Annotated in this window: 50 protein-coding genes and 2 pseudogenes (2 of these 52 running past the window's edge); 30 read left to right on the top strand and 22 right to left on the bottom strand. The window is 67.9% G+C overall.

Features of this window, described 5'->3' with window-relative positions; genetic code table 11:
• From BJF87_RS26410 to ppc, 4 genes are all read left to right on the top strand, one after another.
• Nucleotides 1-421, top strand: partial view of a phosphoglycerate kinase gene (locus BJF87_RS26410; RefSeq protein WP_035751518.1) — the 3' end only. The gene continues 791 nt to the left of window position 1, outside the view; only the last 421 of its 1,212 coding nucleotides appear in the window; its start codon lies off the left edge, out of view; its stop codon occupies nt 419-421.
• 3 nt (nt 422-424) lie between these two features.
• Entirely contained in the window at nt 425-1,213 is a 789-nt protein-coding gene (gene tpiA, locus BJF87_RS26405; RefSeq protein WP_005194872.1) for a triose-phosphate isomerase, read from the top strand.
• 110 nt (nt 1,214-1,323) lie between these two features.
• Nucleotides 1,324-1,557 (top strand): preprotein translocase subunit SecG, encoded by a 234-nt coding sequence (gene secG / locus BJF87_RS12660; RefSeq protein ID WP_006357231.1) that lies wholly within the window; start codon nt 1,324-1,326, stop codon nt 1,555-1,557.
• A gap of 98 nt (nt 1,558-1,655) precedes the next feature.
• On the top strand, nt 1,656-4,496 hold the full coding sequence (gene ppc / locus BJF87_RS12655) for a phosphoenolpyruvate carboxylase (protein WP_035751519.1): 2,841 nt from the start codon (nt 1,656-1,658) through the stop codon (nt 4,494-4,496).
• Nucleotides 4,497-4,512: 16 nt separating this feature from the next.
• Here the strand turns inward: ppc and BJF87_RS12650 are convergent, their stop codons facing one another.
• Genes BJF87_RS12650 through tkt form a run of 6 tightly spaced genes read right to left on the bottom strand, consistent with a single transcriptional unit; the run spans nt 4,513 to nt 11,399 of the window.
• Nucleotides 4,513-4,839: a pyrimidine/purine nucleoside phosphorylase gene (locus tag BJF87_RS12650; protein WP_006357233.1), complete on the bottom strand. Its 327-nt coding sequence runs from the start codon at nt 4,837-4,839 to the stop codon at nt 4,513-4,515.
• A gap of 22 nt (nt 4,840-4,861) precedes the next feature.
• The gene (pgl, locus tag BJF87_RS12645; protein ID WP_035751698.1) at nt 4,862-5,599 is read right to left on the bottom strand and encodes a 6-phosphogluconolactonase; all 738 of its coding nucleotides are present in this window, start codon (nt 5,597-5,599) and stop codon (nt 4,862-4,864) included.
• A 5-nt stretch (nt 5,600-5,604) separates the two neighbouring features.
• On the bottom strand, nt 5,605-6,606 hold the full coding sequence (locus BJF87_RS12640) for a glucose-6-phosphate dehydrogenase assembly protein OpcA (protein WP_006357235.1): 1,002 nt from the start codon (nt 6,604-6,606) through the stop codon (nt 5,605-5,607).
• Complete coding sequence (gene zwf, locus BJF87_RS12635) at nt 6,603-8,171, bottom strand: glucose-6-phosphate dehydrogenase (RefSeq protein ID WP_006357236.1); 1,569 nt, start codon at nt 8,169-8,171, stop codon at nt 6,603-6,605. Before zwf ends, BJF87_RS12640 begins: the two co-directional genes overlap by 4 nt.
• 7 nt (nt 8,172-8,178) lie before the next feature.
• On the bottom strand, nt 8,179-9,300 hold the full coding sequence (gene tal / locus BJF87_RS12630; RefSeq protein ID WP_006357237.1) for a transaldolase: 1,122 nt from the start codon (nt 9,298-9,300) through the stop codon (nt 8,179-8,181).
• Nucleotides 9,301-9,320: 20 nt separating this feature from the next.
• A complete protein-coding gene (gene tkt / locus BJF87_RS12625; RefSeq protein WP_006357238.1) occupies nt 9,321-11,399 on the bottom strand; it encodes a transketolase in 2,079 nt (692 codons plus the stop codon).
• 240 nt (nt 11,400-11,639) lie between these two features.
• Between tkt and BJF87_RS12620 the strand changes: the two genes are divergently transcribed.
• Nucleotides 11,640-12,632, top strand: coding sequence for a heme o synthase (locus tag BJF87_RS12620; protein ID WP_006357239.1), 993 nt, complete (start codon nt 11,640-11,642; stop codon nt 12,630-12,632).
• Between the two features lie 18 nt (nt 12,633-12,650).
• Here the strand turns inward: BJF87_RS12620 and BJF87_RS12615 are convergent, their stop codons facing one another.
• The gene (locus BJF87_RS12615) at nt 12,651-13,625 is read right to left on the bottom strand and encodes a quinone oxidoreductase (protein WP_035751521.1); all 975 of its coding nucleotides are present in this window, start codon (nt 13,623-13,625) and stop codon (nt 12,651-12,653) included.
• Nucleotides 13,626-13,700: 75 nt separating this feature from the next.
• Between BJF87_RS12615 and BJF87_RS12610 the strand changes: the two genes are divergently transcribed.
• Nucleotides 13,701-14,084, top strand: coding sequence for a hypothetical protein (locus tag BJF87_RS12610; RefSeq protein ID WP_006357241.1), 384 nt, complete (start codon nt 13,701-13,703; stop codon nt 14,082-14,084).
• Between the two features lie 76 nt (nt 14,085-14,160).
• On the opposite strand, the gene BJF87_RS12605 is transcribed toward BJF87_RS12610, so the two are convergent.
• The 4 genes from BJF87_RS12605 to mptB form a co-directional block, all read right to left on the bottom strand.
• Entirely contained in the window at nt 14,161-15,189 is a 1,029-nt protein-coding gene (locus BJF87_RS12605; RefSeq protein WP_035751522.1) for a heme A synthase, read from the bottom strand.
• Entirely contained in the window at nt 15,186-15,989 is an 804-nt protein-coding gene (locus BJF87_RS12600) for an ABC transporter permease (protein ID WP_035751700.1), read from the bottom strand. Before BJF87_RS12600 ends, BJF87_RS12605 begins: the two co-directional genes overlap by 4 nt.
• 11 nt (nt 15,990-16,000) lie before the next feature.
• Entirely contained in the window at nt 16,001-16,951 is a 951-nt protein-coding gene (locus BJF87_RS12595) for an ABC transporter ATP-binding protein (protein ID WP_006357244.1), read from the bottom strand.
• 109 nt (nt 16,952-17,060) lie between these two features.
• The gene (gene mptB / locus BJF87_RS12590) at nt 17,061-18,893 is read right to left on the bottom strand and encodes a polyprenol phosphomannose-dependent alpha 1,6 mannosyltransferase MptB (protein WP_035751523.1); all 1,833 of its coding nucleotides are present in this window, start codon (nt 18,891-18,893) and stop codon (nt 17,061-17,063) included.
• A 175-nt stretch (nt 18,894-19,068) separates the two neighbouring features.
• Between mptB and BJF87_RS12585 the strand changes: the two genes are divergently transcribed.
• The 7 genes from BJF87_RS12585 to BJF87_RS12555 are packed head-to-tail and all read left to right on the top strand — an operon-like array spanning nt 19,069 to nt 25,532.
• Nucleotides 19,069-19,875, top strand: a complete 807-nt coding sequence (locus BJF87_RS12585; RefSeq protein WP_035751524.1) for a metalloregulator ArsR/SmtB family transcription factor — start codon at nt 19,069-19,071, stop codon at nt 19,873-19,875.
• A complete protein-coding gene (gene sufB / locus BJF87_RS12580) occupies nt 19,872-21,326 on the top strand; it encodes a Fe-S cluster assembly protein SufB (RefSeq protein WP_035751525.1) in 1,455 nt (484 codons plus the stop codon). Before BJF87_RS12585 ends, sufB begins: the two co-directional genes overlap by 4 nt.
• Nucleotides 21,326-22,513, top strand: coding sequence for a Fe-S cluster assembly protein SufD (gene sufD / locus BJF87_RS12575; protein WP_035751527.1), 1,188 nt, complete (start codon nt 21,326-21,328; stop codon nt 22,511-22,513). The genes sufB and sufD overlap by 1 nt, the downstream gene beginning before the upstream one ends.
• A 55-nt stretch (nt 22,514-22,568) precedes the next feature.
• Nucleotides 22,569-23,342, top strand: a complete 774-nt coding sequence (gene sufC / locus BJF87_RS12570; RefSeq protein ID WP_006357249.1) for a Fe-S cluster assembly ATPase SufC — start codon at nt 22,569-22,571, stop codon at nt 23,340-23,342.
• 26 nt (nt 23,343-23,368) lie between these two features.
• Complete coding sequence (locus BJF87_RS12565) at nt 23,369-24,655, top strand: cysteine desulfurase (protein ID WP_042378041.1); 1,287 nt, start codon at nt 23,369-23,371, stop codon at nt 24,653-24,655.
• Between the two features lie 2 nt (nt 24,656-24,657).
• Nucleotides 24,658-25,140: a Fe-S cluster assembly sulfur transfer protein SufU gene (sufU, locus tag BJF87_RS12560; protein ID WP_006357251.1), complete on the top strand. Its 483-nt coding sequence runs from the start codon at nt 24,658-24,660 to the stop codon at nt 25,138-25,140.
• Entirely contained in the window at nt 25,137-25,532 is a 396-nt protein-coding gene (locus BJF87_RS12555) for a metal-sulfur cluster assembly factor (protein ID WP_006357252.1), read from the top strand. The genes sufU and BJF87_RS12555 overlap by 4 nt, the downstream gene beginning before the upstream one ends.
• A gap of 9 nt (nt 25,533-25,541) precedes the next feature.
• Here the strand turns inward: BJF87_RS12555 and BJF87_RS12550 are convergent, their stop codons facing one another.
• Nucleotides 25,542-25,865 (bottom strand): hypothetical protein, encoded by a 324-nt coding sequence (locus BJF87_RS12550; protein ID WP_042378043.1) that lies wholly within the window; start codon nt 25,863-25,865, stop codon nt 25,542-25,544.
• Between the two features lie 100 nt (nt 25,866-25,965).
• Here BJF87_RS12550 and BJF87_RS12545 point away from each other — a divergent pair, with 100 nt between their 5' ends.
• From BJF87_RS12545 to BJF87_RS12535, 3 genes are all read left to right on the top strand, one after another.
• A complete protein-coding gene (locus tag BJF87_RS12545) occupies nt 25,966-27,039 on the top strand; it encodes a helix-turn-helix transcriptional regulator (RefSeq protein WP_075863276.1) in 1,074 nt (357 codons plus the stop codon).
• 64 nt (nt 27,040-27,103) lie between these two features.
• Nucleotides 27,104-27,466 carry a DUF1992 domain-containing protein gene (locus BJF87_RS12540; protein ID WP_187346508.1) on the top strand — a complete coding sequence of 121 codons (363 nt, stop codon included), beginning with the start codon at nt 27,104-27,106 and terminating at the stop codon, nt 27,464-27,466.
• A gap of 182 nt (nt 27,467-27,648) precedes the next feature.
• On the top strand, nt 27,649-29,358 hold the full coding sequence (locus BJF87_RS12535; protein WP_075863275.1) for an amidase: 1,710 nt from the start codon (nt 27,649-27,651) through the stop codon (nt 29,356-29,358).
• Nucleotides 29,359-29,454: 96 nt separating this feature from the next.
• Here the strand turns inward: BJF87_RS12535 and BJF87_RS12530 are convergent, their stop codons facing one another.
• Nucleotides 29,455-30,597: a lycopene cyclase family protein gene (locus BJF87_RS12530; protein WP_075863274.1), complete on the bottom strand. Its 1,143-nt coding sequence runs from the start codon at nt 30,595-30,597 to the stop codon at nt 29,455-29,457.
• A 41-nt stretch (nt 30,598-30,638) separates the two neighbouring features.
• A pseudogene (locus BJF87_RS12525) lies at nt 30,639-31,453 on the bottom strand (SDR family oxidoreductase).
• A 99-nt stretch (nt 31,454-31,552) separates the two neighbouring features.
• On the opposite strand from BJF87_RS12525, the gene BJF87_RS12520 reads away from it, so the two are divergent.
• Nucleotides 31,553-33,181, top strand: coding sequence for an ABC-F family ATP-binding cassette domain-containing protein (locus BJF87_RS12520; RefSeq protein WP_006357257.1), 1,629 nt, complete (start codon nt 31,553-31,555; stop codon nt 33,179-33,181).
• Between the two features lie 172 nt (nt 33,182-33,353).
• On the opposite strand, the gene BJF87_RS12515 is transcribed toward BJF87_RS12520, so the two are convergent.
• The 4 genes and pseudogenes from BJF87_RS12515 to BJF87_RS12500 all read right to left on the bottom strand — a co-directional run bounded on the left by BJF87_RS12515 (nt 33,354) and on the right by BJF87_RS12500 (nt 40,136).
• Nucleotides 33,354-34,898, bottom strand: a complete 1,545-nt coding sequence (locus tag BJF87_RS12515) for an AMP-binding protein (protein WP_006360454.1) — start codon at nt 34,896-34,898, stop codon at nt 33,354-33,356.
• A 135-nt stretch (nt 34,899-35,033) separates the two neighbouring features.
• A complete protein-coding gene (locus tag BJF87_RS12510; RefSeq protein WP_042376255.1) occupies nt 35,034-36,647 on the bottom strand; it encodes a GMC oxidoreductase in 1,614 nt (537 codons plus the stop codon).
• Nucleotides 36,648-36,753: 106 nt separating this feature from the next.
• Nucleotides 36,754-37,320: a TetR/AcrR family transcriptional regulator gene (locus BJF87_RS12505; RefSeq protein ID WP_006360452.1), complete on the bottom strand. Its 567-nt coding sequence runs from the start codon at nt 37,318-37,320 to the stop codon at nt 36,754-36,756.
• A gap of 15 nt (nt 37,321-37,335) precedes the next feature.
• A pseudogene (locus BJF87_RS12500) lies at nt 37,336-40,136 on the bottom strand (aconitate hydratase).
• Between the two features lie 298 nt (nt 40,137-40,434).
• Here BJF87_RS12500 and BJF87_RS12495 point away from each other — a divergent pair.
• From BJF87_RS12495 to BJF87_RS12455, 9 genes are all read left to right on the top strand, one after another.
• The gene (locus tag BJF87_RS12495; RefSeq protein ID WP_006360450.1) at nt 40,435-41,064 is read left to right on the top strand and encodes a DUF6676 family protein; all 630 of its coding nucleotides are present in this window, start codon (nt 40,435-40,437) and stop codon (nt 41,062-41,064) included.
• A gap of 369 nt (nt 41,065-41,433) precedes the next feature.
• Nucleotides 41,434-42,966, top strand: coding sequence for an NlpC/P60 family protein (locus BJF87_RS12490; protein ID WP_127963010.1), 1,533 nt, complete (start codon nt 41,434-41,436; stop codon nt 42,964-42,966).
• Nucleotides 42,967-43,108: 142 nt separating this feature from the next.
• Complete coding sequence (locus BJF87_RS12485) at nt 43,109-44,314, top strand: MoxR family ATPase (RefSeq protein WP_006360448.1); 1,206 nt, start codon at nt 43,109-43,111, stop codon at nt 44,312-44,314.
• Nucleotides 44,304-45,242 (top strand): DUF58 domain-containing protein, encoded by a 939-nt coding sequence (locus BJF87_RS12480; RefSeq protein WP_035751538.1) that lies wholly within the window; start codon nt 44,304-44,306, stop codon nt 45,240-45,242. The genes BJF87_RS12485 and BJF87_RS12480 overlap by 11 nt, the downstream gene beginning before the upstream one ends.
• Before the next feature lie 3 nt (nt 45,243-45,245).
• Entirely contained in the window at nt 45,246-46,214 is a 969-nt protein-coding gene (locus BJF87_RS12475) for a VWA domain-containing protein (protein WP_006360446.1), read from the top strand.
• An 85-nt stretch (nt 46,215-46,299) separates the two neighbouring features.
• Nucleotides 46,300-47,034, top strand: coding sequence for a 3-oxoacyl-ACP reductase FabG1 (gene fabG1 / locus BJF87_RS12470; RefSeq protein WP_005194943.1), 735 nt, complete (start codon nt 46,300-46,302; stop codon nt 47,032-47,034).
• Nucleotides 47,035-47,104: 70 nt separating this feature from the next.
• Nucleotides 47,105-47,944 carry an NADH-dependent enoyl-ACP reductase InhA gene (gene inhA, locus BJF87_RS12465; protein WP_006360445.1) on the top strand — a complete coding sequence of 280 codons (840 nt, stop codon included), beginning with the start codon at nt 47,105-47,107 and terminating at the stop codon, nt 47,942-47,944.
• Nucleotides 47,945-47,961: 17 nt separating this feature from the next.
• Complete coding sequence (locus BJF87_RS12460) at nt 47,962-49,053, top strand: ferrochelatase (RefSeq protein WP_035751541.1); 1,092 nt, start codon at nt 47,962-47,964, stop codon at nt 49,051-49,053.
• Nucleotides 49,054-49,420: 367 nt separating this feature from the next.
• Entirely contained in the window at nt 49,421-50,074 is a 654-nt protein-coding gene (locus BJF87_RS12455; protein WP_035751543.1) for a hypothetical protein, read from the top strand.
• Between the two features lie 17 nt (nt 50,075-50,091).
• On the opposite strand, the gene BJF87_RS12450 is transcribed toward BJF87_RS12455, so the two are convergent.
• Nucleotides 50,092-50,922: a hypothetical protein gene (locus BJF87_RS12450; RefSeq protein ID WP_035751545.1), complete on the bottom strand. Its 831-nt coding sequence runs from the start codon at nt 50,920-50,922 to the stop codon at nt 50,092-50,094.
• Between the two features lie 119 nt (nt 50,923-51,041).
• On the opposite strand from BJF87_RS12450, the gene BJF87_RS12445 reads away from it, so the two are divergent.
• From BJF87_RS12445 to BJF87_RS12435, 3 genes are all read left to right on the top strand, one after another.
• Complete coding sequence (locus BJF87_RS12445) at nt 51,042-51,869, top strand: DUF3097 domain-containing protein (protein WP_006360441.1); 828 nt, start codon at nt 51,042-51,044, stop codon at nt 51,867-51,869.
• A gap of 68 nt (nt 51,870-51,937) precedes the next feature.
• On the top strand, nt 51,938-52,366 hold the full coding sequence (locus tag BJF87_RS12440; protein ID WP_035751548.1) for an NfeD family protein: 429 nt from the start codon (nt 51,938-51,940) through the stop codon (nt 52,364-52,366).
• A 44-nt stretch (nt 52,367-52,410) separates the two neighbouring features.
• Nucleotides 52,411-53,595 (top strand): SPFH domain-containing protein, encoded by a 1,185-nt coding sequence (locus BJF87_RS12435; protein WP_035751550.1) that lies wholly within the window; start codon nt 52,411-52,413, stop codon nt 53,593-53,595.
• Between the two features lie 8 nt (nt 53,596-53,603).
• On the opposite strand, the gene BJF87_RS12430 is transcribed toward BJF87_RS12435, so the two are convergent.
• From BJF87_RS12430 to BJF87_RS12420, 3 genes are read right to left on the bottom strand one after another with little or no spacing between them, the layout of a single operon-like run.
• Nucleotides 53,604-54,233 (bottom strand): hypothetical protein, encoded by a 630-nt coding sequence (locus tag BJF87_RS12430; protein WP_006360438.1) that lies wholly within the window; start codon nt 54,231-54,233, stop codon nt 53,604-53,606.
• Nucleotides 54,230-54,853: a hypothetical protein gene (locus BJF87_RS12425; RefSeq protein WP_006360437.1), complete on the bottom strand. Its 624-nt coding sequence runs from the start codon at nt 54,851-54,853 to the stop codon at nt 54,230-54,232. The genes BJF87_RS12430 and BJF87_RS12425 overlap by 4 nt, the downstream gene beginning before the upstream one ends.
• Nucleotides 54,854-54,906: 53 nt before the next feature.
• Complete coding sequence (locus BJF87_RS12420; RefSeq protein WP_006360436.1) at nt 54,907-55,665, bottom strand: TVP38/TMEM64 family protein; 759 nt, start codon at nt 55,663-55,665, stop codon at nt 54,907-54,909.
• 164 nt (nt 55,666-55,829) lie between these two features.
• Between BJF87_RS12420 and BJF87_RS12415 the strand changes: the two genes are divergently transcribed.
• Nucleotides 55,830-57,671: the 5' portion of a methylmalonyl-CoA mutase family protein gene (locus BJF87_RS12415; protein ID WP_075863333.1), read on the top strand. Its footprint extends 93 nt past the window's final position; only the first 1,842 of its 1,935 coding nucleotides appear in the window; its start codon is at nt 55,830-55,832; the stop codon falls past the right edge of the window.

Below are 57,671 nucleotides of genomic sequence, written 5' to 3'. Positions count from 1 at the left end.
CGACGTCATCCACCTGCCGGTCGACGTCGTGGTGGCCGACAAGTTCGCCGCCGACGCGGAGGCGAAGACCGTCGCCGCCGACGCCATCCCGGACGGCTGGATGGGACTCGACATCGGACCGGAGTCGGTGAAGCGATTCACCGCGGTCCTCTCGGGCGCCCAGACGATCTTCTGGAACGGTCCGTCCGGCGTCTTCGAGTTCGAGAAGTTCTCGGCCGGCACCCGCGGTGTCGCCGAGGCCATCGCCGGTGCGACCGGCAACGGTGCGTTCACCGTGGTCGGTGGCGGCGACTCGGCTGCCGCGGTGCGGACCCTGGGTCTGCCCGACTCGGACTTCTCGCACATCTCCACCGGAGGTGGCGCATCGCTGGAGTACCTCGAAGGCAAGGAACTCCCCGGACTGAAGGTGCTGGAGAGCTGAGCCATGGCAACTCGTAAACCGCTCATCGCGGGCAACTGGAAGATGAACCTGAACCACCTCGAGGCCATCGCGCTGGTTCAGAAGATCGCCTTCGCCCTGCCGGCGAAGTACTTCGACAAGGTCGACGTGACGGTGATCCCGCCGTTCACCGACATCCGCAGCGTGCAGACCGTCGTCGACGGCGACAAGCTGCTGCTCACCTACGGTGCGCAGGATCTGTCGCAGCACGACTCGGGTGCCTACACCGGGGAGATCAGCGGCGCCTTCCTCGCGAAGCTCGGCTGTACCTTCGTCGTCGTCGGCCACTCGGAGCGACGCACCCTGCACGGTGAGACCGACGAGATCGTGCTGGCCAAGACCAAGGCCGCGCTCAAGCACGAACTCACCCCGATCGTCTGCATCGGCGAGGGTCTCGAGATCCGCGAGGCCGGCGAGCACGTCGCGTACAACGTGGCGCAGCTCAAGGGTTCGCTGGCGGGCCTGTCGGCCGCCGAGATCGCCAAGACCGTCATCGCCTACGAGCCGGTCTGGGCCATCGGCACCGGTCGCGTGGCCAGTGCCGCCGACGCCCAGGAGGTCTGCAAGGCCATCCGCGAGACCCTCGCGGAGATCGCCGACGCGGAGACCGCGGCCTCGGTCCGCATCCTCTACGGCGGTTCGGTGAACGCCAAGAACGTCGGCGACATCGTCGGCCAGACCGACGTCGACGGAGCTCTCGTCGGCGGCGCGTCGTTGAAGTCCGACGAGTTCGCGACGCTGTCGGCGATCGCCGCGGGTGGCCCCTTGCCCTGACGGGTCACACCCACGCGTACACTGTGGCAGGTTGGTGTCGATTTGCGTCGGCACCACCTGCCACAGCTGTTTCTCCAGGTGTTTACGGAAGGGCGTTTCGACTCGTGACTGTGCAAGGTGCACTCGACATCGGATTGATCGTGACCAGCGTTCTGCTGATCGTGCTCGTCCTGCTGCACCGCGGCAAGGGTGGCGGTCTGTCGTCCCTGTTCGGCGGCGGTGTCCAGTCCAGCCTGTCGGGTTCGAGCGTCGTCGAACGCAACCTCGACCGGTTGACCATCTTCGTCGGCCTCATCTGGGTGATCTTCATCGTCGGCGTGGGCGTCGACATCAAACTTTCCTGAGCTGGTTTCTGCTCTGGACCTCGGGCGACGCGTGATACGCGTCGCCCGTCGCTTTCCCCGGGATGCCGGACTCCCCTGATCTCGGGATACTTGACGGCATGAGTGAAACCGCCCCCGCCAAGGGAGCCCCGGCCTCGCGTCCGTCCATCTCGATCGTCGACCACATCGTCGTCGACGACGAGGGCCGTGCACTCACCGAACCATTACGCGAGGACATCCGTCTGCTCGGCGGCATCCTCGGCGAGGTCGTCGCCGAGCATTCCGGCACGGATGTCTTCGATCTCGTCGAGTCCGCCCGGGTCGCCGCTTTCGGCGTGCGCCGCAACGAGATCGACCGCAGCGAGCTCGCCGACATGTTCGTCGACCTCGACGTCGCCACCGCGGTACCCGTCATCCGCGCCTTCAGCCATTTCGCGCTGCTGGCCAATCTGGCCGAGGACATCCACCGCGAACGCCGCCGCGCCATCCACGTGCGAGCCGGTGACCCGCCGCAGAAGTCCAGCCTGGCCGCCACCTACCGCCAGCTCGCCGACGCCGGACTCGGCGACGAGGAGGTCGGCAAGGCACTCGCCGATGCCAACGTCGTCCCCGTCATCACCGCCCACCCGACCGAGACGCGGCGTCGCACGGTGTTCGAGGCGCAGAACCGAATCACCGAGCTCATGCGCTTCCGCGGTCGCACCGAACTGACCCCCGACGAGGACGCCGAGGTCACCGAGGCGATCCGGCGCCAGATCCTCACGCTGTGGCAGACCGCTCTCATCCGTCTCGAGCGGCTGACCATCCAGGACGAGATCCGTTCGGGCCTGCGCTACTACGACGCCTCGTTCTTCGAGGTGGTGCCGGCGATCAACACCTCGGTGCGAGCCGCGCTGCGGTCGGCGTACCCGGACGCGGGTCTCGCCGACGAGCCGATGATCCGCATGGGGTCCTGGATCGGCGGCGACCGGGACGGCAACCCGTTCGTCACCGCCGAGGTCGTCACCCTGGCCACCACGCTGGCCGCCGCGACCGCGGTCGGGCACCACCTCGCCGAACTCGAGAACCTCGCGCAGGAACTGAGTATGTCGGCGCGACTGATCACCGGCACCGAGCCGCTGCTGGCACTCGCCGGCGCCGATGCCGACGACCCCGGTGTCGACGAGCCGTTCCGGCTCGCGCTGCGGCACATCAGGTCCCGTCTGGCGGCGACGGCGAGGGGCATGTTCGACGACGACTTCCTCTCATCGAGCGACCTCTTCCTCGTCGACGGCAAGTCGCCGTATCACGACGCATCGGAACTCCTCGCCGACCTGGACGTCATCGACGCCGCGCTGCGGGTCAACAACGACGCCACCATCGCCGACGATCGCCTCTTGTCCCTCCGGGAGTCGGTGCGTACCTTCGGTTTCCATCTGTCCGGACTCGACCTGCGGCAGAACTCCGACATGCACGAGGAGGTCGTCGCCGAACTCCTGGCGTGGGCCGGCGTGCACGCCGACTACGCCTCGCTGGGGGAGGAGGAGCGCGTCGAGATCCTGTCCGCCGAGCTGCAACGCCGTCGTCCGCTGACCAGTCCCGACGCGGAACTGAGCGAACTGGCGACCAAGGAACTCGGGATCGTGCGGGCTGCTGCGAAGGCGGTCGCGACGTTCGGACCGGAAGCGGTGCCGAACTACATCATCAGCATGTGCACCTCGGTGAGTGACATGCTCGAGGCCCTGATCCTGCTGAAGGAGGCCGGTCTCTACGATCCTGGTGCGGCGGGGGAGAACTCGCCGCGCTCGACCGTCCGCGTCGTACCGCTGTTCGAGACGATCGAGGATCTGCAGCAGGGCGCCACAACGCTGCTCGCCGTTCTCGACGTGCCGTTCTACCGGGCGCTCGTGGAGTCCCAGCACGGCATGCAGGAGATCATGCTCGGCTACTCCGACTCCAACAAGGACGGCGGTTACATGGCCGCCAACTGGGCGCTGTACCGCGCCGAACTCGACCTCGTCGAGGCGGCGTCTCGGTCGGGAATCCGGTTGCGGCTCTTCCACGGTCGCGGTGGCACCGTCGGTCGCGGTGGAGGTCCCAGCTACGATGCGATCCTCGCCCAGCCGCCGGGTGCGGTCCGGGGATCGTTGCGGATCACCGAGCAGGGCGAGATCATCGCAGCCAAGTACGCCGAACCGGTGACCGCCCGCCGAAACCTGGAGACGCTGCTGGCCGCGACCATCGAGTCGTCGTTGCTCGACGTCGAAGGTCTCGGCGACGAATCGGAGTCGGCCTACGAGATCATGGACGACATCGCGGCCAGGGCACGTGCGGCGTACAGCCGTCTGGTGCACGAGACACCGGGATTCGTCGAGTACTTCACCACGTCGACGCCGCTGTCGGAGATCGGCGCCCTCAACATCGGCAGCCGCCCGGCGTCACGCAAGCAGACCGAGAAGATCTCGGATCTCCGAGCGATCCCGTGGGTGCTGTCGTGGACGCAGTCACGCGTGATGCTGCCGGGCTGGTACGGCACCGGGTCCGCGTTCGAGGAGTGGGTCGGCGACGATCCCACCCGCCTCGAGGCCCTGCAGCGCTACTACGAGAAGTGGCCGTTCTTCCGCACCGTCATGTCCAACATGGCGCAGGTGCTGGCCAAGTCCGACATGGGTCTTGCCGAGCGCTACGCACAGCTGGTTCCCGACGAGCAACTGCGCGACAAGGTGTTCGGCATGATCGTCGACGAGCACGAGCGTACGATCGCCATGTGCGCCGAGATCACCGGCACCGACGACCTGTTGCACGACAACGCAGCCCTGAAACGTTCGGTCTACAACCGTTTTCCGTACCTCGAGCCCCTCAACCTGCTGCAGGTGGAGCTGCTGCGCCGGTTCCGTGCGGGGGAGGACACCCCGCTGGTGCGCCGCGGTATCCAGCTCACCATGAACGGTCTGGCGACGGCGCTGCGGAACTCGGGTTAGCCCGGAGTGGCTGTGCTCAGCCGTAGTGGCAGACGTAGCTGACGGGGTCGGTGACCTCGATGTCGAACGAGGAGTTCCCGGGCACCGAGAACGAGTCGCCCGCGCCGTAGGAGGTCCAGTCCTCGCTGCCGGCGAGCCGCACCCGGCAGGCGCCGCTGTGGAGTTCCATGATCTCGGGTGCGCCGGTGCCGAAATTCAGTGTCGCGGGCAGGATCACACCGGCCGATTTACGGGTGCCGTCGGCGAGGTGGAACGTGTGGCTCACGCACTTGCCGTCGAAGTAGACGTTGGCGCGAGGGTCGAGGGTCACGTTCGCGTAGGTCGAGGTATCGGTCACGAGCATCGAGCCTAGCGTGAGCCCGGAATCACTTGAGCCGGGAGGCCGCGTCCTCGTCGAGGAACCAGATGGTCTCTTCGGTGCCGTGGGCACCGGCGCAAGGCCAGTCCGCCGGGTCGGCACCGTTGTGGGCAGCGACGACGGCCTCGGCCTTGTCGGCGCCGGCGACGAGGAACCAGACGTTGCGCGACCGGTTGACCACGGGCAGTGTCAAGGTGATCCGACGCGGCGGCGGCTTGGGCGAATCCTCCACGGCGACAACCGACTTCTCGGTCTCCGCGGTGGCCGCGGTGTGCGGGAAGAGTGAGTTGATGTGGCCTTCGCCGCCCATTCCCAGAAGGTGAAGATCGAACTCCGGGGCAATGCCGTCAGAGGAGCGGCCGGCCAGGATCGCCGCGTAATCGGCTGCGGCGGCGTCGATGTCGTCGCCGAACGGGCCGTCGGACGGGGCCATCGGGAAGACCCGCGACGGGTCGACCGGCACCTTGTCGAGCAGGGCTTCGCGGGCCTGTCCGGAGTTGCGTTCCGGGTCGTCGGCCGGTACGAATCGGTCGTCGCCCCAGTACAGGTCGACTCGCGACCAGTCGATCGTGCCGCTGTCGGCGGCCAGGGCCGACAGAATGCCGATCCCGTTGCTGCCGCCGGTCAGGACGATGCTCGCGACGTCGCGTTCGGCCTGTGCGCGGGTCACCAGGTCGATGAAGCGAGCGGCCGCGGTCACGACCAGTTCCTGCTTGGACTCGAAGACCAGCGTCTCGTTGGCCACGTCTTTCACTCTTTTCCGTCGGATGCAGCTGAATCGCTCTGCTGTGCGGCGTGTTCGACAGCGGCTCGCATGTCGGCTCGGAGGAGTGCCTCCTGCTCCGGTGAGATCCGCTCCACGTCGGCGACACCGGCCAACGCCGAGGCGTACACCTCGTCGACGTCGAGACGGCGCAACTCCTCGGCGATGCACACCGGCAGCGAGCGCGGCGTCATCGCGATCTTCCCGTCCGGCTTGCCGGGTGCGGTCAGGACGGCGTTGTTGCTCTCGTCGACGGCCAGCACGGTGTCGCCGTCGGTCCGGACGAGTCGAACCTCGAAGCTGCCGGTGAACCTGCGCGTGGGGACGCCCAGCGCGGACCGCAGCCAGCCGGCGAGCAGGTCGATGGCCGGACTGCGATCGGGTCCGGTCACATCGATCTCGAGGACCGGGGTGAACGGAGGACGATCGAGGGCCGAAGCGAGGATCGCCCGCCACGGGGTGAGCTGGGTCCAGGCGATGTCGGTGTCACCGGGCGAGTACCCGGCGAGACGACGTTTGAGGACGGTGTTCAGGCCGGGGTCGCGATTGGCGTCCATGATCCGGCGGCGGCCCAGCGTGCCGAGCGGATCGGATGCCGGCCGCGCGGGACCGATACTCGGCCACCAGGTGACCACCGGGGTGTCCGGCAGCAGGAAGGGGATCACCACTGCGTGTGCGTGGTCGGCCATGTCGCCGGCCAGAGACAGCACGATGACCTCCGACGCGCCGGCGTCGCCGCCGACGCGGATCTCGGCGTCCATCCGCGAACGCGCATGGCGCACACCGCGGGAGACGACGATCACGCGGCTGGGATGCTCGCGGCTCGCGGCGATCGCGGCCTCGATGGCGCCTTCGGTGGGTTCGTCGTGTTCGGCACAGACGACCAGCGTGAGCACGCGACCGCTGTTGACCGAACCCTCGGTCTCGTGGAGCGTGACCAGTCGCTTGGCGACTTCCCGGCTCGACGTGTCGGGCAGGTTGACGATCATGGACGCCTCCACTGTCGGCCATGGCGTGCGAGCATCTCGTCTGCGGACGCCGGACCCCAGGTTCCTGCCTCGTACGCTTCCGGCCGGCCGTTCTGGGCCCAGTGGTCGAGCACCGGATCGAGGATCTTCCAGGACAATTCGACTTCCTCGTTGACGGGGAAGAGTGACGGTTCCCCGAGCAGCACGTCGAGGATCAACCGTTCGTAGGCCTCCGGGGACGCCTCGGTGAACGCGGTGCCGTAACTGAAGTCCATGTTCACGTCGCGGACTTCCATGCTCGATGCGGGCACCTTGGAGCCGAACCGGAGCGTCATCCCCTCGTCGGGCTGAACGCGGATCACCAGCACGTTCTGGCTGAGTTCCTCGGTCATCGTCTGATCGAAGGGCAGATGCGGCGCCCGTTTGAAGACCAGCGCGATCTCGGTGACGCGCCGGCCGAGGCGCTTGCCGGTACGCAGGTAGAAGGGGACACCCGCCCAGCGGCGGGAGTCGACCTCCAGGGCGATCGCGGCGAAGGTCTCGGTCGTGGAGTCCTTGGCGAAGCCGGACTCCTCTTTGAGGCCGCGAACCTTCTCGCTGCCCTGCCAGCCGGCGGTGTACTGACCCCGAGCCGTGTTCTCCGACAGCGGCTCGATGTTGCGGGTGGCGGCGAGAACCTTGGCCTTCTCGGCCTGTAACTGCTTGGGCTCGAAAGAGATCGGCTCTTCCATCGCCACCAGCGCCATCAGCTGCAGCAGATGGTTCTGGATGACGTCGCGCGCCGCCCCGATGCCGTCGTAGTAGCCGGCCCGGCCACCGAGACCGATGTCCTCGGCCATGGTGATCTGGACATGGTCGACGTAGTGCGAACTCCACAGCGGATCGAACAGCTGATTGGCGAAGCGCAGCGCCAGGATGTTCTGTACCGTCTCCTTGCCGAGGTAGTGGTCGATGCGGAACACCGACGACTCCGGGAAGACGTTGTTGACGATGGCGTTGAGTTCACGGGCCGAGCCGAGGTCGTGACCGAAGGGCTTCTCGATGACCACCCGGCGCCAGCTGTCGCCGGTCTGTGCTGCGAGCCCGCTGCGCTCGAGCTGTTCACACACCGTCGGGAACGCCCCGGGCGGGATCGACAGGTAGAAGGCGTGATTGCCGTCCGTACCGCGTTCGTTGTCGAGCGACTTGAGGGTGTCGCGCAACTTGTCGAAGGCGGCGTCGTCGTCGAAATTGCCCTGCACGAAGCGGAAGCCCTCGGCGAGGCGCTCCCACACCTCCTCACGGAAGCCCGTGCGGGCGTGTTCCCGCACGGCGTCGTGCACGACCGCCCCGAAATCCTCGTCGGTCCAGTCCCGCCGGGCGAACCCGACGAGAGCGAACGACGGGGGGAGGAGGCCGCGGTTGGCGAGGTCGTAGACCGCAGGCATCAACTTCTTGCGTGCCAGGTCTCCGGTTACGCCGAAGATGACCAGACTGCACGGTCCCGCGATACGCGGGAGCCGCTTGTCCCGTGGGTCACGGAGCGGATTGGTCCAGGAGTCGGGTCCTACAGCACCGGGTCCCACTGAATCCCCGCCGACGGCCACTGTGGGATCAGCCCTTGATCGCCGCGGACAACTGCTCGGCGGTCGCGTTGAGCAGATCGTTCCACGCGTCCTCGAACTTGCTCACGCCCTCGTCCTCGAGGACCTTGAAGACATCGACCGTGTCGACGCCGAGCGCCGCGATCTTGTCGAAGACCTCCTGCGACTCCTGCGCGAGACCGATGATCGAGCCGGTGTTCACCCAACCGTGGTCGGCGAAGGCGTCCATCGTCTTGCCCGGCATGGTGTTGACCGTGTTGGGTGCGACGAGCTCGCTGACGTACAGGGTGTCGGGGTAGTCCGGGTTCTTCACGCCGGTCGACGCCCAGAGCGCGCGCTGCGGACGGGCGCCGTGGGCGAGCAGATCGGGGAAGCGCGACTCGACCTCGAACACCTGCTGGTAGGCCGAGTAGGCCAGGCGGGCGTTGGCCAGTGCCGCCTTGCCCTTGAGCTCCATCGCCTCCGGGGTGCCGATGGCGTCGAGACGCTTGTCGATCTCGGTGTCGACGCGCGAGACGAAGAACGACGCCACCGAGTGGATGTTCGACAGGTCGTGGCCGGCTTCCGCGGCGGCGTCGAGGCCGTCGAGGTAGGCGTCCATGACGTCCTTGTAGCGCTCCACCGAGAAGATCAGCGTCACGTTGACGCTGATGCCCTCGGCGATGACCTTGGTGATCGCCGGGAGCCCGGCCGTGGTGGCCGGGATCTTGATCAGCAGGTTCGGGCGGTCGACGATCTTCCACAGCTCGATCGCCTGGGCGACCGTGCCGTCGGTGTCGTGGGCCAGGCGCGGGTCGACCTCGATCGACACCCGGCCGTCGACGCCGTCGGACTCCTCGTACACCGGTGCGAGCACGTCGCAGGCGTTGCGGACGTCGTCGGTGGTCACCGTGCGGATGGTGCCGTCGACATCGGCGCCACGCGCGGCCAGTTCGGTGACCTGCGCGTTGTAGGCGGTGCCCTTCGACAGCGCCGCTTGGAAGATCGACGGGTTGGTGGTCACACCGACCACCGACTTGGTCGAGATCAGTTCGGCGAGTTCGCCGGAGCCGATCAGGTCACGGGACAGGTCGTCCAGCCACACCGAGACTCCGGCGGCGGACAGTTCGGCGAGCTTCTCGTTCTGGGTCACGATCTCTCTCCTTGGGTTGGTCAGCCGGCGACGACGCGCTCGGCGGCCGACGTGACGGCCTCTGCGGTGATCCCGAACTTGGTGAAGAGCACCTTGTAGTCGGCCGAGGCACCGAAGTGCTCGATGCTGACGATCTCGCCACCGGCGCCGACGATGCGGTACCACGGCATCGCGATGCCGGCCTCGACGGCGACACGCGGAACCGACGGCGGGAGCACGTGGTCCTGGTACCCCTTGGGCTGCTCGTCGAACCACTCGACACAGGGCATGGACACGACGCGGGCCTTGATTCCCTTGTCGGCCAGCGCCTTCTGTGCTTCGACGGCCAGGTACACCTCGGAGCCCGTGCCGATCAGCACGACCTGCGGATCGCCCTCGGAATCGCTGAGGATGTAGCCGCCGTTGGCGACGCCCTGCGCCGAGGTGCCCTCGAGGATCGGGAGGTTCTGCCGGGTGAGCGCCAGGCCGACCGGGTGGTTGCGCCGGGTCAGCAGGTGCGCCCACGCGTAGGCGGTCTCGTTCGCGTCGGCGGGACGCACGACGTCGAGATTAGGGATCGCCCGCAGCGCCGCCAGGTGCTCGATCGGCTGGTGGGTCGGGCCGTCCTCGCCGAGACCGATCGAGTCATGGGTCCAGACGTAGATCGGGTCGATCTCCATCAGCGCCGCCAGACGGACGGCCGGACGCATGTAGTCGGCGAACTGCAGGAAGGTGCCGCCGTAGGCGCGGGTCGGTCCGTGCAGGGCGATGCCCGACAGGATCGAACCCATCGCGTGCTCGCGGACACCGAAGTGCAGGGTGCGGCCGTACGGGTTGGCCGACCACTTCTTGGTGCTGATCGACGTCGGGCCGAACGAGGGCTCGCCGTCCATCGTGGTGTTGTTCGAGCCGGCGAGGTCGGCAGAACCGCCCCACAGCTCGGGCAGCACGGGCGCGAGGGCGCCGAGCACCTTGCCCGAGGCGCTGCGCGTCGCCACGTCCTTGTCGCCGACGTTCCAGCTCGGCAGGTTCTCGGTCCAGCCCTCGGGGAGCTCGTGGGCGGTCAGGCGATCGAACAGCGCCTTCTGCTCGGGGTTCTTCTCAGCCCATGCGTCGAAGGACGCCGTCCAGGCCTTGCGCTGCTCGGCGCCGCGCTCGACGAGCTTGCGGGTGTGCGCGATGACCTCGTCGGTGACCTCGAAGTTCTTCTCCGGGTCGAAGCCGAGAATCTTCTTGGTCGCGGCGATCTCCTCGTCACCGAGCGCCGCGCCGTGGGCCGCGCCGGTGTTCATGAGGTTGGGTGCCGGGAAGCCGATGATGGTGCGGAGGCAGATGATCGACGGACGGTCGACGACCTCCTGGGCGGCCTTGATCGCGGCCTCGATGGCCACGACGTCCTCGCCGCCTTCGACGGTCTGCACGTGCCAGCCGTAGGCCTCGTAGCGCTTGGCGACGTCCTCGGACAGGGCGATGTCGGTGTCGTCCTCGATCGAGATCTGGTTCTGGTCGTAGAACACGATCAGGTTGCCGAGCTGCTGGGTGCCGGCGAGCGAGCTGGCCTCAGAGGTCACGCCCTCCTCGATGTCACCGTCGGAGGCGACCACGTAGATGTAGTGGTCGAACGGGCTCTCGCCGACGCCGGCATCCGGGTCGAACAGGCCGCGCTCGCGGCGGGCGGCCATCGCCATGCCGACCGATGAGGCGAGACCCTGGCCCAGCGGGCCGGTGGTGATCTCCACACCGCGGGTGTGGCGGAACTCCGGGTGACCGGGGGTCAGCGAATCCCAGGTCCGCAGCGCCTCGATGTCGGAGAGCTCGAGGCCGAAGCCACCCAGGTAGAGCTGGATGTAGAGGGTCAGGCTCGAATGCCCGCAGGACAGCACGAAGCGGTCGCGGCCGGCCCAGTCGGTGTCGGTGGGGTCGTGACGCATCACGCGCTGGAACAGCGTGTAGGCCAACGGTGCGAGGCTCATGGCCGTACCCGGATGACCACTGCCACACTTCTGCACCGCGTCGGCGGCCAGCAGGCGGGCCGTGTCGACGGCACGCGTGTCGAGGTCGGTCCAGTCGTCCGGATGGCGGGGGGTGGTCAGTGCGCGGATCTCGTCTGTGTCGGCCACGATGGTGATTGTCTCCTGTGCCTGCTCGGGTTTTCGGCGCGTTCGGGTCCAGAGTAATCGGCCAGGAGCACGGCCTGCGCGCCGACCGAAAGTTACCGGTCGGTTCGTCGATCGGTGCCGGTCACGGGTCCGGCCACGAGGCGATTACGGTTCGCGAAGGCAAACGTCTACCATGCTCTGTAGTAGCCCGCGGCGATCTGTGCGGGCAGACGAGGAGTGTTCGTGAGGATAGGGGAGCGTGTGAGCGGAGACCGTCCCGCCGCATCCCACTCGACCGACACCGCATCACAGCAGGTTTCGACCGAGCCGGTCATGCCGGCGGATCTGACGTGGGCCGGACGTGTGCGCGCGACGGTGCTTGCGTATGTCGCGCTGACCAAGCCGCGGGTCATCGAGCTGCTGCTGGTCGCGACGATCCCGGTGATGCTGCAGGCCGATCGCGGTCACGTCGACATCGCTGTCATCGCCTTCACCCTGATCGGTGGATGGCTCGGTGCCGGCAGCGCGAACACCCTCAACATGGTGGTCGACGCCGACATCGACAAGAAGATGAAGCGCACCGAACGGCGGCCCCTGGCCCGTCGGGCGGTCGCCACGCGCAGTGCGCTGATCTTCGGCCTGGTGCTCTGGGCCGCGTCGTTCGCGGTGCTGTACTTCGCCGCGAACCTGCTGTCGTCTCTGCTCGTCTCGGCGACGATCATCTTCTACGTCGGCGTCTACACGATGATCCTCAAGCGCCGCACCTGGCAGAACGTGGTGTGGGGCGGCGCCGCCGGTTGCATGCCGACGCTGGTCGGCTGGGCGGCCGTCACCGGCTCGATCAGCTGGCAGCCGATCGTGCTGTTCCTGGTCATCTTCTTCTGGACTCCGCCGCACACCTGGGCGCTCGCGATGCGCTACAAGGAGGACTACAAGGCGGCCGGCGTGCCGATGCTCCCGGTCATCGCGACCGAGGAACGCGTCACGCGTCAGATGCTGATCTACACCTGGCTGACCGTCATCAGCTCCCTCGCACTGATCCCGGCCACCAGCTGGATCTACACGGTGATCGCCCTCCTCGCCGGCGCCTGGTTCCTCGAGCGGGTCACCAAGCTCTACCGCGACACCAAGCGCGGCGCCGAGGTGAAGCCCCTCAAGGTGTTCCTGCAGTCCAACGAGTACCTGGCGATCGTCTTCTGCGGCCTCGCGATCGACGCGGTCGTCGGCATGCAGACGATCTCCTCGTACTTCTGATCCGGTCGTTCAGATCCCTCAGGAATCCGCCGGCAGCAGCACGGTCGCACCCGTGGTCTTGCGTGCCTCCAGGTCCGCGTGGGCCTGCGCGGCGTCGGCCAGCCGGTATCGCTGACCCACCCGCACGTCCACGTCGCCGTCTCCGATCGCCTCAAAGTACTCGCTTGCCCGCCAGTTCAGTTCCTCCGGCGTCGCGGTGAAATGCGCGAGGGTGGGTCGGGTCACCGACAACGAACCGGCCGGGTTGAGGCGCTGCAGATCGAACGGCGGCACCGGTCCGCTGGAGGCACCGAACAGCACGATGATGCCGCGGACGGCCGTGGCGGCCAGCGACTGCTCGAAGGTGTCGGCGCCGACCCCGTCGTAGACCACCGCAACACCGCGACCGTCGGTCAACTCCCGGACGCGCGCGGCGAGGTCGTCCCCGTAGCGCAGGACGTGGTCGGCCCCGGCCTCCCGGGACAACTGCTCCTTCTCCTCCGAGGACACCGTCGTGATGACCCGCAGACCGTGGCGCTTGGCCATCTGGGTCAGGATCAGCCCGACCCCGCCGGCCCCGGCGTGGATCAGCACCGTGTCCTCCGGATGCGGGTGTGCGCTGCCGTCGAGCAGGTAGTGCGCGGTGAGCCCGCGGAGCAGCGACGATCCGGCGACCGCGTCGTCGATGCCGTCGGGGACGACGACCGCCTGAGCGGCGGGCACCGCCACGAGTTCGGCATACGACGCGGGCGCCGCACACCATGCGACCCGCTGACCCACTTCGAGGGCGGACACGTCGGAGCCCAGGGAGACGATCTCGCCGGCCCCCTCGGTGCCCGGGATGTACGGCGGGGTCGAAGGATAGAGACCGCGGCGGAGATAGGTGTCGATGTAGTTGACGCCCACCGCCGAGGTTCGGACGATCACCTCGTCGGCGGCCGGGATCGGGTCGTCGACGGTTCCGAAGGTCAGGACGTCCGGACCGCCGTGGCGGGTCACCTGTATCGCACGCACGACACCCGTTGTACACGGGGAACGCGCCGGACGTGACGCCCATCCCGGTATCGGGATCGGCCGAGGCCCACCGGTATGCTGAGCGTCATGACTGACAGTGCCGCCACCGACACCACAGCCACGCCGACCGTCCAGGCACCGGGCGATGTCGTCGCCTCGGTGAAGAAGTTCGTCGCGCGCGAGGGCGGGAGCGCCAAGGTCGTCCTGCAGGCGATCGGTGCGGCCGGCGTCCGGATCACGCTCGTCGGTGACGCCGGAGGCGTCCTCGGTGACCGCGTCGTCGCCGACCTCGCGACCGCGCAGGCAGTCGTCGACGCCGTCGACGGACTCGAGATCGCCGAGTGGGATCGCGATCTCACCTCCGAGACCACCGTCAAGCCGTCGCATTACCGCAAGATGGCCGGCTGGGTGGCCCGCCAGAAGCGCTTCCCGAAGGCGCGCAACCGCGCGATCCTCTGACGCGACGGTCCGACCCGCGAACCAGAGACGACCCCCGGCGCGATCGCCGGGGGTCGTCGTCGTTCGTGACGCGTGGTCAGGCCGCGTCGACGTGCGGCTGATCGGTCGCCCGGGCGACCAGCACCTGCCAGGTCGCGCCGATGAGGAGCAGCGCACTGCCGAACATGTGCGCGATGACCAGCGCGACGGGCAGATCGGTGAAGAACTGGACGAAGCCGATCACACCCTGCAGGACGAGCAGGCCCACGAAGACCAGTGCCGAGCGCTGCTGGGGACGCGCGAAGACGCGGGCGTAGATGAGTGCGGCCAGACCCAGGCCGACGAGTACGAACACCGCATCTGCGTGGAGCTGGGTGGCGTTGTCGGGGTCGAGTCCGTTGCGGGGGGCGTCGGCGTCGCCGGCGTGGGGGCCGGAACCCGTCACCACTGTGCCGAGGTAGATGGTCACCCAGGTGACCGCGTACAGCAGCCACGCCAGGTAGACGCCCAGTCGCCGGGTCGCCATCCCCGGGGTGTCGGTGTCGGCGGGTGCGGGTTCGGCCGGGGTCGGATACGGGCGCATCCGGAAGACCAGGACGGTCGCCGCCGACACCAGGATCATCGACAGGATGAAGTGCAGCGCCACGACCCACGGATTGAGGTCGGTGAGGACGGTGATGCCGCCGATCACGCCCTGGAACGGGATACCGAGAGCGATCAGGGTCACGAGCCACTTGTCGCGGCGGGCCGATCCGGCGTAGCGGAGCACGGCGATCCAGGCGGCGATCGCGATGATGATGAGGACCCATGTCAGCATCCGGTTGCCGAACTCGATCGCGCCGTGGATGCCGAGTTCGCCGTGCGGGACGAAGGAATCGTCGGTGCAGCGCGGCCAGGTGGGACAACCGAGTCCCGAACCCGTCACGCGGACGGCGCCGCCGGTGGCGACGATCCCGACGTTGGAGACGAGCAGCGCCATCGCCCAGCGGTGTACGAAGCGGATCGTCGGTCGGCCGAATCCCGGGATGGACCGCCAGAAACCGCCCACCTGTCGATTGCCACCCTCGGTAGTCGCCCTGTCGGGGTCCGCCCCGTCGGGTCGTGTCGAAGTCTGCGACGTCGTCATCGGAATCGGAACCACCTCACTGCCAAGGTGCCGGCCACTGCGGCCCACACCAGCAAGACGCCCACCCCGAAGGCGTCGAACGAACCACGTGCGGCCATTTCCAGGGCCTCACTGAGCGCACCCGAGGGGATACACCGTGCGAAGGTGTGCACGGCGCCGGGAACGTTGGAATCGACGACCACGAGGCTGCCGAGTCCGATGAACGCGAACCAGAGCAGGTTCGCCAGGGCCAGGACGACCTCCGCCTTGAGCGTGCCGCCGAGGAGCAGCCCGAGGGCCGCGAAGCAGGCGGTGCCGACGATGATCACCAGCGCGCCGATGAGCAGTCCGACCGCGTCGGGCCGCCACCCGAAGGCGAGTCCGATGGCGCCGAGGATGACCGACTGCAGGGCCACCACGATCAGCACTGCGACCGACTTGCCGACGATGATGCCCCACCGGGGAATCGGTGTGGCGCCCAGTCTTTTCAGGGCCCCGTACCGGCGGTCGAAACCGACGGCGATGGCCTGGCCGGTGAAGGCGGTCGACATCACGGCGACCGTCAGGATCGCGGGGACGAAGAGCGTGGCGCGCTCGGCCGGGCCGTCGCCGAAGGTCGTGTTGATCGGCAGCAGGCACAGCCCGATGAGCAGCGTGATCGGGATGAACATGGTGAGCAACAACTGTTCACCGTTGCGGAGCAGGAGCTTGAGCTCGAGGGTCGACTGCGCGGTGATCATCGCCGGCAGGGACGCCGGACGCGGCGCCGGACGGAACATGCCCTCGGGGAAGAGTCCCGTGCCGGGAGCGGGGGAGTTCACTGCGGGGGAGTTCACTGTCGTAGGGCCCGTCCGGTCAGGTCGAGGAAGACGTCTTCGAGACTGCGGGTCTCGACACGGAGATCGGTGGCGAGGACGTTGATCTTCGCGCACCAGGCGGTCACCGTCGCGAGAACCTGCGGCGTCATCGGGCCGATGACGAGGTACGAGCCGGGGTTCGCCTCGGTGCAGTGATAGCCCTCGGGAAGTGCGAGCGTGAGCATCGACAGGTCGAGCCCGCGGGGCGCGGTGAACCGCAACTCGTTCTCGGCGCCGGTGCTCGTGAGGTCGGCGGGGGTCCCGGCGGCGACCGCGCGGCCGTGATCGATGATCACGACCTGGTCGGCGAGTTCCTCCGCCTCGTCCATCAGATGCGTGGTGAGCAGGACGGCCACGCCGTCGGCGCGGAGGCGGTCGACGAGTTCCCACACGACGAGACGCGCGTGGGCGTCGAGGCCGGCGGTCGGCTCGTCGAGGAACACCAGTTCAGGACGGCCGACGATCGCGCAGGCGAGCGCGAGGCGCTGCTGTTGTCCGCCGGAGAGGCGTCGGTACGACGTGCGGCGGACGTCGTCGAGACCGAGTGCGTCGATGAGGAATTCGGGGTCGATCGGGTCGGCCGAGTAGGCGGCGACGAGCCGCAACATCTCCTCGGCGCGGGCGCCCGGGTAGGCGCCGCCGCCCTGCAGCATCACACCGACGCGGCGTCGGAGGGCGTCGTTGTCGACGATCGGATCGAGCCCGAGAACCCGGACGGTGCCGGCGTCGGGGGCGGTGAAGCCCTCGCAGATCTCGACGGTCGTGGTCTTGCCCGCACCGTTCGGTCCGAGGAGGGCGAGGATCTGTCCGCGCTCCACGGTCAGATCGAGCCGATCGACGGCGGTACGGTCACCGAAGGTCTTGACCAGCCCGCGTACCTCGACCGCTGGGGATGCGACGGGGTCGCTCGGCGGACGATCGTTCATTCGATCGTCATCGCTGATCTGCCGAGGGGTCGTGCTGCGCACACAGGTCAGACTAGGCGCTCGGACCCCGCGGACGAAAAACGCCGTTCGCGGGTTCGGTGGGGGATCGTCATGGCGTCGGGGCGTTCTCGGCCGGTTCCGGGGACTCCTCCGGTGCCCCGGTTCTGCGACGACGCCATCGGCGCGGCGAACGGTCCTCGAAGAAGAGTGCGGTGAGTGCTGCGACCATGATCACACCGGCCAGAAGCCCCTGTGCGAGAACGACTCCGCTGGTGTTGGAGCTCGTGGGCATCACGACGATGGCGATGATCGCGGATGCCGCGATGGTCGAGATCCGGAACCACGCTCCCGTCGCCCACGCCGCGAGCGGGATCACCGCCCAGAGGAGATACCAGGCCTGGACGAACGGGAAGAACAGGATGAATGTGGCCATTGACACACCGAGTGCGCCGAGGGGGTGCAGGCGTCCGCCAAGGGTCGCGAGCATCCACCGGATGATGAACAGACCCGCGACGAGCTGACCGATCGGGCGTGCGACGTCGAGGATCGCCTGGGTGTGCTCTCCAAGTCCGAGCGTCACACCGATCCGACCCGTCGTCACCCCGAGCAGCGTCGGCATCGACATCCACGACCGGACGATCTCGCCGGTGGAGAGCGTGCCCGTCCAGCCGAATCCGAGCCCGGTGGCCAGCGAGATACCAACCATCACGATGCCCAGGACGACCACGTAGAACGCCGCGGAGACTCCGAGGGCGTACACGGACCATTTCGATCGGGTCCACCATTCGCGGATCGGCGCGTGCCGCAGGGCCGGCAGCGTGGCGCCCCAACGCATCGCCAGGGCGATCCCGACGAAACCGAGCGCGAGCATGGATGCGACCTTGATCATCGCCGACGCCGCGATCACCGCGCCGCCTGCGATCAATATCCAGCCGGCTCTTGTGGGTATCAGCGTTCCCGGCTTCCGTAACCGGTCGACGCCGTAGATGGCGCGGAAGCTCAGCTCGAGGCCGACGAGCATCAGGCCGAGCATGAGTGCCTCGTTGTGGATGCCGCCCACCAGATGCAGGATCACCAGCGGGTTCATCGCACCGAGCCACAGGGCGGCGACCGAGGACACCCCGCAGCGCTTCGCCAGACGCGGCAACGCCCACACGATGAGCGCGACACCGATCAGTGCGACGATGCGGTGCAGGAAGATCGCCGCGGTGATGTTCGCCCCGGTGATATTGGTGATGCCCTCGCCGATCCACAGGAACAGTGGTCCGTAGGGCGCGGGGGTGTCGCGCCAGAGGTTGGGCACGGATCGGGTGAGGATGTGATCGACGCCGAGGCCGCGGACGGGACTGACCGAGTACGGGTCCATGCCGCGGAAGGCGATCGCGCTCTGGGCGAGGTAGGAGTAGACGTCCTTGCTCAGCAGCGGGGGAGCCAGCACGATCGGCGTGATCCACAGCATGAGCGTCCGGTCGGCCTGGCGTCGGCTCATCCGCCGTTCCGGACTGCGTCCGTGACGGACCTCGACGCTGAAGCGGCCGACCGCGAAGCGGCCGATCAGAAGCCAGGCGACCACGAGAGTGATGGTGCCGCCGATGGAGAGGGCGAGTGCGGTCCCGAACATCCGCGATGGCAGCGACAGCACGCGCATGCCGGCGACCGGGTTCTGCAGCACGGGCACCGCGCCGGTGCCGAGCGCGCCGATCAGGATCAGAACCGAACCGGTGGCTCCGAACAGCTTGATGCGGCGGAGGCGACGGGTCTCCGCGGCGTTGAGGGGGCCGACCTCGCGCTCGTCGTCGTGTAGCCGGGCGATGGCCTTGCCGTAGTCGCCGCGCTGCTCGGTGGCGTCGCCGTCGGTTCCGGCGGGACGCTGTTTACGCAGTCCGAGGTAGTCGAGTACGGCGAGCAGGTGATTCCACACGAGTCCGAAGAAGTCCGGCACGCGGCGGCCAGCTGTGGTTTCGGGCACACGACGACTGTAATCGGCGGCGCCCGATACCTCGCGACCACCCTTTATCCGGACAATCACGACACCGCTGACGAACTCGGACGCAGCGCTAAGGGCACCCTTGCTGGCAGGGCGGAATCAATTACGTCACACTCGTGTTGTGAAAACCATGCGGAACGATGTTGTGCTGCCCTCGGGCGGCGGCGATGCCGTGCCCTCCGCTGGTACGGCAACCACTCGCGCGCCCCTCGGTGCCGATGCGCACCACGATGGTCAGACGCGTGATGCGGTGGTGAACCTGCTCGTCGAGGACGGCCCGCTGACCGCGAGCGAGATCGGTGAGCGCCTCGGTATCTCCGCCGCCGGAGTGCGTCGTCACCTCGACGCGCTCACCAGTGCCGGGGACATCGAGGTCGCCTCGACCGGGTTCGGTCAGCGTCGCGGTCGTGGACGCGGTCGACCGGCGAAGTGGTTCCAGCTCACGGCGGAGGGGCGCGGCAAGATGCGCCACGCCTACGACGACCTCGCCGGTGCCGCGATGCGCAAGCTCCGTGACCTCGGTGGCCACGACGCCGTCGCCGAGTTCGCGCGGGAACGTGTCGAACGGATCGTCGCCGACGTGTCGCCGAGCGCCGACCCGTTCACGGTCTCCGACACGGTCGAGGAGATCGCCGACGCGTTGACCAGCGCGGGATACGCGACCAACACCCGGCAGGTCGGCAACGGCATCCAGATCTGCCAGCACCACTGCCCGGTGGCGCACGTCGCCACCGAGTTCCCCGAACTCTGTGAGGCCGAGACCGCGGTCTTCACCGAGCTGCTCGGCACGCATGTGCAGCGCCTGGCCACCATCGCCAACGGTGACTGCGCCTGCACCACCCACGTGCCGATCCACCCGCCGCCGGAGGCTCCACCGTCTCCCCGGCACGGAACCTCACAGACACTGCCCACGACAACCCGAAAGGCCACGCGATGACCGTCACCGATCCGGCCGCCACCACGCCGACCGCCCCGGCTCCCCTCACGCAGGAAGAGACGATTGCCGCGCTCGGCAAGTACGGCTACGGCTGGGCCGACTCCGACGTGGCCGGCGCCAGCGCCAGGCGCGGACTGTCCCCGGCGGTCGTCGCCGACATCTCGGCCAAGAAGAGCGAACCCGAGTGGATGCTCGAGCAGCGACTCAAGGCACTGAAGATCTTCGACAAGAAGCCGATGCCGCACTGGGGCGCCGGACTCGAGGGCATCGACTTCGACAACATCAAGTACTTCGTGCGGTCCAGCGAGAAGCAGGCCGCCACGTGGGAAGACCTGCCCGAGGACATCAAAAACACCTACGACAAGCTCGGAATCCCCGAGGCGGAGAAGCAGCGCCTGGTCTCCGGTGTCGCCGCCCAGTACGAGTCCGAGGTCGTGTACCACTCGATCCGTGAGGATCTCGAGAAGCAGGGCGTGATCTTCCTCGACACCGACACCGCGCTCAAGGAGCACCCGGAGATCTTCCAGGAGTACTTCGGTTCGGTCATCCCGGCCGGCGACAACAAGTTCTCCGCGCTGAACACCGCGGTCTGGTCCGGTGGCTCGTTCATCTACGTCCCGCCCGGCGTCCACGTCGACATCCCGCTCCAGGCCTACTTCCGGATCAACACCGAGAACATGGGTCAGTTCGAGCGCACGCTGATCATCGTCGACGAGGGTGCTTACGTGCACTACGTCGAGGGTTGTACCGCGCCGATCTACAAGACCGACTCGCTGCACTCCGCGGTCGTCGAGATCATCGTGAAGAAGGGCGGCCGCTGCCGCTACACGACCATCCAGAACTGGTCGAACAACGTCTACAACCTGGTGACCAAGCGCGCCAAGGCCGAGGCCGGCGCCACCATGGAGTGGGTCGACGGCAACATCGGCTCGAAGGTCACCATGAAGTACCCGGCGGTCTGGCTGACCGGTGAACACGCGAAGGGCGAGGTCCTCTCGGTCGCCTTCGCCGGCCCCGGCCAGCACCAGGACACCGGCTCCAAGATGGTCCACCTCGCACCGAACACCTCGAGCAACATCATCTCGAAGTCGGTGGCCCGCGGTGGTGGCCGCGCTTCCTACCGCGGCCTGATCAAGGTCAACAACGGAGCGCACGGCAGCCGTTCGACGGTGAAATGCGATGCGCTGCTGGTCGACACCATCTCCCGCAGTGATACCTACCCCTACGTCGACATCCGCGAGGACGACGTGACGATGGGGCACGAGGCGACCGTCTCGAAGGTCAGCGACGATCAGCTCTTCTACCTGATGAGCCGTGGTCTGACCGAGGACGAGGCGATGGCCATGGTGGTCCGCGGCTTCGTCGAGCCGATCGCCAAGGAACTCCCGATGGAATACGCGCTCGAGCTCAACCGCCTGATCGAGCTTCAGATGGAAGGAGCCGTCGGCTGATGGCCGATCCGACACTCCCGGTTTCGACACCGGGATCGCATTCGCCTGTCGTCAACAAGGGTGAACTGTTCACCTCGTTCGACGTCAACGCCTTCGAGGTGCCCAGCCCTCGCGAAGAGGCCTGGCGCTTCACCCCGTTCCGCCGACTGCGCGGTCTGCACGACGGTTCCGCGCAGCGGACCGGCGAGGCCACCGTGGATGTTTCCGGAGTCGCCGACGGCGTCACGGTGGAGACCGTGGGTCGCGAGGACGAGCGCCTCGGCCAGGGCGGCGTGCCCTTCGACCGGGTTGCCGCACAGGCGTACTCGTCGTTCACCCAGGCCACGGTCGTCACCGTCGGCCGCGAGGTCGAGCTGTCCGAGCCGGTCACCATCACGATCACCGGACCCGGTGAGGGCGAGACCGCCTTCGGTCACACCCAGGTCAGGCTAGAGCCCTTCGCCCGCGCCGTCGTGGTGCTGGACCAGAAGGGCGGCGGAACCTTCGCCGAGAACGTCGAGTTCGTCGTCGGCGACAGTGCCGCGCTCACCGTCGTCAACGTCCACGACTGGGATGACGATGCCGTGCACGTCGTCACCCATCACGTGCGCACCGGCCGCGACGCCGTGGTCCGCCACTTCGCGGTCAGCTTCGGCGGCAACCTCGTTCGGCTCTCGCCGATCGTCCACTACGACGCGCCGGGCGGCGACGTCGAGATGTGGGGTCTGTACTTCGCCGACGCCGGACAGCATCTCGAGCAGCGTCTGCTCGTCGACCACAGCCAGCCCAATTGTCGCTCGAACGTGGTGTACAAGGGTGCGCTGCAGGGCGATACGACCGGCGACCGGTCGCGTGAGGCGCACACCGTCTGGATCGGCGACGTGCTGATCCGCGCCGAGGCCGAGGGAACCGACACCTTCGAGCTCAACCGCAACCTGGTGCTCACCGACAACGCCCGCGCCGACTCGGTGCCGAACCTCGAGATCGAGACCGGTGAGATCGTCGGTGCCGGCCACGCCAGTGCCACCGGACGTTTCGACGACGAGCAGCTGTTCTACCTGCAGGCTCGCGGCATCCCCGAGGATCAGGCGCGCCGTCTGGTCATCCGCGGATTCTTCGGCGAGGTGATCGCCAAGATCGGTGTGCCCGAGCTCCGCGAGCGTCTGTCCGCCGCCGTCGAGCGCGAGCTCGAACTCTCCGGCGCCTGACCAGCGTCCGCGCCTGACTCAAACCTCCCACAGCCTGTTAGAGAGAACTCAGAACATGACCACACTGGAAATCCGTGACCTGCACGTCGATGTCGCCCAGACCGACGCCGACGCCGAGCCCATCCACATCCTCAAGGGTGTCGACCTGACCGTGAAGTCCGGTGAGACGCACGCGATCATGGGCCCCAACGGTTCGGGCAAGTCGACGCTCTCCTACGCGATCGCCGGCCACCCCAAGTACGAGGTCACCTCCGGTTCGATCACCCTCGACGGCGAGAACGTCCTGGAGATGAGCGTCGACGAGCGTGCTCGTGCAGGCCTGTTCCTGGCCATGCAGTATCCGGTCGAGGTGCCCGGCGTCTCGATGTCGAACTTCCTGCGCACCGCCGCCACCGCCGTCCGCGGCGAGGCACCGAAGCTGCGTCACTGGGTCAAGGAGACCAAGGAGGCGATGACCGCTCTCGAGATCGACCCGTCGTTCTCCGAGCGGAGCGTCAACGAGGGCTTCTCCGGTGGTGAGAAGAAGCGCCACGAGATCCTCCAGCTCGACCTGCTCAAGCCGAAGATCGCCATCCTCGACGAGACCGACTCGGGCCTCGACGTCGACGCGCTCCGAGTCGTCAGCGAGGGTGTCAACCGGTACAAGGAACGCGACAACGGCGGCGTCCTGCTGATCACGCACTACACACGCATCCTCCGCTACATCAAGCCCGACTACGTCCACGTCTTCGTCAACGGACGCGTCGTCGAGTCCGGCGGCCCGGAGCTGGCCGATGTGCTCGAGGAGAACGGTTACGAGCGCTTCACCTCGGCGGCCAAGGCCGGCTGAACCAACACCCCTGGAGGTGCACGCACGTGACACTCTCACCTGAGACAACAACTGCGGCAGCCGCTCTCGACGTCGAGGCGCTGCGCGCGGACTTCCCGATCCTGTCGCGCACCGTTCGTGACGAGAAGCCGTTGGTGTACCTCGACTCCGGGGCCACCTCGCAACGTCCCGTCCAGGTGCTCGACGCCGAGCGGTACTTCCTGACCCACCACAATGCCGCGGTGCACCGGGGAGCCCACCAGCTCGCCGAAGAGGCCACCGAGGCCTATGAGGACGCGCGCGAGGTCATCGCCGGGTTCGTCGGGGCGTCGTCGGACCAGCTCGTCTTCACCAAGAACGCCACCGAGGCGCTCAACCTGGTGACCTACACGCTCGGTGACCCGCGCTCGGCGTCGGTTCTCGGCGGTTCGGCACTCGGTCCCGGCGACACGGTGGTGATCACCGAACTCGAGCATCACGCGAATCTGGTTCCATGGCAGGAACTCTGCCGTCGGACCGGCGCGACACTGCGCTGGTACGGCGTGACCGACGACGGTCGGATCGACGTGGACTCGCTGACCCTCGACGAGTCGGTGAAGGTCATCGCGTTCACCCATCAGTCGAACGTCACCGGTGCGGTCGCCGATGTCCCCGAACTCGTCTCCCGTGCGCGGGCCGTCGGCGCGCTCGTCGTCCTCGACGCGTGCCAGTCGGTGCCGCACATGCCGGTCGACTTCACCGCGCTGGACGTCGATTTCGCCGCCTTCTCCGGGCACAAGATGTTCGGCCCGAGTGGTGTCGGCGCGCTGTACGGCAAGAGTGAACTCCTGGAGGCGTTGCCGCCGTTCATCACCGGTGGATCGATGATCGAGACCGTCACGATGGAGGCGTCGACCTACGCGGCGCCGCCGCAGCGTTTCGAGGCCGGTGTGCCGATGACCTCGCAGGTCGTGGGCCTCGGTGCCGCGGTGCGCTACCTGCAGACCATCGGTATGGAAGCCGTTGCCGCCCATGAGCATGCACTCGTCGAGTACGCGCTCACGCGGCTCGGCGAGATCGACGGTCTGCGCATCATCGGGCCGGCCACCGCGGAGAACCGCGGGGGAGCGGTGTCCTTCCTCGTCGACGGCATCCATGCCCACGACCTCGGGCAGATCCTCGACGACGAGGGTGTCGCCATCCGCGTCGGCCATCACTGCGCATGGCCGCTGCACCGCCGGTTCGGAGTGGCCGCGACCGCGCGCGCATCGTTCGCCGCCTACAACACGCTTGCCGAGGTCGACGCGCTGGCCGCAGCAATCGTCAAGGCGCAGAAGTTCTTCGGGGTGAACTGAGCATGCGTATGGAGCAGATGTACCAGGAAGTGATCCTGGACCACTACAAACATCCGCACGGTCGGGGACTGCGCGAGCCGTTCGGCACCGAGGTGCACCACGTCAATCCGACGTGCGGCGACGAGGTGACCCTGCGCGTCGCCGTCTCCGCGGACGGCACCACGATCGACGACGTGTCCTACGACGGGCAGGGATGCTCGATCTCCCAGGCCTCGACGTCGGTGCTGTACGACCTGATCGTCGGGCAGTCGGTCGGCGAGGCTCTCGCCACCGTCGAGTCGTTCAACGCGATGATGACCTCCCGCGGTAAGGATCCGGGCGATGAGGACGTCATCGGTGACGGCATCGCCTTCACCGGCGTCAGCAAGTACCCGGCGCGCGTGAAGTGCGCCCTCCTCGGCTGGATGGCGTTCAAGGACGCTCTCTCCCAGACGGTGGACAGCCACGACACCGACAGCCACGAGAAAGAAGCGGAGTCAGCATGAGTGACGAGACAGCCACCGAGAACCCGACCGCGACGGACACCACCGCCGCCGGCACTCCGGCCGCCCCGGCGACCTCGCTGCCGGCCCTCGAAGACGTGGAAGAGGCGATGCGCGACGTCGTCGACCCCGAGCTGGGGATCAACGTCGTCGACCTCGGACTCGTCTACGGCATCGAGGTGACCGACGAGGCCGTCGCGAAGATCGACATGACCCTCACGTCGGCGGCGTGTCCGCTGACCGACGTCATCGAGGATCAGTCGCGCGGCGCCCTGGTCGGCAGCGGTCTGTGTACCGACCTCGAGATCAACTGGGTCTGGCTGCCGCCGTGGGGCCCGGACAAGATCACCGACGACGGCCGGGAGCAGCTGCGCGCGCTCGGATTCACCGTCTAGAACGCTGCGCTACATCGATCCGACCGCCGCCGGGGCGGCCGGATCGATCGCTTTGGCGACGATCACCTCGTGAACGGTGGGCATGCTGTGCGCGTCGCTGACTCGGCGTGAACCGGCGGTGGACCAGATCTTCTCGAGGATTCCGACATAGGCCCTGGTGTGGACGATGTCGGCGAAATCGAGTTCGATCGTGACCTCGGTCGGGTCTGCGACGCTGCGCATCACCCGATAACCGACGACCCCGTTCTCGGCACCTACCCGTTCGAAGCCGTCGAATGCGCGCCGCCAGGCGTCGAAGTCGGGAATGGTTTCGGTGATCCGGAGCTGATACATGGTGTTCCCCTTTCTCGTGAGTGGACTCGTCGACCGTACGAGCGAACGGGTCCGTGCGTACATCCCCGCCACGGGGGATTTCCGGGCCTAGCCTTGACCCATGGGCGTCGATCTCCTGAGTCGGGTCGAGCGCTCCTGCGCGCGTGGCGCCTGGATGGAGAGCCTCCGGCTGGCGGTACTCGGTGACCTCGGGGAGGCGGTCGGGTTCGACGGCCACGTGTGGCTTCTGACCGACCCCACCACCGCGGTCGGAACCTCTCCGCTGGCGACGCTGCCGGGTGTCCCGATGCCTCGTCTGCCCGATCTGATCCGCGCCCGGTACCTCACGACAAGCACACGCTGGACCTCCCTCCGGGGACACCGGGTCCCGGCCACGTCGTGGTCCCGGGCCGGGCATCGCGAGACCGCGGCGTCGTACCCGTGGCGGGATGTGCTGGCGGAATTCGGAGTCTGCGACGTGGCGACGGTGGTCTTCGTCGACCGGTTCGGGTGTTGGGGCTGGCTGGATCTCTGGCGTTTCGGGGTTATGCCGTTCCCCGCCGACGACCTCGACCGGATGTCGCAGATCGCTCCGCCGGTCACGGCCGCCCTCCGCTCTCGCCAGGCCGGGCACTTCACCGAGCCCGTCCGCCCGGCGGACTCCACCGGACCCGCCGTCGTGGTGCTGGATGAGCACCTGCGACTTCGGGGACAGACAGCAGGGGCGGGATCGCGGCTCTTCCGACTCAATCCGCCCGATGCAGGACCGGACGGGCGTATCCCGGACGTACCGGCGATCCCGGCGGCCGCCTACAACGTGGCGGCGCAGCTCGTGGCCCGCGAGAGGGGCGTCGACGCAGCGTCGCCGCGCGCGAGGGTGTTTCTCGAGCACTACGGCTGGCTGACCTTGGAGGCCGACCGGATGAGTGGGGAGCGACCGCCCACCGGTCGCGACATCGCTGTCACGATCGAGCGCAGCGGTTTCACCGACCGACTGGATCTCTTCGCCCGTGTGACCGGCCTGACCAGTCGAGAGCGGGAGGTGCTCGGCCGTGTCTGCGCAGGTATGGACAACAGGTCGATCGCCGCCGCGGTGTCCGTCTCCGAGCACACGGTGCACGTCCACGTGAAGTCGACCCTCCGGAAGGCCGAGTGCGGCAATCGGACGAATCTGATCGCCCGCATCGCGGGCTGAGCGTCTCCGGTGCGGGGGGAGTAGAACCGAAGATGTGAACCGGTTCGAATCACGCGTCGAGCGGATGATCCGCGAGGCGGCCGAACGCGGCGAGTTCGACGACCTGCCGGGTGCCGGCAAACCGCTCGACCTGTCGGACAGCGACGACCCCGATTGGTGGGTCAAGCGCAAGATCCGTGACGAGAACCTGGATTCCTCGGCCCTCCTCCCGGCGCCGCTCCAATTGCGCCGGGAGGCACAGGATTTCCCGGAGTCGCTGCGCGACATCGCCGACGAGACCGCAGTCCGCGACATCCTCACCGACTTCAATCGGCGTGTACGAGAAGCACACCTGGCGCCACGTCGGATCGCGATGCCGCACAGCGTCGTCGCCCACACCATCGACATCGACGACATGGTCCGGCAGTGGCGCGCCCGACGGCGCTGACCGTCTCTGGTGCTGAGCAGGGATGTGCGGTTCCCAGCCGATGGTCTGACGTCGCGATCCCGCCGTGCCCGCCGAAGCGCCCGATGTTTACGCCGGTCCGTGCCGTGGTAATCCCCGGCGCGGCTCCGAAGTGTTCGGTATCGCGGATCGCGAATCAGGCCAAGATCGAAAGAGGCTCCGGTATGGACGAGTCCGTTGTCGTCTCGAGCGGACTGACCAGAAGAGGTTTCCTGGGGGCAGCCGCCATCGGCGCCACCGGGGTGGCCGCGATGGGTGTGGGTGGGACGGCGGCGGGCCTACCCGGGGGCAGCGTCCGCACAGCAGCACGTCGTCTACCCCCGCCTGCGTCTATCACGGCCACCGATCCGGCGCTGCTCAGCGCCGTTGAGGCGGCGAGCTTGCTGCAGTCGGGCCGACTGCATCCGAGAGAGCTGCTCGACGCCTGTCTCGCTCGTAGTGGGGCTCTGGACGGACAGATCGGCGGCTGGGTTCGGATCTACCCGGAGATGGCTTACTCGGCCGCGGATGCCGCGGCCCGACGTCTCTCCGCCAAAGGTCGAAGTAGCCATGGTGAAGCGCCTCCCGTGTGTGGCATCCCGGTGGCTCTCAAGGACGTTTTCGCGGTCGCGGGCCTACCCCTCACGGCCTCGAGCAGGGTGCTCAAGGGGAATGTCGCGGCTGGAGATTCCACTGTATGGGCCAAACTTCGAGAATCCGGCATTGTGCTGATGGGGCACGCGCACACAGATGAGTTCGCTATGGGTATCGCCACTGAGCAGGTGGGGAACCCGTGGGACCCGGAATACTCGCCTGGCGGGTCGTCCGGAGGGAGCGCGGCTGTTCTCGCTGCACGGTTCGTCCCGCTTTCGACTGGCACCGACACGGGCGGCTCGCTGCGGTTGCCGGCCAGCGCGTGCGGTGTCACTGCGATCAAACCGACATTCGGTCGGTGCAGCGCCTACGGGGTGATCCCGTTGGTCTGGACCCGTGACCACGTCGGGCCGATGGGGCGCAGCGTCGCCGACGCCGCACTCTTGCTCGATCAAATGGTCGGCGCCGACCCGAACGATCCCATCACCGGCGTCGCTCCACCTGCACCGGCCGAGGGTTACCCCTTGGTCGCCAGGGGCGGTCGATCGCCTTTGGCCGGTTTTCGATTCGGCGTCGCGCGGCGCAAGGCGGAATCCCTCCCCCCGGCCCTCGCCGAGCTGTTCGATCGTTATCTCGACCTCATCCGGCGCATGGGTGGTCGAGTCGTCGACGTGTCGTTTCCGACCCCTGCTCCGTCGCTGTTGACCGGTGATCTAGCCGAGATGGGCAGCTACCACCGGCAGTTCGCCGACCGGATATCAAGCTACCGCGCCGACAACGCCGCGACTGTCGCCGCGGCCGCCGCGGCGCTCGGTATTCCATCGATCGACTACCTCACAGCTGCGCGAAATAGGCTTCGATATCAACACGAGTTCAACAGGATGTTCGCTGCTGACGATCTCGACGCTGTAGTCGTACCCGGCTCGACGGTGGACGGGGCGAAGCGAATCGAGGTGGCGGGGGTGTCGGTCTTCGGCGGCAACACCGGAGACGTCCAGTGGGCCAACCTTGCCGGCACACCTGTCATCTGTACGCCGGCCGGTCGTTCTGCAACGACGGGACTCCCGTTCGGCGTGCAGATCGGAGGGCGAGCTTGGGATGAACAACGTCTCATCGAGATCGTCCTCGAACTCCAGGCGGCCAGTCCGGATTGGCAGGACGCGCCTTCGGTCTCGGCGGCCCCTCGCGACATACCGCGGGCGCGGAGGACCACACCTGGTGCGGGGCCTGATCCCACCAACACGAGCAACGTGGGTGTCGCCTTCAACTTCGTCCCCACGAGGTCGACCGCCGAACTTTGAGTCACGCTTCGGATGTTTTCGGCGGCGACCGGACCCTGCAGGTTCTGCATCCGGGGTGGTGCTGGACTGCGGTAAAGGCCGTCGAGCGTCGCAGATTTACCGAATCGGCGCAGGGCCGACGTCCCCCGCCCAGTCCGGCGTGGACATGGCCCCGCGGGCCACGACGGCCCGCGTGCGCATGTCGACGGCCCGGATGACCCGGGTCATCGCGCCCATCGTCCCGGTCAGGTCGTCGCGCCGGCTGAGGTAGCTGCGCTGCGCTTCGATCGGCATCGCGAAGAACGCCTCGAAGAACGCGATCGTCTGGGTGGGGCTGAGTCGCAACAGGACGCTGAGTCCGCGCAGACGGAGATTGTGGACGGCGCGTGCCGAGGCAGGCCACAGCTCGGGCATCGGGTCCCGCCCCGCGGCCAGCGCGGCGACGACGTCGTCGACGCACATCAGTGAGTAGGCGACGCTGTAGCCGGTTGTCGGATTCTTGAAACCGCCTGCGGCACCGAACCGGAACGTCGGATCCCGCCACGGCTGCGGCGACGACCCCGTCATCGGGAACGCCACCCGTTCGGCCCGGCGGACACCCGACGGAAGCCCGCCGAGCCGGACGTCGAGCCGACGCTTCAACTCGTCGAGACCAAGTGCCGGCAGGCCGACCAGACAGGTCTCCTCCAGGAGGTACTCGTCGTCGCCGAGCGGCACCACATAGAGGAACGACGGCAGCGCCCGGCGGTCGACGATTCCGCCGCGCCAGTCCATCAGCAGCGCCTCGTGGTCTTCGAGAAAAGGTGCGGCGGTGGCCTTGTCGACGACGATGCCGTAGGCGGTCTGCCGGGGCGCCTCGTGGGTGAGCGCCCCCCGGCAGTCGACCACCACGTCGCCGGTCAGGACCCGACCGGACTTGAGATGTACTCGCGCCCCGTCGACCTCGGTCACCCGGTCGGTGACGATGTCCGCTCCGTCGAGTGTCAGGGAGCGTTGCAGACCGGGGGTGTCGAACACCGTGTAACCGCGGTCCACTTCATCGAGAGCGGTGCCGGCTACGCCGACGCGATCGAGGCGGGCGGCGAACGCCGCCGGGTCGAGCCAGTCGGGGAGCTCGTCGGACCAGCAGGCGAAGGTGGACTGCCAGACGCGGTCGGGGTGGGTGTCGACGACGGTCACCGGTACCGCGGCGGCGAGCAGCCGATGGGCCAGGGCACGCCCGGCCGGTCCCGCACCCAGAACGATCACTCCGCCGGCCATGCCCTCGATCCTGCCACGAACCGGCGAGAGCCTCCTTCTCGCTAGGCGCCGCCCGTGGCCAGCGTGCCGCCGTCCACGGCGAGGGTCTCGCCGGTGATCCAGGCCGCCTCGTCGCTGGCCAGGAAGGCGACCGCGCGGGCGACGTCCTCGGGTTCGCCGATGCGCTTCATCGGATATGCCGCGGCGGCGCGGGCCTCGTTCTCGCCCGCGATCAATCCGGAGGCGAACTTCGTGCGCACGATCGCGGGCGCGATCGCGTTCACCCGGATGTTCGGGCCCAGCTCCCACGCCAGTTCCGCGGTGAGACGGATCAACGCGGCCTTCGAGGTGCCGTAGGCCGCGATGACACCGGTCGACCGGAGACCGGCGACGGAGGAGATGTTGACCACCGCGCCCCCGGTGTCCTTCATGCCCGCCCGGTAGCCTCCTGGACGAAGCCGAGGGCGGCGACGACGTTGGTGTCGAAGGTCTTGCGGTAGGCGTCCAGATCGGCGTCCATCAGTGGTCCGGCGAGCGGGGCGATCCCGGTGTTGTTGACCAGGATGTGGATTCCCCCGCCCTGCTCGACAGCCGCCGCGACCGCACCCGCCCGGTCGTCGGCGTCCCCGGTGTTGGCGGCGAACGCGGTCACCGCCGCCGACGGCACGGCCTCCCGGATACGCTCGGCGGCCTCGGAGAGCGGCTCCGCCTTACGGCTCGTGATGACGACGGAGGCGCCGCGTCGGGCGAGCTCGGTGGCGATGGCCTCGCCGATGCCCCGGCTGGCGCCGGTGACCAGAGCGGAACGCCCCGTCAGGTCGGACGTCTGGGGGAACGAGGACTGGGGAATCGTTGTGGATTGCGTCACGTCTGCCACCGTATCGGTCCACCGTGTCGCCGTGGGGCGACTCCGCGGCGTGGTCTGCGACCCTTTCGTGGACAAACCAGTGGACGCGCGCCGGTAGACTGGTCCGTCGTGATCACCGCGACCGACCTGGAGGTACGAGCGGGCGCTCGGACCCTGTTATCGGCGCCCGGCGACGCCCTCCGTATCCAGCCCGGCGACCGGATCGGCCTCGTGGGCCGCAACGGCGCCGGCAAGACCACGACTCTGCGCATCCTGGCGGGGGAGACCGAGCCCTATGCCGGCACCGTCCGGCGCTCGGGTGAACTCGGCTACCTGCCCCAGGATCCCAAAGAGGGCGATCTGGAGGTCCTCGCCAAGGACCGTGTTCTGTCGGCACGCGGACTCGACGAGATCCTGCGCGACATGGAGAAGCAGCAGGCGCGGATGGCCGAGGCCGCCGATGACAAGCTGCGCGACAAGGCCGTCGCCCGTTATGGACGTCTCGAGGAGCGCTTCGCCGCCCTCGGCGGTTACATCGCCGAATCCGAGGCTGCCCGCATCTGCAACAGCCTGGGTCTTCCGGACCGCGTGCTGAACCAGCCGCTGCGTACCCTCTCGGGTGGCCAGCGTCGTCGCATCGAGCTCGCTCGCATCCTGTTCGCCGCCTCGGACGGCTCCGGGAAGTCCGACACGACGCTCCTGCTCGACGAACCGACCAACCACCTCGACGCCGATTCGATCGCGTGGCTGCGCAGCTTCCTGATGAACCACGAGGGCGGGTTGGTCGTGATCAGTCACGACGTCGAGCTGCTCGCCGACGTCGTGAACCGCGTGTGGTTCCTCGACGCCGTACGCGGCGAGGCCGACATCTACAACATGAGCTGGAAGCGCTACCTCGACGCGCGCGCCACCGACGAACAGCGTCGCCGCCGCGAACGCGCCAACGCCGAGAAGAAGGCCTCCGCACTGCGTGCCCAGGCCGCGAAGCTCGGCGCCAAGGCCACCAAGGCGACCGCCGCCCAGAACATGCTCAAGCGCGCCGAACGCATGATCGACTCGCTCGACGAGGAGCGGGTGGCCGATCGCACCGCGCGGATCCGATTCCCGGAACCGGCCACCTGCGGCAAGACACCACTCATGGCCTCGGGACTGTCGAAGAGCTATGGCTCCCTGGAGATCTTCACCGGCGTCGACCTCGCCATCGACAAGGGCAGTCGCGTCGTCGTCCTCGGACTCAACGGTGCGGGTAAGACCACGCTCCTGAAAATGCTTGCGGGCGTGGAGAAGCCGGACACCGGACAACTCGAACCCGGTTACGGCTTGAAGGTCGGTTACTTCGCGCAGGAACACGACACCCTCGACGACCAGGCCACGGTGTGGGAGAACATCCGCCACGCCGCGCCGGATGCGGGTGAGCAGGACCTGCGGGGACTGTTGGGCGCGTTCATGTTCAGCGGTGCGCAACTCGACCAGCCCGCCGGCACCCTGTCCGGTGGTGAGAAGACCCGTCTCACCCTGGCCGGTCTGGTGTCGTCGGCCGCCAACGTGCTGCTCCTCGACGAACCGACGAACAACCTCGATCCGGTGTCACGCGAACAGGTGCTCGACGCCCTGCGCAGCTACACCGGGGCCGTGGTCCTCGTGACCCACGACCCCGGCGCCGCCGCGGCACTCGATCCGCAGCGGGTGATCCTCCTGCCCGACGGCACCGAGGACCACTGGAGCGACGAGTACCAGGAGATCATCGAGCTCGCCTGACCCCCTTGCTGGCTGATTGAAAGACGCGACACAATCCTCGCTGCCTGAGGTGCGAGGAGCGCAAGCGACGAGCCACGAAGGCCTGGTGAGACAACGTCGCCAGACCCTTCGTGGCTCGCTCCGCTCGCCCCTCAGGGAGCGGTGGCGCGGCAGCTCCCTGAGGGATCGTGAACTAGCCTGCGGGCCAGTACTTCTTGCGCAGTTCGCCCTTGACCAGCTTGCCGGTCGGTGTGCGCGGCAGCTCGTCGACGAAGTCCACCGACCGCGGTGCCTTGTAGGCGGCGATGCTGTCCTTGGTGAACGCGATGAGCTCATCGGCCAGTTCGTCGGAGGGCTCACGACCATCGGCGAGCTGGACACACGCCTTGACGACCTCACCGAGATCCGGGTCGGGAACACCGATCACCGCGACGTCGAAGACCGCCGGATGGTTGATGAGGACGTTCTCGGCCTCCTGCGGGTAGATGTTCACGCCGCCGGAGATGATCATGAAGGCCTTGCGATCGGTGAGGTACAGGTAGCCCTCGTCGTCGACGTAGCCCACATCGCCTGTGGTGGACCAGTTCTCGTGTTCCGGGTGCTGGGCCTTGCGGGTCTTCTCCGGATCGTTGTGGTACCGGAAGGCGACGTCCTCGCGTTCGAAGAAGACCTGTCCGACCTCGCCGACCGGGAGTTCCTTGCCGTCCTCGTCGCAGATGTGGACCACGCCGAGCAGCGGCTTGCCGACCGAACCCGGGTGGTCGAGGGCCTCCTGCGGCCCGATGAAGGTGGCGCCGGCGGCCTCGGTGGACGCGTAGTACTCGTGGATGACCGGGCCCCACCACTCGATCATCGCCTTCTTCACCTCGACCGGGCAGGGCGCCGCGGCGTGGACGGCGATCTTGAGGCTGCTGACGTCGTATGAGTTGCGGACCTCCTCGGGGAGCTTCAGCATGCGGATGAACATGGTGGGTACCCACTGGCTGTGGGTCACCTTGTGGTTCTGGATCGCCGCGAGTGCGGCCTCCGGCTCGAAGCGGTCGAGCATGACCACCGTGCCGCCGACCGAGTTGGTCATGCCGCAATAACGCAGCGGCGCAGCGTGATACAGGGGAGCGGGGGACAGATACACCGACGAGTCGTCGAACCCGTACATCGGCGCGAAGATGGCTGTGTACATGTCGGGGACCTGATCCACCTGGCCGTCGGGCATCGGGGTCTTGATGCCCTTGGGGCGGCCGGTGGTGCCCGAGGAGTAGAGCATGTCGGTACCGCGCGGCTGATCGGCGCGAGGTTCCGCGGACGCGTTGGCCAGGACCTTGTCGTAGCTGTCGAAGCCCTCGAGGTCACCGCCCCACACGAGACGACGGCCGGTGCCGGTGAGGGCCTCGACCTCGCCCGACCGCGAGACGGCGTCGGCGACCGAGGCGCCGGCGAACAGCACCTGGGCGTTGCAGTCGTCGAGGATGTAGTTGGTCTCGGCCGCGGTGAGGTGGCTGTTGACCGCGGTCACGTACAGGCCGCTGCGCAGTGCCGCCCAGTACACCTCGAAGACATGGAGATCGTTGGCGGACACCACCGCAATGGTGTCGCCGCGCTCGAGACCCAGCGACTCCAGGTAGTTGGCGAGCCGCGTCGAGTTCTCGTCGAGCTGACGGTAGGTCAGCTGTTCGCCGGTGGCGGCACGGATGACGGCGGGCTTGTCCGGAGTGGACTTGGCGAAGACTCCAGGGAACAAGGGTGCACTCCTCAGACGAAGGGAACGTTCACCCCGAACGTCCGTTATCTAACGATCGTTCGGGGTGTTGTGTGTCACAGTACCCTAGGCCTCCCGGCCGATCTCACTGCCTTGTGAGGACGACCCGAGTTGTGCTCAGTGGTTCGCCAGGAACCGATCCATCGTGCGTTCGGCGAGTGCCGTGATCGTCAGCGCCGGGTTCACCAGGCCCACGGCACCCGGTACGAACGAGCCGTCGACGACGTAGAGGTTGCCGTAACCGCGGACCGCCCCGTCCATCGATGCCGCGTCTCCCATCACGACGCCACCGAGCCCGTGGTACGTACCCGCCGAACCGAATCCGACGGCGCGGGTGTAGATCGGGACGCCGTTCGCGGGACGGCCGTGGCGTGCCTCGGTGCGCTGGTGGAACTTCCCGACGAAGGCGGCCGCCTGGCGGTCGACCTTGTTGCGTCCCTCCGGGAACGGATAGTTCAGCTTCGCCGTCCGGCTCGCGTGGTCGAAGTCGACCGTGCCGCGTTCGTCGGTGTGTGTCTGTACGAGGTGGGTGGTCCCGGCCTTGCCCAGGGGCGCCGGAAGCGGTGTGGCCTGATAGACCATCGACATCGGCGTCTCGGTGAGACGGTCCTCGTAGATTCGCGCGTACCCCGGTCCGCCCTGGACCAGTCCGAAATCGTCGGACGGGTTGGTGCGGATCGTCAGGAAGTCGCCATTGGTCCCGAACCCGTCGCCGATACGGGGGGAGAGCCGGGGCAGAGTGCCTCTCGCCCGGGCCTCGACGAGCATGCGGGTGGTGTGGAATGAACCCGCCGCCATGAAGAGGTGATCGGCTTCGGCGGTTACCGTCCGGATGGTGCGACCCTGCTCGTCGCGGACCCGGGCGGTGACGACGAATCCCGCCCGGCGTGCGCGCGGTCGGATGTCGAAGACCTCGTGCATCGGCTTGATGGTGACGTTGCCCGTCCGCTCGGCGGCGGCGAGGTAGGTCCGGTCGGTCGACTTCTTGGCGCCGCTGTTCACGCCGTAGCTCAACTCGCCGACGATGACCGACGGGCGTTTACGGCCCGCCATCTCGGCGCGCACGATGTCCCAGTCGATCGCGAAATCGAAGAAGTGCGGGGTGGCGCCGTAGCGCGCGATCACCTTCAGCCAGGACCTGGGCCCGACATAGTTGGGGTGCCTGAGGATGTCGGCCGGCATCGGTGAGACGCCGAGGGTCCTCTTGGCGCGCGGATAGTAGGTCGAGAGGAGCTCGGAGTAGTTCGCCGCGGCCGGGAAGATGTGCTCGAAGTCCTGACGCCGGGGGACCGGGGTGAAGGAACCGAAGACCAGCGAACCGCCCCCGACGCCGGCTCCGTAGACCGCCTCGATGCCGTTGCCGACCACGTGGTCCAGCACGCCCGGGTAGGGCTCGACGGGGATGGACGTGGCGCTGTTCGCGCCGGCTCTGTTGCCGAACCAGGCGGCGCGTTTGTCGGGGCTGGAGAAGGCGGCGAAGGTATCGCCGTCGGGGCGGATCGGCCAGCGGCGGCCACGTTCGAACACTGTGGTCGTGAAACCGGCCTCTCCCAGCCGCAGCGCTGCGACCGACCCGCCGAAGCCCGTGCCGATGACGATCGCCGTACGGCCCGGCGCGGCGTGCGCAGGTGCCGAGGTGGCGCTACCCAGCGCGGCGAGTGCGCCGGCGCCGGCGGCTGTGCCGAGAACGGTCCGGCGTGAGACGGAAATGCTGGATATGTCCAAGTTCACGCTGGAACCCTAGCGTGAGATGAGTTAGGTAAGGAACGCCTTACCGGGCTTTCGTGATGTGGGATGGCTCACCCGAACCTACCCTTCGAGCAGGCTTGCCGGTGGGTCAGTCCTTGGCCCGCACCGATTCCTCGACGAGGTCGAGGACCGCGTGCAGGTCGTCGGTGGGCTGACCCGACGCCAGTCGGGTGATCAGTCCGTCGAGAACGAGGTCGAGGTACTTCAACAGGACGTCGGTGGGGACGTCGTCGCGGAGGCGCCCGGCCTGGCGGCCTCGTTCGAGACGCCTGAGGGTGGCTTGTTCGAGTTCGGCCGACCGGGCCATCCACTCAGCCCGGAAGCTGTTGTCGGTACGCAACTTTCGCGCGATCTCGAGGCGGGTGCCGAGCCAGTCGAAATCCTCCGGCCGCGTGAGCATGTCACGCATGACCTGCACCAGACCCTCTTCGGCGGCGACATCCGCCATCCGCTCGGCGTCCTCATGCGCGAGCGCGAGGAAGAGCGCCTCCTTGTCCCGGTAGTGGTGGAAGATCGCGCCACGGGACAGGCCCGTGGACTCCTCGATCCTCTTGACGGTCGCACCGTCGTATCCGTACTCCGCGAAGCAATGCCGCGCGCCGTCGAGAATCTCCCGACGACGCGCGGCAAGGCGGTCATCACTGACCTTGGGCACGTCGCGTGCTCCTTGTCAGCCGTTGATCATGTTCCGCAGCACGTACTGCAGGATGCCTCCGTTGCGGTAGTAATCGGCTTCGCCGGGGGTGTCGATGCGGACCTTCGCATCGAACTCCACCTTCGAGCCGTCCTCCTTGGTGGCGGTGACGTGCACGGTCTTCGGGGTCTTGCCCTCGTTGAGTTCCTCGATACCGGCGATGTCGAAGGTCTCCGTGCCGTCGAGGCCCAGCGACTTGTGCGACTCACCCTCGGGGAACTGCAGCGGGATGACGCCCATACCGATCAGGTTCGAGCGGTGGATGCGCTCGAAGCTCTCGGTGATGACCGCCTTGACGCCCAGCAGGCTGGTGCCCTTGGCCGCCCAGTCGCGCGACGAACCGGTGCCGTACTCCTTGCCGCCGAGGACGACGAGCGGGATGTTCTGCTCGGCGTAGTTCTGCGCGGCGTCGTAGATGAACGACTGCGGTGCACCCTCCTGGGTGAAGTCGCGGGTGTAACCACCGGACACACCGTCGAGCAGCTGGTTCTGCAGGCGGATGTTGCCGAAGGTCGAGCGGATCATCACCTCGTGGTTGCCACGACGGGCGCCCAGCGAGTTGTAGTCCTTGCGAGCCACACCGTTGGCGTCGAGGTACTGCGCGGCGGGGGTGCCGGGCTTGATCGTCGACGCGGGGGAGATGTGGTCGGTGGTCACCGAGTCGCCGAGCTTTGCGAGGACGCGAGCGCCCTTGATGTCGGAGACGGGCGACGGCTCGAGCTGCATGCCCTCGAAGTACGGAGCTTCCGCACGTAGGTGGACTTCTCGTCCCACTCGAAGGTCTTGCCCGACGGGGTGGGCAGGTTCTGCCAGCGCTCGTCGCCCTTGAAGACGTCGGCGTAGTCGGCGGCGTACTGCTCCGGCGAGATCGACGAGGCGATGGTCGCCTCGATCTCCTCGTTGGTCGGCCAGATGTCCTTGAGGAAGACGTCGTTGCCGTCGGTGTCCTTGCCCAGCGGGTCGTTCTCGAAGTCGAAGTCCATCGTGCCGGCGAGGGCGTAGGCGATGACCAGCGGCGGCGACGCCAGGTAGTTCATCTTCACGTCGGGGTTGATGCGACCCTCGAAGTTACGGTTGCCCGAGAGCACCGCGGTGGCGGTCAGGTCGTTGTCGTTGATCGCCTTCGAGATCTCCTCGGGCAGCGGACCCGAGTTGCCGATGCAGGTGGTGCAGCCGTAGCCGACCAGGTAGAAGCCGAGCTTCTCCAGGTAGGGCCACAGACCGGCCTTCTCGTAGTAGCCGGTGACGACCTGCGAACCGGGAGCCATCGAGGTCTTGACCCACGGCTTGGAGGTCAGGCCCTTCTCGACCGCCTTCTTGGCGAGCAGCGCGGCGCCGAGCATGACCGACGGGTTGGAGGTGTTGGTGCAGCTGGTGATCGACGCGATGGTCACGATGCCGTGGTCGAGGATCATCGAGCCGCGCTCTTCGGAGTCCACGCGCACCGGGTTGGTCGGGCGGCCCTCGGCGCCGTTGGCGGCCGAGTGCAGGGGCTCCGCGTCATCGTCGGCGAAGGTCAGCGTGGCCGGGTCGGAGGCCGGGAAGGTCTCCTCGACGGCCTCGTCGAGCTTGGTGTGAGCCGGGCTGTTGCCGTTCTCGACGTAGTTGTGGATGTCCTTGCGGAAGGCGTTCTTGGCGTCCCACAGTTCGATGCGGTCCTGCGGGCGCTTGGGACCGGCGATCGACGGGACGACTTCGGCGAGATCGAGCTCGAGGTACTCCGAGTACACGGCCTCCTCGGCGTCCTTCTCCAGCCACATGCCCTGTTCTTTGGCGTAGGCCTCCACGAGGGCGAGCGTCTCCTCGCTGCGGCCGGTGAGCCGCAGGTACTTCACGGTCTCTTCGTCGATGGGGAACATCGCACAGGTCGAACCGAACTCGGGGCTCATGTTGCCGATGGTGGCGCGGTTGGCCAGCGGCACCTCGGCGACGCCGTTGCCGTAGAACTCGACGAACTTGCCGACCACACCGTGCTTGCGGAGCATCTCGGTGATGGTGAGGACCACGTCGGTCGCGGTCACGCCGGGCTTGGTGGAACCGGTCAGCTTGAAGCCGACCACGCGGGGGATGAGCATCGAGACCGGCTGGCCGAGCATCGCGGCCTCGGCCTCGATACCGCCGACGCCCCAGCCCAGGACGCCGAGACCGTTCTCCATCGTGGTGTGCGAGTCGGTGCCGATGCAGGTGTCGGGGTAGGCGACGCCGTCACGGACCATGATCGAACGCGCGAGGTGCTCGATGTTGACCTGGTGGACGATGCCGGTGCCCGGCGGAACGACGCGGAAGTCGTCGAAGGCGCCCTGGCCCCAGCGGAGGAACTTGTAGCGCTCCTCGTTGCGCTGGTACTCGATTTCGACGTTGCGCTCGAAGGCCTGGGCGTTGCCGAAGGCCTCGATGATCACGGAGTGGTCGATGACCATCTCGGCGGGCGCGAGCGGGTTGACCTTGTCCGGGTCACCGCCGAGCTCCTTGACGGCGTCGCGCATCGTGGTGAGGTCCACGATGCAGGGCACGCCGGTGAAGTCCTGCATGATCACGCGGGCCGGCGTGAACTGGATCTCGATGCTCGGTTCGGCACTCGGATCCCAGTTCGCCAGGGCCTCGATGTGTTCCTTGGTGATGTTGGCGCCGTCCTCGGTACGGAGGAGGTTCTCGGTCAGCACCTTGAGGGCGTAGGGGAGTTTCTCGGCGCCCTTGACGGCGTTCAGGCGGTAGATCTCGTAGCTGTTGTCGCCGACGTCCAGCGTGCCGCGGGCGCCGAAGGAATTGATACTCACGTCTAAATCCACTCTCCTCGTGTACCGACGGGCTGCGTCGGCAATGCTCGATGAATTTCTGAACCCGGCGGGCTGCACCGGTGCCATCGGATGTCCGCGAGGCGACCCGCGACAACATCGTCCAGTCTAACAGTACGAGCGTACTGTCCAAGCGGGGTGTCGACGACACGCCGTCGACGACTCACGCTGTGGGCGAATACCCGGACGAGACCATTGTGTCGTACCGTGCAGGTCGAAGTCCGGCGAGCGTCCGCTTTGCTCGCCGCGGGGTGTTACCGACAGACAGGGGTGAGGACAGATGGGTCCCGAGCCGACGATGATGGTGCTGGCCGCACCCGCGGAGAACACCGAACTCACCGGGCTCGTCGGCGTCGACATGGCGCAACTGTCGCGCGACATCGCCGACGACGGGGTCGCCGGCGCCACCCCTGAGCAGGTCCCGGCGATGCTCGAGGTCATCGAGTACGCCAAGAGCAAGGGCCAGGACTTCAGCTTCGTGGTCGTCGACCAGGTCCAGCCTCGGTTCAGCCTCTACCGCGACATCGCCAATCAACTCCAGGAGCAGGTCGGCGGCACCGTCATCGTCCTCGGACCGAACTCGGTGGGCAGCTCCTCGCCGGAGTTCAGCCGCGTCATCCAGGAGCAGGCGACGCAGAACCTGACCCTGACCGACCCGCCCGGGGCGGCCCGGCAGATGGTCGACTCGATGACCGATTCGCACATCGATTGGACCGTCGTCGGTCTGCTCCTCATCCTCGTCGTCGTCCTCGGTGCGGTCGGTGCGCGATTCCGCACGCGGCGCGCCCGCGCGGCGGCCGTGACCGGTGCGCTCGGTCCCGTGACCCCCACCGGGGCGGGTACCGCGTCGTCCGACGACGCGGACGCCCCTCGCGACGCGACCCCGGCCGACTCGTCGGCCTCCACCTGACCTCTCATCTGGTCGTTCCCCGGCGTCGCTGACGACCGCTTCCCGCGGTCCGGCGGCGCCGTCGTCGTCGTGTGGCGCCCGATCCGGTTCGTCTACCGGTTTGTTGCGAATTCGAGACCTGGGCCATGGTGGTGAACTATCTGCAGTTCACAGCATTTTCCCAGGTAATCACCTCTTTGTAATTCATAACTTCCGGTTTTCTCGTGTGGTTGATGTGACGTACGGTTCTGATGTCGCATGTGTGACCTGTGTTTCCTGCAGGGGCGGATGCGACGAATGTGCAGGGTGAGGTCGGGGCGGCCCACAGCGGCCGTTCGATCGACATCCGGGGATCGGACAGGTCTTCGGAAGGAACCGCGAGGAGTTCAGGTGAGGCGACTTAGAACAGGTGCGTCCTGGCCGGCGCGCGTCACGGCGGCCATGGCTGCCGTTCTCATCTGTGCGGTCGGCGCCGGTCATGCCGTCGCGACCCCGAAGAAGGCGCCCGAGTCGCCGGTGAGCGGACTGATCAACGAGATCGCCTCGGTGAACCAGGACATCGCCGACCTCGACGAGGCACTCGCGGTCCGGCAGGAGAACGTCAACCGCGCGATCGTCGACTTCCAGAACTCGCTCGCCCAGCGGCGGCTGGCGACCGTCGCCGCCCGCGGCGCGCGCACCGAGCTCGACCGCGCCGGCCAGGCCGTCACCGAGGCGCAGAAGGCCTTCGACAACTTCGTCCGACTCGCGTATCAGCAGGGCCCGGAGCAGGGTTCGATGTCGAACTACGTCGCGTCCCCGGACCCCCAGGCGGTCCTCGACCGGATGAAGCTTCTCGACCAGGTCGGCAAGAAGCAGCAGGAGACCATCCGTCGTCTCCAGGTCGCCCGCAACCAGAAGGCCAACCGCCTCGCCGCGGTCGAGGCGACCCGGCGGCAGGCGGCGTTCGCCGCCAAGAGCGCCGATCAGCGCAAGCGTGACGCACTGAGCGCGGTCACCGAGGCCAAGACCGCCATCGCCGACCAGCAGGAGCGCAAGTCCTCGCTGGTCGCCAAGCGTGATCGCGTGCAGAAGAAGATCGACTCGATCCGCGGATACGTGCCCAAGAAGCAGGCCGCCGGACCGTCGACCCGTGACCTGCTGAAGAACATCTTCCCGGCGGCCCCGACCCTCCCGGACCTGCCGACGACCAACGTCTCCGACAACGAACTGCTCGCGATCGCGGCGCGTGCCGCCGCCCGGATCGCCGTCGACGTGGGTTCCGCGGCTCTCGGCATGGGCCTCGACATGGGTTCGCAGATGCTCTCGACGATCATCGGCGAGCAGCGGCTCCCGCAGTCCGAACTCCTCAACGAGCTCGGCCTCGGAGGCATGGACCTCACCGGCAGCAGCGGCAACGACAGCCTGAGTTCCCGCCTGGGTTCGGGAAGCCTCGGCTCCCTGTTCGGCGGCTCCGGCGGCGGTGGCGGCTCCGGCGGCATGGTGCGGCCGGGTCTGCGCGGCCCGCAGGCGGTCGAGATCGTCGTCAACCGTGCACTGTCGCAGCTGGGCGTCACCTATGCCTGGGGTGGAGGCGACGTCAACGGTCCGACGCAGGGCATCCGCGACGGCGGCGTCGCCGACAGCTATGGCGACTACCGCAAGGTCGGCTTCGACTGCTCGGGTCTGATGATCTACGCCTTCGCCGGTGTCGGCATCGAACTGCCGCACTACACGGGCTACCAGTACACCTCGGGACCGCACTTCCCGCTCTCGCAGATGCGTCGCGGCGACATGATCTTCTACGGCCCGAACGCGAGCCAGCACGTCGCGCTCTACCTCGGTGACAACAAGATGGTCGAGGCCCCGCAGTCCGGCTCCGTCGTCAAGGTGTCGCCCCTGCGCACCAACGGTGCGATGCCCAACGTGGTCCGGCTGCTCTGAGAACGTCCGAACGACGGGCCGCGCATCTTCTTGGCGCCTTTTCAGTTCGCACGGCTAGGCTGGCACAAGCACACGGGGGTGTCTTCGGCCCCGACGTGGCCACACCAGTGAGCAGCAGAGTTCAGACGAACAGGAGCACGGGTTGACCGAATCGCACTCCCTCGACAAGGCGGCCACGGGGGACCCGGCCGCGGCAGGCGCCGACTCGTCGGTGCTGAGCGACGCCGACGTCGCACTGCTCGAGCGGGCCATCTACGAGGTCAAGCGCGTCATCGTCGGTCAGGACCAGCTCGTCGAGCGGATTCTCGTGGGCCTGCTCGCCCGTGGCCACATCCTCCTCGAAGGTGTCCCGGGTGTCGCGAAGACGCTCGCGGTGGAGACCTTCGCCAAGGTCGTCGGCGGTTCTTTCTCCCGTGTGCAGTTCACCCCCGACCTGGTGCCCACCGACCTCATCGGTACGCGTATCTACCGCCAGGGCCGTGAGGAGTTCGACACCGAACTCGGTCCGGTCGTCGCGAACTTCCTCCTCGCCGACGAGATCAACCGCGCGCCCGCCAAGGTGCAGTCCGCGCTCCTGGAGGTCATGGCCGAGCGGCACGTGTCGATCGGCGGCAAGACCTACGCGATGCCCGACCCGTTCCTCGTGATGGCGACGCAGAACCCCATCGAGAACGAAGGTGTCTACCCGCTGCCCGAAGCGCAGCGCGACCGCTTCCTGTTCAAGGTGCTCGTCGACTACCCGTCGGTCGAGGAAGAGCGGGAGATCGTCTACCGGATGGGCAACGTTCCGCCGACGGCCTCGCAGGTCCTCGACCCCGCGGCGATGCTGCGTCTGCAGAAGACCGCCGCGAACGTCTTCGTCCACCACGCGCTCGTCGACTACGTCGTCCGCGTCATCAACGCGACGCGCCGTCCGGCCGAGCTCGGTCTCTCCGACGTCGCGTCGTGGCTGTCCTACGGTGCCTCGCCGCGTGCGACGCTCGGCATCGTGGCCGCGGCTCGTGCGCTCGCGCTGGTCCGTGGACGCGACTACGTCATCCCGCAGGACATCGTCGAGATCATGCCTGATGTCCTCCGCCACCGCCTGGTGTTGTCCTACGACGCCCTGGCCGACGAGATCGACGCCGATCAGGTGATCACCCGGGTGCTGCAGACCGTGGGACTACCGCAGGTCGGTGCGCAGCCGGTGCAGTCGTCGTACCCGGCGGCACCTCAGGGCCAGGGGCAGGCCGGCGCGCCCCGGGCCGGTGCGTCCCAACCGGCCCCACAGGGCGCCAACGGCTATGCCGGACAGCAGGTTCCGCAGGGTTCCGGTCCCGTGAACCCGAATGCGCGGTATGGCGGCTAATCGCGACCTGCCGAGCCTCGGTGCCGGGCTGCTCGAGGAGCCCCAGCTCACCGCGGCTCTGAAGATGTTGGAGCTCACCGTTCGTCGCAAGCTCGACGGCGTGCTGCAGGGCGAGCACCTCGGACTCATCCCCGGCCCGGGTTCGGAACCGGGGGAGGCGCGTACCTACCAGCCGGGCGACGACGTCCGTCGGATGGAGTGGTCGGTCACCGCCCGCACCACCCAGCCGCATGTGCGCCAGATGATCGCCGACCGCGAGCTCGAGACGTGGCTCGTCGTCGACGCGTCGGCGAGCCTCGACTTCGGCACCGTCGGGTGTACCAAGCGCGACCTCGCAGTGGCCGCGGCCGCGGCGATCGTGCACCTCACCACCGGCGGCGGCAACCGGCACGGGGCGCTCGTGGTGACCGGTGACGACGTCGTCCGGGTGCCCGCGCGAGCCGGACGCGCCCACGCCCAGAACCTCCTCAAGGCGATCGCGACGACGCACCGCAGTGCGCCCGGCGTCCGCGGCGATCTCAAGGCCGGTATCGAGGCGCTGCGCCGTCCGCAGCGGCGCCGCGGTCTCGCGGTCGTGATCAGCGACTTCCTCGGGCCGATCGACTGGGAACGCTCGCTGCGTGCCATCGGCGCCCACCACGAGCTGCTGGCGGTCGAGGTGCTGGACCCGCGCGACCTCGAGCTGCCGGCGATCGGCGAGGTCACCCTGGCCGACGCCGAGTCGGGGGAGATCCACGACGTGACCGTCACCGAGGACCTGCAACGCGACTTCGCCGCCGCCGCCCGCGCCCATCAGCAGCGCGTGCACCGGACGCTGCGCAGTTGCGGAGGAGCGACGCTGTCACTCCGCACCGACCGCGAGTGGATCACCGACACCGTCAAGTTCATCGCCCAGCGACGACGCGGCCTCGCCGCCGGGGTGGGGTAGCCCATGCTGTCCAGCCCCTTCTGGTTGTTGCTGCTGCTCGTCGTGGCCCTACTCGGTGCTGCGTACGTGTACATGTTGCGTCGCCGCAGGCAGCGGGCGCTGACCTTCGCGAACCTCGATCTCCTGAAGTCCGTCGCTCCCGCCGACCGCAACCGGCTGCGCCACGTGCCGATCGCGCTGCTGATCATCTCGCTGATCCTGTTGACGGTGGCTCTGTCCGGACCGCAGGCCGACCGCAAGGTCCCGCGCAACAAGGCGACGGTGATCCTCGTGATGGACGTGTCCCGGTCGATGAACGCGACCGACGTCTCGCCGTCACGCATCAAAGCCGCGCAAGAGGCGGCGAAGAAGTTCGCCGACGAGCTGACCGAGGGCATCAACCTCGGCCTGATCTCCTTCGCGGGCACCGCGGCGAGTCTGGTCTCGCCGACCCCGGACCACAACGCGACCAAGGTCGCCGTCGACAAGCTGAGACTCGACGACAAGACGGCGACCGGCGAGGGCATCTTCGCAGCGTTGCAGCAGATCAGCACACTCAACGCCGTTCTCGGCGGCGGAGAGGCGGCCCCGCCGGCGCGGGTCGTGCTCCTGTCGGACGGCAAGGAGACCGTGCCCGACGATCCCGACGACCCGCGCGGCGCCTTCACCGCGGCACGGAAGGCCAAGGAAGAGAAGATCCCGGTCTCCACGATCTCCTTCGGCACCCGGACGGGCACCGTCGAACTCGAGGGTGATCGCGTGCCGGTCCCCGTCGACGACGATTCGCTGCGCAAGATCGCGAACCTCTCCGGCGGAGACTTCTTCACCGCGGCGAGCCTCGACGAGCTCAACAAGGTCTACGAGAAACTGCAGAACGAGATCGGCTACGAGACACGACGCGGGGACAACTCGAAGCCGTGGCTGATCGCGGGTACGTTGTTCGCGCTGGTCTCGGCGTTTGCAGCCCTCGCGATCAACCGCAGGCTGCCCTGACCCGACCCCGGGCCCGGGCCACCGGCAGCCACGTCCGACGACCACCGCGACGCCGACCCAAACAGAACGGATAGGTTAGACACCCATGACGGCATCCAGCAACGAAGCGCAGAACCCTTCCCGTTCGGTCCTGGTGACCGGCGGCAATCGCGGGATCGGCCTCGCCGTGGCCCAGCGCCTGGCCGCCGACGGCCACAAGGTCGCGGTCACCCATCGCGGCTCCGGTGCCCCCGAGGGACTGTTCGGCGTGAAGTGCGACGTCACCGACTCGGAGTCGGTCGACGCGGCCTTCGCCGAGGTCGAGGCCCATCAGGGCCCGGTGGAGATCCTGGTGGCCAACGCGGGCATCACCGACAACATGCTGCTCATGCGTCTGTCCGAGGAATCCTTCGAGAAGGTCCTCGACGCCAACCTCACCGGCGCCTTCCGCTGCGCGAAGCGCGCCACCAAGGGGATGCAGCGCGCCAAGTGGGGCCGCATGATCTTCCTCGGCTCGGTCGTCGCGATGTCGGGCATCCCCGGCCAGGTCAACTACGCGGCGTCCAAGGCCGGTCTCATCGGCATGGCGCGCTCTATCGCCCGTGAGATCGGATCGCGCAACATCACCTCCAACGTCGTCGCGCCGGGCTTCATCGAGACCGACATGACCGCCGCCATGGAGGATCGCTACATCGAGATGGCCAAGCAGGCCATTCCGCTGGGTCGTACCGGCAAGCCGGAGGACGTCGCCGCCGCGATCAGCTTCCTCGCCTCCGACGAGGGCGGCTACATCTCCGGCGCGGTCATCCCGGTCGACGGCGGCATGGGCATGGGCCACTGATCCTCCGGGTCACCACCGGCCGACGGCCACACCACATCTCAATCAACGTCGATCTCAGGAGCACATCTTCGTGAGCGGAATCCTGGACGGGAAGACCGTCCTCATCACGGGCATCATCACCGATGCGTCGATCGCCTTCCACGCGGCCGCCATGGCGCAGGAGCAGGGCGCGACGGTGATCATCACCGGCATCCCGGAGCGGCTGCGGCTGATCGACCGCATCGCCAAGCGCCTGCCGAAAGAGGTGCCGCCGGCCATCGGGCTCGACGTCACCAACGAGGAAGACCTCGAGTCGCTCGCCGACAAGATCCGCGAGATCGCCCCGCAGGGCATCGACGGTGTCATGCACTCGATCGCGTTCGCGCCGCGCACCCTGATGGGCCCGGAGGCCAAGCCGTTCCTCGAGGGTCCCGGCCCCGACGCCGCCAAGGCGTTCGAGATCTCGGCCTGGAGCTACGCGTCGCTGGCCCGCGCCGTGCTGCCGGTCATGAACGAGGGTGGCTCCATCGTGGGTATGGACTTCGACCCGCGCACCGCCATGCCGTACTACAACTGGATGGGCGTGGCCAAGGCCGCCCTCGAGTCGGTGAACCGGTACGTCGCGCGAGAAGTGGGCAACGCCAAGAACATCCGCTCCAACCTGGTCGCCGCCGGACCCATCAAGACCCTCGCGGCCAAGGCCATCGCCGGCACCGCGACCGACGACGCCAAGCAGCTCAACATGCTCAACGAGTACTGGGACGGCGCGTCGCCCATCGGCTGGGACGTCGACGACCCGACCGTGGTCGCCAAGTCGGTCTGTGCCCTGCTGAGCGACTGGCTGCCCGGCACCACCGGTTCCATCGTCTACGTCGACGGCGGCGCCAGCCACAACACCTGGTTCCCGGAGGGCATGACCTCCGGGTCGTGAGCCCGGGGAGAGACGTCGTGGAGACCGCCTTCGATTCCGTCCTGTTCCTGTCCTTCGGTGGTCCCGAGGGTCCCGACGAGGTCATGCCCTTCCTGGAGAACGTGACCCGGGGCCGGGGCATCCCGCGCGAACGCCTGGAATCGGTGGCGGAACACTATCTGCACTTCGGCGGGGTGTCGCCGATCAACAGGTTGAACCTGGACATGATCGACGGCCTCCGCGCCGATCTGGCACGCCGCGGTCTCGATCTGCCGGTGTACTTCGGCAATCGCAACTGGCACCCCCTGGCCGAGGACACCCTGGCCGAGATGTACCGGGCCGGGCATCGTCGCATCCTGGTCTTCCCGACATCCGCCTGGGGTGGCTACTCGGGGTGCCGTCAGTACCACGAGGACATCGACCGGTCCCTCAAGGCACTCGCCGATCGTGAGCCCGGGTCCACGACGCCCGAGGGTGCCGTGGTGCTCCGCAAACTGCCGCAGTACTGGTCGCATCCGGCATTCACCGCGGCCGGCGCCGACGCCGTCCGTCGCGCCATCGAGAAGCTCGGCGAGTCCGAGGACCCGGTGCGGCTGGTGTTCACCGCGCACTCCGTCCCGAGCTCGGCCGACGCCGCGTCCGGACCGGCTGCCGAGGGCGGTGGTCTCTACTCGCGCCAGGTGATGGCCGCCTCGCAGGCCGTTGCCGACGCACTCGGCGTCGACGACTTCGACCAGGTCTGGCAATCGCGGTCGGGCCCCCCGCAGATCCCGTGGCTCGAACCGGACATCTGCGATCATCTGGAAGAACTTGCGGCGCAGGGTGTTCGCCGGGTTGTGGTCTATCCCGTCGGATTCATCTCCGATCACCTCGAGGTGATCTGGGACCTCGACAACGAGGCAGCCGAGACGGCGCAGCGACTCGGGATGGACTACGTGCGGGCCGACACCGTCGGCACTGATCCGCGCTTCGTCGAGATGATCGGCGAAATCGTGGAGAACTACGTCGGCGGCGCCGGCGATCTCGCTGCGATGGGCTGCGGCGACAACGGTCGGGTGTGTCGAGACCGTTGCTGTGTGCCCGCCGCACGGCCGTCGCGGCCGTCGGCCCACGCATCTGACGGTACGTAGAGACAGCTGATCTCAAGCCCATTGTTAACGATCGTTTCGATGAGTTCGTTGCATCATTTGCGATGATAACAATCGGATAACAGGAGTCGTCATATATGGCTCCGTTGTTCGACAGATGACATTCTGTGGATACGCTGCCTCCCCCCGGGCAGCGATTACCAGAGAGAGGAATCTGCAATGGCAGATGGACCAATCGAATTGGACGGCGAGATTCTCGGACCGATCCTGGACACCCTGATCACCGGCTCGCTCGAGGAAGAAACGCCGACCGTGTGAGAAGTCTTCTCGGGTGGGCCGCGTCGATGACGCGGCCCACCCGTTTTTCTGCGTCGTTTCCGGCATGTCGCACCGGGGAATGCGAGCTGCGATGACTGATGAACAGTACGAATCGATCGAAACGGTCACACTCACCGGCGACGATCTCGACCCGGTCATCGAGTTGCTCGCAGACGGTCTCGACGAGATTCCGTTGTACTCGTGGCTGCTCGGGGAACACATGGCCGACCGCTCTCTGCGGAAATGGTTGGCGGAAATCCTCGTACGACCATTGCTGAACGCGAAATGCGTCGTCGGTGCCCGGCGCGGCGTACGTCTCGTCGGATTGCTGGTGTTTCAGCCGCACGACGCCGATCTGGCCGTCGACGGCAAGCCGCCGCTGACGCCGGCCGACTTCGCCGCGGTCGCGACCGTTCCCGGGGTGCGCGAACGTGTCGCGGAGCTGTTGACCAGTTCGAAGCTCGCGCCTCCGGCGGACGACGCGGTCAACCTCCGGATCGGGGTCGTGGCGCAATCCGAACGCGGCGGCCGGGCCACGATCGGCATGATGCGCGAGATGGAGCGGTTCTGCACGGCCGCATCTCGACCCTATTACGCGTGGACGGGTTCGGAGAGTCTGCGTCGCTACTACACCGAGGTCTGGGGTGCCACCGAGTTCGGGGTCGAGGACTGGAACGGCATCACGATGTACGGACTCGTCTCCGACCGGCCACCGCGGCGCCGGACCTGGTCCGAGCCGGTCTGACACGTACCGCTCGCAGGTCAGCGGCGGAGCAGCTCACCGATCGTGTGATTGACCGCGGCCGCCCGTGCGGTCCGGGTGAGCGTCTGCAACCCGCGCAGGGCGGAGTCGCCCGAATCCCATTGCCCCGCAGTGTCGCCGATCTCGACCCGGCGGGCGCCCGCCAGATCGACGATGGCCTCGACCTGGGCGGCGGTGTCGATCAGGCGCGTCGAGCGGGTGTCGAGCGCATGTGGGGGCAGGGCGACGCGATGCCGGGCGGTGAGGGCCGCGAGTTCCTTGCGGAGGTCGCCGGCGTCGACCGACCGGCGTCCGCCGAGCCCGCCGATGATCGACGCGGCATCGCGAACGGCTTGCCGGAGATCGTATTCCAGGTCACCGGCGGACGGCCCGGACGACACGAGGTGGGCGAGGTCCAGCCGATCCGCATACCGGAAGGTCGTCCACCGGCACGTCACGTACGGGGGATCGACGCCGAGAGTGGAGAACTCGGGGACGAGTGCGAGGGTTCCGGCCGTATCGGAGTCGTCGACGAGGAGTACCTCGCCGGCGACCAGCGCTTTCGCTGTCGCAGGATGCGGTGGCAGGCCCTGCGGATCGCCGGTGGAGGGCAGGCGCACCACCAGCTGCCGGGCCGGTTTCAGGGAACCCAGCAGGTTCACCATGCGGTTCCCGGATCCCGTTGCGGACCTGGACTGTTCGGTCGACACCTCATGCCGGTCGGCTGATTCGGCGAGCGCCTCGATCACGTCGTCGGGGGAGCAGCGGCCGGCGAGCCACGCGGCCGCCCACGCGCCCAGTGCGCAGGTCGGCCAGGCGACGGTGGAGGGGAGGATGTCGCTGCGATTCATCAAGGAGCCAGGATACCGCCGGGCCCCGACCGGTCGCCGGGCGTGGCAACCCGCCGCCGGGAGTCCGGGCGCTTACGGTGTTGGGCGCAGATGTCCAGGGACCGAAGAGGTGGAGCGCGATGGATGACCGGTACGGGCGCGATGTGCTGTCTCAGCCACGCCGGGCCAAGCCGCGTCCGGTGGAGGTCGCGGCCGAACGCGATCTCGTCGTGGAAGACGCCGCGACCGGTTTCTGTGGTGCCGTCGTCGGCCTGGAGAAGAGCTACGCCGGTGACCTCGTCCGCCTCGAGGACCGGCACGGCCGGACCCGCGTGTTCCTGATGAACCCCGGCGCCTTCCTGATCGACGGCCGGACAGTGACCCTCGTCCGGCCGCGCACACGTGGACCCCAGAAGCCCGCCATGACGGCGTCGGGTTCCCGCGCCGCGCCCCGCACCCGGGCTCGCACCGCGCGGGCCAGCCGGATCTTCGTGGAGGGTGTGCACGATGCGACCCTGCTCGAACGGGTGTGGGGCGACGACCTGCGGGCCGAGGGCGTGGTCGTGGTGAGCCTCGACGGTCTCGACAACCTCGACGAGGCGCTCGCCGAGTTCCAGCCCGCGCCGCATCGTCGCGCGGGCGTTCTCGTCGACCATCTCGTGGCCGGTTCGAAAGAGGCCCACCTCACCGCAGAGGTCGGCGAGCACGTGCTGGTGTGCGGGCATCCCTACATCGACGTCTGGGAGGCGGTGAAGCCCGCCTCGGTCAAGATCCGGGCCTGGCCGACGATCCCGCGCGGCACCGACTGGAAGACCGGGGTGTGTGCCGAGCTCGGCTGGGGCGACCCGCGGGACGGCTGGCGCCGGGTGCTGGGCGGGGTCAGCAGCTTCCGCGACCTCGAAGTGCCACTCCTGCGATCGGTGGAGGAACTGATCGACTTCGTCACCGCGGCCGAAGAGGCCGGTTAGCGTCGGATCCGCGCGCTCGCGCATCGAACGCGCCGAGGCTGCTCGGACATCTCTGGCAGACTGGACACATGAGCGCCCTGCTGTGGTTGGCGGCCGCGATCGTCCTGGTGGTCGCGGAGATGTTCGGTGGCGAACTGGTGCTGCTCATGTTGGCCGGTGGTGCCTTGGCCGCGGCCGGTGTGGATTTCGTGTGGGAGCCGCCCCTCTGGGTGGACGGCCTGGTGTTCGCGGCGGTGTCGATGCTGCTGCTCGTCGCGGTGCGCCCGGTTGCCAAGCGCCACATGCTCAATCGCCCCTCTGTGCTGATGAACACCGAGGCCCTGGAGGGGCAGCCGGCGGTCGTCACCGAGACGGTCGACGGCGACGACGGCCGCGTGAAGATCGGCGGTGACATCTGGTCGGCGCGGTCGGTCGATCCCGCACAGGTGCTCGAACCCGGAACCCATGTGACCGTCGTCGAGATCGACGGTGCGACCGCGGTGGTGTGGCACGTCTGATAGCTCGATCCGACCTGCTCGACGGTTCGCGAGAAAGGTGAATTGTGGACGATTTCCAGATCTTCGGCCTGGTGGTGGTGGTACTGCTGGTCCTGCTCGTGGCGGTGGTACTGGTCAAATCGGTGGCCCTGATCCCGCAGGCGGAGGCCGCGGTGATCGAACGTCTCGGCCGCTACACGCGCACCGTGTCAGGGCAGTTGACGCTGCTGCTGCCGTTCATCGACCGGATTCGCGCGCGGGTCGACATCCGTGAACGGGTCGTGTCCTTCCCGCCGCAACCGGTGATCACCGAGGACAACCTCACCCTGTCCATCGACACTGTCGTCTACTTCCAGGTGACCAATCCGCGGTCGGCCGTCTACGAGATCGACAACTACATCGCCGGCGTCGAGCAGCTCACCATCACCACCCTGCGCAACGTGGTCGGCGGTATGACCCTCGAAGAGACCCTGACCTCTCGCGACTCCATCAACGGGCAGCTGCGCGGAGTGCTCGACGAGGCGACCGGCCGTTGGGGCCTGCGTGTCGCCCGCGTCGAACTCAAGTCGATCATGCCTCCGCCGTCGATCCAGGAGTCGATGGAGAAGCAGATGAAGGCCGATCGCGAGAAGCGCGCGACGATCCTGGCCGCAGAAGGTCAGCGTGAGTCGGCGATCAAGACCGCCGAGGGCAACAAGCAGTCGCAGATCCTCGCCGCCGAGGGTGCCAAGCAGGCCGCGATCCTCGCCGCCGAGGCGGAGCGGCAGTCGCGCATCCTGCGTGCCCAGGGTGATCGTGCGGCGGCCTACCTGAACGCGCAGGGCGAGGCGAAGGCCATCGAGAAGACCTTCGCGGCGATCAAGGCGGCCAAGCCGACCCCGGAACTCCTTGCCTACCAATACCTCCAGCAGTTGCCGGAGATGGCGAAGGGGGAGGGCAGCAAGGTCTGGGTGGTGCCCTCCGATTTCGGTTCGGCGCTCCAGGGTTTCGCGAAGTCCTTCGGCATCCAGGGCGACGACGGGGTGTTCCGGTACGAGCCGACCGACTCGCCGCCCTCACAGGTCGACGAGTCGGAGACCGAGGACTGGTTCTCGCTGGCATCCGATCCCAAGGTCGCGCAGGCCGTTGCCGAGGCCGAGGCGGTGGCCCGCAAACCCGTCGCCCCCGAGATCGGCACCGGTGTGGGCCGGTTGTCACGTCATGCGTCGCTCGGCGCCGCGATCGAGGAGACCGGAACCACCCCGGGTTAGACCGGCCGTCAGGTGGTGACCAGGTGTGCGATCCCGGCGAGGCCGATCGCCCAGAGCACCGAGGCGAAGGTGCCCATGATGAACTGCTCCGACGCCTGCGGCGCACGTAGTTCGGGATAGCGCGCGAGGCTCTTCACCGCCAGGATGATCGCCAGACCCTCCGGCCATCCGGCCATCAGCGTCGTGACGACGGCCAGCCGCTCGAGATGACCGATGACGCGGCCGCCCCGGAGTGGTCCTACCTCGTTCGGGTCGGACTGTTCGGTATCTGCGTCGTCCGGGGTCTCGGTGTCATCGGGGCTCTCCGGGTCAGGCGTCGGCGTCGGGTTCGCCCGGACACCACCCAGTTTGAGGACCGCCCGCACCACCGGGCCACCACCCGTGACCGCAGCCACGGCCGCGATCACCGTCGCCGCCGCGGCGGGGAACCCGGCTGCGGGTCCGGCGGTGGCGGCGACGACCGCCGTCGCCCCGGCGAGTCCCAGCAGAATCGTGAGTCCGACGGCGTGGACGATCGTCGCCGACGGCGGCACGGTGAGACCGTCGAGTGCGCGGTCACGCATGAGCCGCTCCACTCCGAGCCACCCCACAGGTGCGATGGCGGTCAGCACGAGCAGGACGAGGGCGATCCCGGTCATCGCGCGACCTCCCCGTCCGGCGCCTGCTCGACGGCGTGGAGGCGGTCGGCCTCGGCGAGTGCATCGGCGAGGAGGTCCAGCGAATCGGGTTCCAGATCCCAGCCGGCGGCGCGGAGTCGTTGGCTCATGGCCTGGGGTGAGATGTCGAGGACGCCCGCCGCGTCGGCCTGGGTGAGTCCTCGCCGCATGAGTGCCACCGCCTCGATGCCGGCAGCGCTTCGGGTGGCGACGATGTCGCTGATCAGCCGGCCGGCGGTTTGTGCGTGGCGGCACCATCGGGCATCGGGGCCGCGTACACACAGCGGTATGCGTTGCCGCTTGGCCGCCTCGACCGCGTCCCGGGCGTAGAGGAAAGCGGCTCCGCGGCCTGCGCGGGTCGAGGCGGGGAGCGGCTGTTCGACGTCGCCGGTTCCGATGCCGACGCTCCAGTGACCGTCGGCGGTCAGTTCGACGGCGAGCTGTGCGAGGGTCACCGGGTCGTCGAGGACGCCTTGGATCTCGTCGCCCGCGGTGCGCTCGAAGGGGCGAACCGAGTCGATGGTGCGCAGCCGGTCGAGCACGGCTTCGACGCGATCGATGTCGGTGCGGCTGCCGCGCTGGTCGACGGTCATGACGAACATCACACAAGCCTACTGGCTTGATTAGGACTGATCAAGCCTTTTGGCTGGACCGATCAATCATCAGAACTTGATTCGTCCTTCTCAAGTCTGGGAGGTTGAGGGCTTCCGGTGGTCACCGGCAACCGAGCGTCGAGGACCAGTCCGGCGATCCCGACCGCGAAGAGTGCTCCGCTGATCAGAAGCTGCGCGGGGTTGGTGTCGCCGGTCAGCGAATCGCCGAGCATCACCACCGCCGCGGTTCCGGGGGCCATGCCGATGATGCTCGCCACGGTGAACGGCAGTGGCCGTACCGAAGACAAAGCCGAGCAGTAGTTGGCGACGGAGAACGGACAGGCCGCGATCAGGCGGAGCGAGCCGACGGCCAGCCAACCGCGCCGTTCCAGGCGGTACTCGACGGCCTTGACGACCGGCTTCTTGAGAAACGGTCGCACCCGGTCGCGGCCGAGCACACGCACGAGTCCGAAGGCCGCGACCGCCGCGATCGACGACGCGATCATCGCGCCCACGAAGCCGACGACGGGGCCGAAGAAGATCCCGGACATGACGGTGAAGGTCGAGCGGGGGATCGGGGCGATTGTGACAACGGCGTACGCCGTGAAGAACAGCCACGGAAAGGCCGGACCGAGGTCGTCGCCCCAGGCGCGGACGCTGCCGATCGAGGGGAGCGGGATGAAGTAGGAGCCGAGCAGGACCAGGGCCACGACCGCCGCTGCGACGAGTGCGCGCCGGACGACCCGCCGGTCGAAGGTGACGCGGCGTCGGCTGCCCGTCGCGTCGGGTGTCACCTCGGTGACGGGAGCTGGCTCGGGCACCCGGACACTCTACTCCGGACTGCACGGGGCGCCTCGACGTCGCGACCTGCTCGCACCCGTTGCGTGGTCCATTTCACGCCGACCTCGGTGATGGGCCGAGCGAGCGATCGGCTAAGGTCGTGTACGCGCTCGCACAGAGCATTCACGGAGGTGTGCTTCCCCACATGCCACAGCAAACTGACCAGCCCAAACCCGAGTCAGATCTCGATGGCGCCTACCAGGCGTGGTCGAAGGCCGCCGCGGCCGTTCTGGCGAAATCGCGTCGGGTGGACGTCGACGAGCTCCCGGATACACCGGAGGCCCTGCTCTCGACCGACACCGCCGACGGGCTGACCATCCGGCCGCTGTACACACGTCGCGACGAGACGACCGAACCCGGCCTGCCGGGCCGGTTCCCGTTCGTCCGCGGCGCCGATCCCGCCCGTGACGTGACCACCGGGTGGCGCGTCACCGAGCGGTTCGGCGACGACGAGACCCCGGCCGAGGACGTCAACGAACTCGTTCTCGAGGCGATGACCAACGGCACCAGCGGACTCTGGCTGTCCGTCGGCAAGCCCGGTGGCGGTCTCGGTGTCACCGACCTCGCCGCCGTCCTGCGCGGCGTCTACCTCGACCTCGTGCCGGTGACGCTCGACGCCGGCACCGAGGGCATCGCCGCCGCCCGGGAACTGCTGGCTCTCAAGGAGAAGGCGCAGGCCGCACCGGTCGCCGCCGCTCCCACCGCGGCGACCACGCATTCCTTCGGGCTCTCGCCGCTGACCGCGGCGTTCTCCGGCCGGGCCACGGTCGACGCCGACGAGGCCACGGCACTTGCCGCGTCGAACCTCCCCGTCGGGGTCCGGACCTTCCGCGTCGACGGCAGCGACTTCGCAACCGCGGGTGCCGACAACGGCCTCGAACTCGCCCTCGTGGTGGCCGCCGCGGTGGCGCACCTGCGTGACCTGACCGCCGCCGGCCTGTCCGCCGAGGCGGCCCTGAACCAGATCACCTTCGGTGTCTCGGCCGACGACGACCAGTTCGCGACGATCGCCAAGTTCCGTGCGCTGCGCAAGATCTGGGCCCGTGTGGCCGAGGTCGTCGGTGCACCCGACGCCGGTGGGGCGATCACCCACGGCGTCACGGACCTGTCGATGTACTCCCAGCGTGACCCGTGGGTCAACATGCTGCGCAGCACCATCGCCGCCTTCGGCGCGGGTGTCGGCGGCGCCGACCAGCTGACGGTCCTGGCCTACGACGCGACGATCCCGGCCGACAAGCGCACCTCGAGTGCGTCCTTCTCACGCCGCATCGCCCGCAACACCCAGCTGCTGCTGCTCGAGGAGTCCAACATCGGACGAGTCCTCGACCCGGCCGGCGGTTCGTGGTTCGTCGAGTCGCTGACCGACGACCTCGCCGCCAACGCCTGGGCCGTCTTCACCGAGGTCGAGGCCGCCGGTGGCTACCGCGCCGCCCTGGACAACGGCTGGATCGCCGAGAAGGTCGAGGCCTCGCTGGCCCGCCGCGACGCCGAGGTCGCGCACCGTCGCATCTCGGTCACCGGTGTCAACGAGTTCCCGAACATCGACGAGCGGGCCCTCTCCGACGCCCAGGGCGTCCCGGCGTCGAACGTGACCGACGTGGTCACCGGAACCCCGAAGCTGGCCCGTGTCGGCCGTGCCTTCGAAGCGCTGCGCGACCGGTCCGATGTGGTGCTCGCCGAGCAGGGTGCGCGCCCGTCGATCCTGCTCATCCCGCTGGGCAGCGTCGCCGAACACAACGGTCGCACCACGTTCGTGGCCAACCTGCTGGGTGCCGGCGGCATCACCGTCGTCAACCCGGGTCCGCTGACCGCCGACCAGATCGGCGACGCGTTTGCCGGTGCGAACACCCCGATCGCGGTCATCTGCGGCACCAAGGCCCGCTACGCCGAGGAAGGTCCGGCGGCCCTCGCCGCCGCCCGCGCGGCCGGTCTCGCCAAGGTCCTGCTCGCCGGTCCGGACCGGGAATGGCCCGAGTCCGGCGATCGT

Source organism: Gordonia sp. CNJ-863 (assembly GCF_001942325.1).
Classification (GTDB): Bacteria; Actinomycetota; Actinomycetes; order Mycobacteriales; family Mycobacteriaceae; genus Gordonia; species Gordonia alkanivorans.
This window is presented reverse-complemented; position numbering and strand designations above follow the sequence as displayed.

What these genes read in the sequence shown, in the direction of transcription:
- BJF87_RS12540 (WP_187346508.1), top strand. Translation starts at nt 27,104, where the DNA reads ATGATCCGCGAGGCGGCCGAACGCGGCGAGTTCGACGACCTGCCGGGT.
- sufD (WP_035751527.1), top strand. Translation starts at nt 21,326, where the DNA reads ATGGCCGATCCGACACTCCCGGTTTCGACACCGGGATCGCATTCGCCT.
- BJF87_RS12595 (WP_006357244.1), bottom strand. Translation starts at nt 16,951, where the DNA reads ATGAACGATCGTCCGCCGAGCGACCCCGTCGCATCCCCAGCGGTCGAG.
- sufC (WP_006357249.1), top strand. Translation starts at nt 22,569, where the DNA reads ATGACCACACTGGAAATCCGTGACCTGCACGTCGATGTCGCCCAGACC.
- BJF87_RS12425 (WP_006360437.1), bottom strand. Translation starts at nt 54,853, where the DNA reads ATGTTCGTCATGACCGTCGACCAGCGCGGCAGCCGCACCGACATCGAT.
- BJF87_RS12440 (WP_035751548.1), top strand. Translation starts at nt 51,938, where the DNA reads ATGAGCGCCCTGCTGTGGTTGGCGGCCGCGATCGTCCTGGTGGTCGCG.
- BJF87_RS12585 (WP_035751524.1), top strand. Translation starts at nt 19,069, where the DNA reads ATGCGGAACGATGTTGTGCTGCCCTCGGGCGGCGGCGATGCCGTGCCC.
- BJF87_RS12455 (WP_035751543.1), top strand. Translation starts at nt 49,421, where the DNA reads ATGACTGATGAACAGTACGAATCGATCGAAACGGTCACACTCACCGGC.
- BJF87_RS12605 (WP_035751522.1), bottom strand. Translation starts at nt 15,189, where the DNA reads ATGACGACGTCGCAGACTTCGACACGACCCGACGGGGCGGACCCCGAC.
- ppc (WP_035751519.1), top strand. Translation starts at nt 1,656, where the DNA reads ATGAGTGAAACCGCCCCCGCCAAGGGAGCCCCGGCCTCGCGTCCGTCC.
- BJF87_RS12610 (WP_006357241.1), top strand. Translation starts at nt 13,701, where the DNA reads ATGCTGAGCGTCATGACTGACAGTGCCGCCACCGACACCACAGCCACG.
- tpiA (WP_005194872.1), top strand. Translation starts at nt 425, where the DNA reads ATGGCAACTCGTAAACCGCTCATCGCGGGCAACTGGAAGATGAACCTG.
- BJF87_RS12480 (WP_035751538.1), top strand. Translation starts at nt 44,304, where the DNA reads ATGGCGGCTAATCGCGACCTGCCGAGCCTCGGTGCCGGGCTGCTCGAG.
- BJF87_RS12535 (WP_075863275.1), top strand. Translation starts at nt 27,649, where the DNA reads ATGGACGAGTCCGTTGTCGTCTCGAGCGGACTGACCAGAAGAGGTTTC.
- BJF87_RS12650 (WP_006357233.1), bottom strand. Translation starts at nt 4,839, where the DNA reads ATGCTCGTGACCGATACCTCGACCTACGCGAACGTGACCCTCGACCCT.
- BJF87_RS12495 (WP_006360450.1), top strand. Translation starts at nt 40,435, where the DNA reads ATGGGTCCCGAGCCGACGATGATGGTGCTGGCCGCACCCGCGGAGAAC.
- BJF87_RS12555 (WP_006357252.1), top strand. Translation starts at nt 25,137, where the DNA reads ATGAGTGACGAGACAGCCACCGAGAACCCGACCGCGACGGACACCACC.
- sufU (WP_006357251.1), top strand. Translation starts at nt 24,658, where the DNA reads ATGCGTATGGAGCAGATGTACCAGGAAGTGATCCTGGACCACTACAAA.
- BJF87_RS12545 (WP_075863276.1), top strand. Translation starts at nt 25,966, where the DNA reads ATGGGCGTCGATCTCCTGAGTCGGGTCGAGCGCTCCTGCGCGCGTGGC.
- fabG1 (WP_005194943.1), top strand. Translation starts at nt 46,300, where the DNA reads ATGACGGCATCCAGCAACGAAGCGCAGAACCCTTCCCGTTCGGTCCTG.
- BJF87_RS12530 (WP_075863274.1), bottom strand. Translation starts at nt 30,597, where the DNA reads ATGGCCGGCGGAGTGATCGTTCTGGGTGCGGGACCGGCCGGGCGTGCC.
- BJF87_RS12445 (WP_006360441.1), top strand. Translation starts at nt 51,042, where the DNA reads ATGGATGACCGGTACGGGCGCGATGTGCTGTCTCAGCCACGCCGGGCC.
- BJF87_RS12430 (WP_006360438.1), bottom strand. Translation starts at nt 54,233, where the DNA reads ATGACCGGGATCGCCCTCGTCCTGCTCGTGCTGACCGCCATCGCACCT.
- BJF87_RS12450 (WP_035751545.1), bottom strand. Translation starts at nt 50,922, where the DNA reads ATGAATCGCAGCGACATCCTCCCCTCCACCGTCGCCTGGCCGACCTGC.
- BJF87_RS12640 (WP_006357235.1), bottom strand. Translation starts at nt 6,606, where the DNA reads ATGATCGTCAACCTGCCCGACACGTCGAGCCGGGAAGTCGCCAAGCGA.
- BJF87_RS12475 (WP_006360446.1), top strand. Translation starts at nt 45,246, where the DNA reads ATGCTGTCCAGCCCCTTCTGGTTGTTGCTGCTGCTCGTCGTGGCCCTA.
- BJF87_RS12550 (WP_042378043.1), bottom strand. Translation starts at nt 25,865, where the DNA reads ATGTATCAGCTCCGGATCACCGAAACCATTCCCGACTTCGACGCCTGG.
- sufB (WP_035751525.1), top strand. Translation starts at nt 19,872, where the DNA reads ATGACCGTCACCGATCCGGCCGCCACCACGCCGACCGCCCCGGCTCCC.